The sequence below is a fragment of the Agrobacterium sp. 22-3639C2 genome, assembly GCF_053522105.1.
In genome coordinates this window covers 802,344-858,963 of record NZ_JBNWDB010000002.1, presented here as the reverse complement: position 1 = coordinate 858,963, position 56,620 = coordinate 802,344, and the positions used below count along the sequence as shown (strand labels likewise).

54 protein-coding genes (2 of these 54 only partly in view) are annotated in these 56,620 nt (G+C 59.2%); 25 read left to right on the top strand and 29 right to left on the bottom strand.

The genetic code is table 11. The annotated features are described in order from the left end of the window. From ACQZ6D_RS11595 to argH, 4 genes are all read right to left on the bottom strand, one after another. A protein-coding gene (locus tag ACQZ6D_RS11595) for a TIGR02302 family protein (protein ID WP_448729950.1) crosses the window boundary here: on the bottom strand, nt 1–682 show its start. The gene continues 2,012 nt to the left of window position 1, outside the view; the window shows 682 of its 2,694 coding nt (coding positions 1–682); it begins with the start codon at nt 680–682; the stop codon falls past the left edge of the window. Nucleotides 683–860: 178 nt separating this feature from the next. Next, nucleotides 861–2,129, bottom strand: coding sequence for a diaminopimelate decarboxylase (gene lysA, locus ACQZ6D_RS11590; RefSeq protein WP_019564865.1), 1,269 nt, complete (start codon nt 2,127–2,129; stop codon nt 861–863). A gap of 13 nt (nt 2,130–2,142) precedes the next feature. Beyond that, nucleotides 2,143–2,346 (bottom strand): LPS translocon maturation chaperone LptM, encoded by a 204-nt coding sequence (gene lptM, locus ACQZ6D_RS11585; RefSeq protein ID WP_019564864.1) that lies wholly within the window; start codon nt 2,344–2,346, stop codon nt 2,143–2,145. 195 nt (nt 2,347–2,541) lie between these two features. After that, nucleotides 2,542–3,942, bottom strand: coding sequence for an argininosuccinate lyase (gene argH, locus ACQZ6D_RS11580; protein ID WP_025595424.1), 1,401 nt, complete (start codon nt 3,940–3,942; stop codon nt 2,542–2,544). 24 nt (nt 3,943–3,966) lie between these two features. Between argH and tlpA the strand changes: the two genes are divergently transcribed. Then, entirely contained in the window at nt 3,967–4,635 is a 669-nt protein-coding gene (gene tlpA, locus ACQZ6D_RS11575; RefSeq protein WP_080849984.1) for a thiol:disulfide interchange protein TlpA, read from the top strand. Nucleotides 4,636–4,702: 67 nt separating this feature from the next. Here tlpA and ACQZ6D_RS11570 read toward each other — a convergent pair whose 3' ends face one another. The 7 genes from ACQZ6D_RS11570 to ACQZ6D_RS11540 form a co-directional block, all read right to left on the bottom strand. Further along, nucleotides 4,703–5,584 carry a 3-hydroxybutyryl-CoA dehydrogenase gene (locus ACQZ6D_RS11570; protein WP_013761782.1) on the bottom strand — a complete coding sequence of 294 codons (882 nt, stop codon included), beginning with the start codon at nt 5,582–5,584 and terminating at the stop codon, nt 4,703–4,705. A 117-nt stretch (nt 5,585–5,701) separates the two neighbouring features. Next, entirely contained in the window at nt 5,702–6,631 is a 930-nt protein-coding gene (locus ACQZ6D_RS11565; protein ID WP_003511321.1) for an electron transfer flavoprotein subunit alpha/FixB family protein, read from the bottom strand. Between the two features lie 25 nt (nt 6,632–6,656). Further along, nucleotides 6,657–7,403, bottom strand: coding sequence for an electron transfer flavoprotein subunit beta/FixA family protein (locus ACQZ6D_RS11560; protein ID WP_013761780.1), 747 nt, complete (start codon nt 7,401–7,403; stop codon nt 6,657–6,659). 183 nt (nt 7,404–7,586) lie between these two features. After that, on the bottom strand, nt 7,587–8,360 hold the full coding sequence (locus tag ACQZ6D_RS11555; RefSeq protein ID WP_003511318.1) for a rhomboid family intramembrane serine protease: 774 nt from the start codon (nt 8,358–8,360) through the stop codon (nt 7,587–7,589). A gap of 32 nt (nt 8,361–8,392) precedes the next feature. Beyond that, nucleotides 8,393–8,986: a cob(I)yrinic acid a,c-diamide adenosyltransferase gene (locus ACQZ6D_RS11550; protein ID WP_065704414.1), complete on the bottom strand. Its 594-nt coding sequence runs from the start codon at nt 8,984–8,986 to the stop codon at nt 8,393–8,395. Nucleotide 8,987: 1 nt separating this feature from the next. After that, on the bottom strand, nt 8,988–9,185 hold the full coding sequence (locus ACQZ6D_RS11545) for a twin transmembrane helix small protein (RefSeq protein ID WP_003497428.1): 198 nt from the start codon (nt 9,183–9,185) through the stop codon (nt 8,988–8,990). A gap of 17 nt (nt 9,186–9,202) precedes the next feature. Then, a complete protein-coding gene (locus ACQZ6D_RS11540; protein WP_448729949.1) occupies nt 9,203–10,036 on the bottom strand; it encodes an SDR family oxidoreductase in 834 nt (277 codons plus the stop codon). A gap of 182 nt (nt 10,037–10,218) precedes the next feature. On the opposite strand from ACQZ6D_RS11540, the gene ACQZ6D_RS11535 reads away from it, so the two are divergent. Then, a complete protein-coding gene (locus ACQZ6D_RS11535) occupies nt 10,219–11,136 on the top strand; it encodes a YihY/virulence factor BrkB family protein (protein WP_013761775.1) in 918 nt (305 codons plus the stop codon). Here ACQZ6D_RS11535 and gluQRS read toward each other — a convergent pair. After that, nucleotides 11,104–11,988 carry a tRNA glutamyl-Q(34) synthetase GluQRS gene (gene gluQRS, locus ACQZ6D_RS11530; RefSeq protein ID WP_162632826.1) on the bottom strand — a complete coding sequence of 295 codons (885 nt, stop codon included), beginning with the start codon at nt 11,986–11,988 and terminating at the stop codon, nt 11,104–11,106. The genes ACQZ6D_RS11535 and gluQRS overlap by 33 nt on opposite strands. A gap of 72 nt (nt 11,989–12,060) precedes the next feature. On the opposite strand from gluQRS, the gene ACQZ6D_RS11525 reads away from it, so the two are divergent. Next, nucleotides 12,061–12,708, top strand: coding sequence for a DNA-3-methyladenine glycosylase family protein (locus ACQZ6D_RS11525; protein WP_448729948.1), 648 nt, complete (start codon nt 12,061–12,063; stop codon nt 12,706–12,708). Nucleotides 12,709–12,723: 15 nt separating this feature from the next. Here the strand turns inward: ACQZ6D_RS11525 and ACQZ6D_RS11520 are convergent, their stop codons facing one another. Further along, complete coding sequence (locus ACQZ6D_RS11520; RefSeq protein ID WP_448729947.1) at nt 12,724–14,142, bottom strand: helix-turn-helix domain-containing protein; 1,419 nt, start codon at nt 14,140–14,142, stop codon at nt 12,724–12,726. Between the two features lie 117 nt (nt 14,143–14,259). Between ACQZ6D_RS11520 and ACQZ6D_RS11515 the strand changes: the two genes are divergently transcribed. The 8 genes from ACQZ6D_RS11515 to ACQZ6D_RS11480 all read left to right on the top strand — a co-directional run bounded on the left by ACQZ6D_RS11515 (nt 14,260) and on the right by ACQZ6D_RS11480 (nt 24,315). Then, a complete protein-coding gene (locus ACQZ6D_RS11515; RefSeq protein WP_035199610.1) occupies nt 14,260–15,792 on the top strand; it encodes an acyl-CoA carboxylase subunit beta in 1,533 nt (510 codons plus the stop codon). Nucleotides 15,793–15,892: 100 nt separating this feature from the next. Beyond that, nucleotides 15,893–16,789 (top strand): glutathione-dependent disulfide-bond oxidoreductase, encoded by an 897-nt coding sequence (yghU, locus tag ACQZ6D_RS11510; protein ID WP_003511310.1) that lies wholly within the window; start codon nt 15,893–15,895, stop codon nt 16,787–16,789. Nucleotides 16,790–16,914: 125 nt separating this feature from the next. After that, a complete protein-coding gene (locus ACQZ6D_RS11505; RefSeq protein ID WP_013761770.1) occupies nt 16,915–17,292 on the top strand; it encodes a hypothetical protein in 378 nt (125 codons plus the stop codon). Between the two features lie 35 nt (nt 17,293–17,327). Further along, nucleotides 17,328–17,891, top strand: coding sequence for an RNA 2'-phosphotransferase (locus ACQZ6D_RS11500; RefSeq protein ID WP_111789678.1), 564 nt, complete (start codon nt 17,328–17,330; stop codon nt 17,889–17,891). Further along, nucleotides 17,888–19,891, top strand: coding sequence for an acetyl-CoA carboxylase biotin carboxylase subunit (locus ACQZ6D_RS11495; protein ID WP_448729946.1), 2,004 nt, complete (start codon nt 17,888–17,890; stop codon nt 19,889–19,891). Before ACQZ6D_RS11500 ends, ACQZ6D_RS11495 begins: the two co-directional genes overlap by 4 nt. A gap of 118 nt (nt 19,892–20,009) precedes the next feature. Then, nucleotides 20,010–22,151 (top strand): methylmalonyl-CoA mutase, encoded by a 2,142-nt coding sequence (gene scpA / locus ACQZ6D_RS11490; protein WP_448729945.1) that lies wholly within the window; start codon nt 20,010–20,012, stop codon nt 22,149–22,151. 13 nt (nt 22,152–22,164) lie between these two features. Next, nucleotides 22,165–22,581: a methylmalonyl-CoA epimerase gene (gene mce, locus ACQZ6D_RS11485; RefSeq protein ID WP_003511303.1), complete on the top strand. Its 417-nt coding sequence runs from the start codon at nt 22,165–22,167 to the stop codon at nt 22,579–22,581. Between the two features lie 189 nt (nt 22,582–22,770). Then, nucleotides 22,771–24,315 carry a glycerol-3-phosphate dehydrogenase gene (locus tag ACQZ6D_RS11480; RefSeq protein ID WP_174068897.1) on the top strand — a complete coding sequence of 515 codons (1,545 nt, stop codon included), beginning with the start codon at nt 22,771–22,773 and terminating at the stop codon, nt 24,313–24,315. A 19-nt stretch (nt 24,316–24,334) separates the two neighbouring features. On the opposite strand, the gene ACQZ6D_RS11475 is transcribed toward ACQZ6D_RS11480, so the two are convergent. Next, entirely contained in the window at nt 24,335–25,567 is a 1,233-nt protein-coding gene (locus tag ACQZ6D_RS11475) for an ROK family protein (RefSeq protein WP_162633627.1), read from the bottom strand. Between the two features lie 242 nt (nt 25,568–25,809). On the opposite strand from ACQZ6D_RS11475, the gene xylF reads away from it, so the two are divergent. From xylF to ACQZ6D_RS11460, 3 genes are all read left to right on the top strand, one after another. Then, complete coding sequence (gene xylF, locus ACQZ6D_RS11470) at nt 25,810–26,850, top strand: D-xylose ABC transporter substrate-binding protein (protein WP_003511300.1); 1,041 nt, start codon at nt 25,810–25,812, stop codon at nt 26,848–26,850. 80 nt (nt 26,851–26,930) lie between these two features. Next, nucleotides 26,931–28,244, top strand: a complete 1,314-nt coding sequence (locus ACQZ6D_RS11465) for a sugar ABC transporter permease (RefSeq protein WP_003511299.1) — start codon at nt 26,931–26,933, stop codon at nt 28,242–28,244. A gap of 18 nt (nt 28,245–28,262) precedes the next feature. Further along, on the top strand, nt 28,263–29,045 hold the full coding sequence (locus tag ACQZ6D_RS11460) for an ATP-binding cassette domain-containing protein (protein WP_003511297.1): 783 nt from the start codon (nt 28,263–28,265) through the stop codon (nt 29,043–29,045). A gap of 200 nt (nt 29,046–29,245) precedes the next feature. Here ACQZ6D_RS11460 and ACQZ6D_RS11455 read toward each other — a convergent pair whose 3' ends face one another. From ACQZ6D_RS11455 to ACQZ6D_RS11425, 7 genes are all read right to left on the bottom strand, one after another. Further along, nucleotides 29,246–29,479, bottom strand: a complete 234-nt coding sequence (locus tag ACQZ6D_RS11455) for a hypothetical protein (RefSeq protein WP_013761765.1) — start codon at nt 29,477–29,479, stop codon at nt 29,246–29,248. 94 nt (nt 29,480–29,573) lie between these two features. Beyond that, nucleotides 29,574–30,011, bottom strand: a complete 438-nt coding sequence (locus ACQZ6D_RS11450; RefSeq protein WP_025595440.1) for a helix-turn-helix domain-containing protein — start codon at nt 30,009–30,011, stop codon at nt 29,574–29,576. A gap of 69 nt (nt 30,012–30,080) precedes the next feature. Further along, on the bottom strand, nt 30,081–31,286 hold the full coding sequence (locus ACQZ6D_RS11445; RefSeq protein ID WP_013761764.1) for a hypothetical protein: 1,206 nt from the start codon (nt 31,284–31,286) through the stop codon (nt 30,081–30,083). After that, the gene (locus ACQZ6D_RS11440; RefSeq protein ID WP_448729944.1) at nt 31,283–31,996 is read right to left on the bottom strand and encodes a TfuA-like protein; all 714 of its coding nucleotides are present in this window, start codon (nt 31,994–31,996) and stop codon (nt 31,283–31,285) included. Before ACQZ6D_RS11440 ends, ACQZ6D_RS11445 begins: the two co-directional genes overlap by 4 nt. Beyond that, nucleotides 31,996–33,192: a YcaO-like family protein gene (locus ACQZ6D_RS11435; protein ID WP_448729984.1), complete on the bottom strand. Its 1,197-nt coding sequence runs from the start codon at nt 33,190–33,192 to the stop codon at nt 31,996–31,998. The genes ACQZ6D_RS11440 and ACQZ6D_RS11435 overlap by 1 nt, the downstream gene beginning before the upstream one ends. Before the next feature lie 37 nt (nt 33,193–33,229). After that, nucleotides 33,230–33,658, bottom strand: coding sequence for a hypothetical protein (locus ACQZ6D_RS11430; protein WP_448729943.1), 429 nt, complete (start codon nt 33,656–33,658; stop codon nt 33,230–33,232). Nucleotides 33,659–33,666: 8 nt separating this feature from the next. Next, the gene (locus tag ACQZ6D_RS11425) at nt 33,667–35,619 is read right to left on the bottom strand and encodes a BTAD domain-containing putative transcriptional regulator (protein ID WP_448729942.1); all 1,953 of its coding nucleotides are present in this window, start codon (nt 35,617–35,619) and stop codon (nt 33,667–33,669) included. Nucleotides 35,620–35,792: 173 nt separating this feature from the next. On the opposite strand from ACQZ6D_RS11425, the gene ACQZ6D_RS11420 reads away from it, so the two are divergent. Next, entirely contained in the window at nt 35,793–36,278 is a 486-nt protein-coding gene (locus ACQZ6D_RS11420; protein ID WP_003511288.1) for a hypothetical protein, read from the top strand. Between the two features lie 248 nt (nt 36,279–36,526). Continuing rightward, nucleotides 36,527–36,790 (top strand): hypothetical protein, encoded by a 264-nt coding sequence (locus tag ACQZ6D_RS11415; RefSeq protein WP_448731719.1) that lies wholly within the window; start codon nt 36,527–36,529, stop codon nt 36,788–36,790. Nucleotides 36,791–36,818: 28 nt separating this feature from the next. On the opposite strand, the gene ACQZ6D_RS11410 is transcribed toward ACQZ6D_RS11415, so the two are convergent. Beyond that, the gene (locus tag ACQZ6D_RS11410; protein ID WP_065662492.1) at nt 36,819–37,958 is read right to left on the bottom strand and encodes an ROK family transcriptional regulator; all 1,140 of its coding nucleotides are present in this window, start codon (nt 37,956–37,958) and stop codon (nt 36,819–36,821) included. Nucleotides 37,959–38,052: 94 nt separating this feature from the next. On the opposite strand from ACQZ6D_RS11410, the gene ACQZ6D_RS11405 reads away from it, so the two are divergent. From ACQZ6D_RS11405 to ACQZ6D_RS11380, 6 genes are all read left to right on the top strand, one after another. Further along, on the top strand, nt 38,053–39,426 hold the full coding sequence (locus tag ACQZ6D_RS11405) for an ABC transporter substrate-binding protein (RefSeq protein WP_003511284.1): 1,374 nt from the start codon (nt 38,053–38,055) through the stop codon (nt 39,424–39,426). Nucleotides 39,427–39,493: 67 nt separating this feature from the next. Further along, nucleotides 39,494–40,405 carry a carbohydrate ABC transporter permease gene (locus ACQZ6D_RS11400; protein ID WP_019564841.1) on the top strand — a complete coding sequence of 304 codons (912 nt, stop codon included), beginning with the start codon at nt 39,494–39,496 and terminating at the stop codon, nt 40,403–40,405. Further along, the gene (locus ACQZ6D_RS11395) at nt 40,405–41,493 is read left to right on the top strand and encodes a carbohydrate ABC transporter permease (protein ID WP_065662493.1); all 1,089 of its coding nucleotides are present in this window, start codon (nt 40,405–40,407) and stop codon (nt 41,491–41,493) included. Before ACQZ6D_RS11400 ends, ACQZ6D_RS11395 begins: the two co-directional genes overlap by 1 nt. Nucleotides 41,494–41,498: 5 nt before the next feature. Next, a complete protein-coding gene (locus ACQZ6D_RS11390) occupies nt 41,499–42,611 on the top strand; it encodes an ABC transporter ATP-binding protein (protein WP_019564839.1) in 1,113 nt (370 codons plus the stop codon). Nucleotides 42,612–42,622: 11 nt separating this feature from the next. Beyond that, nucleotides 42,623–43,348, top strand: a complete 726-nt coding sequence (locus tag ACQZ6D_RS11385) for a glycerophosphodiester phosphodiesterase family protein (RefSeq protein ID WP_111795461.1) — start codon at nt 42,623–42,625, stop codon at nt 43,346–43,348. Between the two features lie 26 nt (nt 43,349–43,374). Then, nucleotides 43,375–44,289: a TIM barrel protein gene (locus ACQZ6D_RS11380; RefSeq protein ID WP_003511278.1), complete on the top strand. Its 915-nt coding sequence runs from the start codon at nt 43,375–43,377 to the stop codon at nt 44,287–44,289. Between the two features lie 78 nt (nt 44,290–44,367). On the opposite strand, the gene eglC is transcribed toward ACQZ6D_RS11380, so the two are convergent. Further along, complete coding sequence (gene eglC / locus ACQZ6D_RS11375; RefSeq protein ID WP_111795459.1) at nt 44,368–45,765, bottom strand: endo-1,3-1,4-beta-glycanase EglC; 1,398 nt, start codon at nt 45,763–45,765, stop codon at nt 44,368–44,370. A 209-nt stretch (nt 45,766–45,974) separates the two neighbouring features. Here eglC and greA point away from each other — a divergent pair, with 209 nt between their 5' ends. Next, nucleotides 45,975–46,457, top strand: coding sequence for a transcription elongation factor GreA (greA, locus tag ACQZ6D_RS11370; protein WP_448729940.1), 483 nt, complete (start codon nt 45,975–45,977; stop codon nt 46,455–46,457). A gap of 74 nt (nt 46,458–46,531) precedes the next feature. On the opposite strand, the gene ACQZ6D_RS11365 is transcribed toward greA, so the two are convergent. After that, a complete protein-coding gene (locus ACQZ6D_RS11365) occupies nt 46,532–47,914 on the bottom strand; it encodes an O-antigen ligase family protein (protein WP_149916071.1) in 1,383 nt (460 codons plus the stop codon). A gap of 136 nt (nt 47,915–48,050) precedes the next feature. Then, on the bottom strand, nt 48,051–49,388 hold the full coding sequence (locus ACQZ6D_RS11360; RefSeq protein ID WP_448729939.1) for an SGNH/GDSL hydrolase family protein: 1,338 nt from the start codon (nt 49,386–49,388) through the stop codon (nt 48,051–48,053). A 420-nt stretch (nt 49,389–49,808) separates the two neighbouring features. On the opposite strand from ACQZ6D_RS11360, the gene ACQZ6D_RS11355 reads away from it, so the two are divergent. Beyond that, entirely contained in the window at nt 49,809–50,957 is a 1,149-nt protein-coding gene (locus tag ACQZ6D_RS11355) for a glycosyltransferase family 4 protein (protein WP_065704384.1), read from the top strand. A 55-nt stretch (nt 50,958–51,012) separates the two neighbouring features. After that, on the top strand, nt 51,013–52,107 hold the full coding sequence (locus ACQZ6D_RS11350; RefSeq protein ID WP_065704382.1) for a glycosyltransferase family 4 protein: 1,095 nt from the start codon (nt 51,013–51,015) through the stop codon (nt 52,105–52,107). 38 nt (nt 52,108–52,145) lie between these two features. Here ACQZ6D_RS11350 and ACQZ6D_RS11345 read toward each other — a convergent pair whose 3' ends face one another. The 4 genes from ACQZ6D_RS11345 to ACQZ6D_RS11330 all read right to left on the bottom strand — a co-directional run. After that, nucleotides 52,146–53,351: a glycosyltransferase family 4 protein gene (locus ACQZ6D_RS11345; RefSeq protein ID WP_448729938.1), complete on the bottom strand. Its 1,206-nt coding sequence runs from the start codon at nt 53,349–53,351 to the stop codon at nt 52,146–52,148. 88 nt (nt 53,352–53,439) lie between these two features. Next, nucleotides 53,440–54,963 (bottom strand): O-antigen ligase family protein, encoded by a 1,524-nt coding sequence (locus ACQZ6D_RS11340; protein ID WP_080801513.1) that lies wholly within the window; start codon nt 54,961–54,963, stop codon nt 53,440–53,442. 69 nt (nt 54,964–55,032) lie between these two features. Next, complete coding sequence (locus ACQZ6D_RS11335) at nt 55,033–55,692, bottom strand: hypothetical protein (RefSeq protein WP_080801510.1); 660 nt, start codon at nt 55,690–55,692, stop codon at nt 55,033–55,035. Between the two features lie 10 nt (nt 55,693–55,702). Beyond that, nucleotides 55,703–56,620, bottom strand: partial view of a polysaccharide biosynthesis tyrosine autokinase gene (locus ACQZ6D_RS11330; RefSeq protein ID WP_065704374.1) — the final stretch only. Its footprint extends 1,338 nt past the window's final position; 918 of the gene's 2,256 nt are visible here — the last part of the coding sequence; the start codon falls outside the window, past its right edge; it ends in the stop codon at nt 55,703–55,705.

Here is a 56,620-nt window from a genome sequence, read left to right as displayed (position 1 = left end):
TCAGAAAAATCGGGGCGCGGCCGGTATAGGCGGGCGGCGTGACCCAGGCGTCGAGACGGATATCGGGATTGAGCGGACCGGCTGCCGGCCGGCTACGGAAGGCATCCGCAATCGTGCCTGCACCATTGGAATAGGAAAAACCGAAGGCGACAACCAGAAAAAGGGCGGGAATGGCGCGTAGTGCCGAGCGGTCGTAACGGGCGATATCGGGTTTCGGCAGGCCGGCGTTCAGCGCGGCGATGCGTTCCGCCATACGGATCTGGTGTTCTTTCCACAAGGCGCGGGAAATGGGGGTGTCCAACGCCGGTTCGTCTTCCTGCACACCGACTGGCTGGTGGGCGAGACCATTGCGTTCTTCCAGAAGGCGGGACGCGTCGTTGTCTGTCGGCCATTTCAGCCGGACGATTGGCAGGATGGTGCTGATGAAACCAAAAACCAGCAGGAAAACGATGCCCAGCCGCACGAAATCAGGCATTTGCCGGTAGAGGCCGAACCACGCGAGCGCCAGAAATGCGGCGGTGATGGAAAGCGGCCACAGCGTCTTCGGTGCTACTCTTTCCGAAAACAACACGATTTTTGCGAAGAAGCGTTTAGCCGCAACCCGGCGGGCAAGATCCGGCCGCTGCGCGAATGCGCCGGTTGGGCGCTTCCTGCCTGTCCTGTCCTCTCCGGCTGTGGTCATCAATCCGTTCTCCCGGTTCTGGCCACGTCAAACGCCATTCCCGGAACGGCGAGCTGCTTGTATTATGAGAAGCAAGGATAACATTCTTTGTGGCGAAGACGAGGGCAAGCGGATGCTCACCCCCATTTTTTAGGCAGCTTCGCTCAATTGTGATCGACCAAGCCGGATATATGGCGGATCAATCGAGCCAGGCGGGTACTGAATCGAGAGCGATCAGCTCCTCATAGGTTCCGCGCGGGCGGATGACGTGGAACTTGTCACCCTTTACCAGCACTTCCGGCACCAGCAGGCGCGAATTATAGGTGCCTGCCTGCACGGCGCCGTAAGCACCTGCGGAGCTGACGGCAATCAGATCACCCGGCTGCGGTGCGGCCATCTCGCGGTCCAGCGCCAGATAGTCACCCGTTTCGCAGACGGGGCCAACGATATCGGCCTTGATGCGAGGGGCGTCCACCGCGGGCTGCACGACAGGGCGGATGCCGTGATAGGCCTCGTAAAGCGTCGGGCGGATGAGGTCGTTCATCGCGCCATCGACAATCACGAAGTTCTTTTCGCCGCCATCCTTCACATAGATCACTTCAGTCACCAGAATGCCGGCATTGCCGACGATCAGGCGTCCCGGTTCGGTGATGATCTTGCAGTTGAGGCTCTTCAGCTCGTTCTTGACGATATGCGCATAGGCATCCGGCAGCGGCGGCGGATTATTGTCCTCGCGGTAGGGAATGCCGAGGCCGCCGCCGATATCTACGTGGCTGATCGTGTGCCCGTCCGTGCGCAGGGATTCCACCAGTTCGCGCAGCAAACGGAACGCATCCTCGAAGGGCTGCAATTCGGTGATCTGGCTGCCGATATGCATGTCGATGCCGGTGACTTCGATGCCGGGCAGCGTGGCGGCATGGGCATAGACCGCACGCGCCCGCTCATAGGAAATGCCGAACTTGTTCTCTTTTTTGCCCGTGGAAATCTTGGCATGAGTGCGCGCATCCACATCCGGATTGATGCGGAAGGACACATGCGCCCTTTTTCCGGCCTTGACGGCGCGCAGGTTGAGGACCTCAAGCTCCGGCTCGGATTCGATGTTGAAGCAGTAGATGCCGGCTTCCAGCGCGTAATCCATTTCCGCCACCGTCTTGCCGACGCCGGAGAACATGATGCGGTTTGCCGGTACACCGGCGCCAAGCGCGCGGCGCAATTCGCCGCCGGATACCACGTCGATACCCGCGCCAAGCTTTGCCAGCGTCTTCAGAACGGCCTGGTTGGAATTGGCCTTCATGGCGTAACAGACCATGGCGTCCACATCGGCGAAAGCGCCTGAGAACACCTTGTAGTGGCGCTCCAGCGTCGCGGTCGAATAGACATAGAACGGCGTGCCGACCGCCTTGGCGATCTCAGGCACGGGCACGTTTTCGGCGTGAAGCACGCCGTCGATATAGCCAAAATGGTTCACAGGCTTTTTCCCGTCAGAGAAGCTTGTCGAGGATGAACGGCCGCTCCGCCGTTGCCGGCTTCGTCTCGGTTCCGTCGGCATTGCGCTTGTTGCGCATTTCGACCGGCGTGCTCGGCGGATCGATATCGCCTTTTCGCCCGCAGGCACTGAGAGCAAGACTGACGGCGAGCGTCATGCTGATGGGAACGATGAGATTGCGCGCGGTTTTTGAAAGCATGAGCCTGTCCAAAGGAAATATGTGCTTCTCTGATAACGAAAAACAGGGCGCTTGTGCACCCTGTTTCTTGTGATCGCAGCGTAACGCAGATTTATGAGGGCGGCGGAGAAAAATGGAATCGTTTCCGCCGCCCATTTTAATTTGTCTGCGCATCGGATTTTCCGAAAACCGCTTCACACTTTTCGGTCCGATGCGTTAGTTGCGTCCACGCCACCAGGCGATCTGCTTCTTGACCTCGGAAGGAGCCGTGCCGCCGAAGCTGGTGCGGCTGGCAACCGATGCCTCGACTGAAAGGACGTCGAAAACGCCGCTTGTAATGGCCGGATGGATCGCCTGCAGGTCTTCCAGCGAAAGATCGGCCAGATCGCAGCCTTTCTTTTCCGCCAGTGCCACCGCATTTCCGGTCACATGGTGGGCGTCGCGGAAGGGCAGGCCTGCCTCGCGCACCAGCCAGTCAGCAAGATCGGTGGCGGTGGAATAGCCCGAACCGGCGGCAGCACGCATGCGGTCCTTGCGCACCTCAAGGTCGCGGATCATGCCGGTCATGGCGGCGATGGCCAGTTCCAGGCTTTCGGCGGCATCGAAAACCTGTTCCTTGTCTTCCTGCATGTCCTTGGAATAGGCGAGTGGCAGGCCCTTCATCACAGTCAGAAGCGCCACCAGCGAGCCGTTGATGCGGCCGGTCTTGGCGCGCACCAGTTCGGCGGCGTCGGGGTTCTTCTTCTGCGGCATGATCGACGAGCCGGTGGAAAAGGCATCGGACAGGCGGATGAAGCCGAATTGCGGCGTCGACCAGATGACGATTTCTTCGGCGAGGCGCGACAGATGCGTGGCGCAGATCGAGGCGATCGACAGGAACTCCAGCGCGAAATCGCGGTCGGAAACGGTGTCGATGGAGTTGCGGGTCGGCTCGCGGAAGCCGAGCGCCTTTGCCGTCATGTGGCGGTCGATAGGATAACCGGTGCCGGCCAGCGCTGCTGCACCGATCGGGCTTTCATCCAGATGTTCGATCGCGTGACGCACGCGGGCGCGGTCACGGCCGAACATTTCCACATAGGCCATGCAATGATGGCCGAAGGTGACGGGCTGGGCCGTCTGCAGATGGGTGAAGCCGGGCATGACCGTATCGGCATTTTCCTCGGCGCGGTCGAGGAAGGCGGCGATGAGCGCGGTCAGCATGCCTTCCGTCTTCTGCAGCTCTTCCTTGACCCAGAGGCGGAAATCGAGCGCCACCTGGTCGTTGCGCGAGCGGGCGGTGTGCAGGCGCCCTGCCGCCGTGCCGATGAGTGTGGCAAGCCGCGCCTCGATGTTCATGTGAATGTCTTCGAGCTTGCGCGAGAATTCGAAGCTGCCGGCCTCGATTTCTGACAGGATCGTGTTCAGGCCGTGAACGATCTTGTCTTTATCTTCCTGCGAAATAATGCCTTTTTCCGCCAGCATGGTGGCATGCGCTATAGAGCCGCGGATGTCCTGGGCATAAAGCTTCTTGTCGAAGCCGATGGAGGCATTTATCTCTTCCATGATGGCTGATGGCCCGGAAGCGAAACGTCCGCCCCACATCTGGTTGGAGGATTTCTGATCTGTGCCGTCAGCCATGTTCTGCGTGCCCTGGAGTATTCGATGACAGAAAAAAGGCCGTTCAGGCTTCCTTCCGCCAGATTGGTTGCAATTGCTGCCGTTGCCGGTGTCGTGTTCGGCGCGGGTGCGGTCTGGTTCAGGCATATTGGGTCTGAGAGCCCGGTTCAAGGGGCAGCGGTTGCCGAGGCCGGTTTATGTGAAGGTGCGGCAAACCGCATCGCCTCGCTGAAACCCCTCCTGAAGGGCCAGGTGGCGGCCATGTCGGCCACGGATACGCCGCGCGTCATCCCGCTGTCCTTCAAGGGTCCGCAAGGGTCGGACATGTCGCTTGCCGATCTCAAGGGCAAGGCGGTTCTCCTCAATCTCTGGGCCACCTGGTGCGTGCCATGCCGGGAGGAAATGCCTGCGCTGAACGCACTCGAGAAGGAAAAGGGCAGCGATGGCTTTGAGGTTGTTGCGGTCAATATCGACACCGGCGCGGACGAAAAACCGAAAGCCTTCATTGAAGAATACAAGATCGACGCGCTGAAACTTTATCGCGACAGCTCCATGGGCGTCTTCAATGTTCTGAAAAAGGAAGGGCTGGCTTTCGGCCTTCCCGCAACTCTTCTGCTGGACGAAAAAGGCTGCCTGATTGCCGCCATGAACGGTCCGGCAGCCTGGGACAGCGAAGATGCCAAGGCGTTGGTATCGGCAGTGAAGGCTAAATAATTGTCCAGTGCGGGAGGGACTTACCTCCCGTCATCTCGAATGATTTCAGAGGAATATCTCTTGCGCCTTAGCGCGTCGGAACCGGTGTCTCGCCACGGTAATCGTAAAAACCGCGACCAGATTTGCGGCCGAGCCAGCCGGCCTCGACATATTTCACCAGCAGCGGGCAGGGGCGGTATTTGCTGTCGGCCAGCCCGTCATGCAGCACCTGCATGATCGACAAACAGGTGTCGAGACCGATGAAGTCGGCAAGCTGCAACGGTCCCATCGGATGGTTGGCGCCGAGCCGCATGGCGGTGTCGATGGCTTCCACCGAACCGACGCCCTCATAGAGCGTGTAGATAGCCTCGTTGATCATCGGCAGCAGGATGCGGTTGACGATGAAGGCGGGGAAATCCTCGGCGACGGTGATCGCCTTTTCCAGCGTCCGCACATAGTCCTTCGCCGCATCGAAGGTCTTTTCGTTGGTGGCGATACCGCGCACCAGCTCCACCAGCTTCATCACAGGCACCGGGTTCATGAAGTGGATGCCCATGAACTGTTCGGGACGATCGGTGGCGGACGCAAGGCGGGTGATGGAGAGGGAAGACGTGTTGGTGGCCAAAAGCGCTTCGGGCTTCAGTACCGGGCAGATCTGCGCATAGATCTTGCGTTTGATTTCCTCGTTTTCGGTAGCAGCCTCAATAACCAGATCCATGGGCGCCAGATCGTTGACGTCAGTCGAACCGCTGATGAGCGCGAGCGCATCTTTGCGGGCGTCGTCGGAGAGCTTGCCGTTGGTGACCTGACGGGCAAGATTGCCGTTGATCGTTGCAAGGCCGGCTTCGATGCCGTCTTTGGAAAGATCGTAAATGTGAACCTTGTAACCGGCCAAGGCGGAAACATGCGCGATGCCGCAACCCATTTGACCGGCTCCGATGATACCGATGTTTTTAAAGGGGGCGGTCATATGCTGGTCTCCTCATGGGATTTCATCTGCGTCATTTGCGGCGATGTTACGCATATCGCCGAAAAAGAGAAGGCGGCGCGTTCAAAAAACGCGCCGCCTTTGGCTAAAGGCTTAAAATCACAGAGCCTTCTGGAGTTCCGGCAGAGCTTCGAACAGGTCTGCGACGAGGCCGTAATCGGCAACCTGGAAGATCGGCGCTTCCTCGTCCTTGTTGATGGCAACGATGACCTTCGAGTCCTTCATGCCGGCCAGATGCTGGATGGCGCCCGAAATGCCGGCAGCGATGTAAAGCTGCGGTGCCACGACCTTGCCGGTCTGACCGACCTGCCAGTCGTTCGGTGCATAACCCGCATCGACGGCTGCACGCGATGCGCCGACGGCTGCACCGAGCTTGTCGGCAACCGGCAGGATCACTTCGCGGAACTTTTCCGAGGAGCCGAGTGCGCGACCGCCCGAGATGATGATCTTCGCAGAGGTCAGTTCCGGACGATCGGAAGAGGCGAGCGCGTCGGACACAAAGACAGAAACGCCGGGGTTCTCGGCAGCGCCGATGGTTTCCACCGGTGCCGAACCGCCTTCAGCGGCTGCCGCAAACGCGGTGGGGCGCACGGTGATGACCTTCTTGGCGTCGCTTGCCTGCACCGTCTGGATGGCGTTGCCGGCATAGATCGGACGTTTGAAAGTATCCGGGCTGACGACCTCGATGATTTCCGAGACCTGGGCCACATCGAGAAGGGCTGCGACGCGCGGGGCGACATTCTTGGCCGAAGCGGTCGCCGGTGCGATGATGACGTCATAGGAAGGGCTGAGCGAGACGATCAGCGCCGCCAGCGGCTCGGCAAGCGCGTTGGCATAGGATGCGTCGTCGGCAAGCAGTACCTTGGCAACGCCGGACAGTTTCGCCGCCGCGTCGGCGGCACCCTTCGCACCGGAGCCGGCAACGAGCACGTGGACGTCGCCGCCAATCTGCGTTGCCGCCGTCAGCGTCTTCGCCGTCAGGTCGGAAAGGGTTGCGTTGTCGTGTTCTGCCAGAAGAAGAATGGCCATAATGTAATCTCCCTTTTCCGAAACCTTAGAGGACGCCGTCGGCTTTGAGCTTTTCAACCAGCTCAGCCACCGAGCCGACCCTGATGCCGGCCTTGCGGCCAGCCGGCTCTTCTGTCTTCAGAACCTTCAGACGCGGCGTGACATCGACGCCGAAATCGGCCGGGGTCTTCTTGTCGAGTGGCTTCTTCTTTGCCTTCATGATGTTCGGCAGCGAGGCGTAACGCGGCTCGTTCAGACGAAGATCGGTGGTGACGACAGCGGGAAGTTTCAGTTCGACCGTCTGCAGGCCGCCATCGACTTCACGCGTCACAGCGACCTTGCCATCAGACGGTACGACCTTGGAGGCGAAGGTGCCCTGGCCCCAGCCGAGAAGGGCGGCCAGCATCTGACCGGTCTGGTTACTGTCGTCGTCAATCGCCTGCTTGCCGACGATGACGAGGCCGGGCTGCTCGGCTTCCGCCACGCCCTTCAAAAGCTTGGCGACGGCTAGCGGTTCGACCGTCTCGTCGGTCTCGATAAGGATGGCGCGGTCGGCACCCATGGCGAGCGCCGTGCGCAGCGTCTCTTCCGCCTTGGCAGGGCCGATCGACACGACCACGACTTCTTCGGCCTTGCCGGCTTCTTTCAGCCGCAGAGCCTCTTCCACCGAGATTTCGTCGAACGGGTTCATCGACATCTTCACATTCGCGAGTTCAACGCCCGAACCATCCGACTTCACGCGGATCTTGACGTTGTAATCAACAACTCGTTTGACAGGGACAAGGATCTTCATCGGCGGTTTTCCTCAAACTCCTGTCCGCGAGGCGACAAGACCGCGCGGACCTCCAAAAACAGGTTGGCGACATGGATAAGCATTTTTCCCGCAAATACAACGGAGCAATGTTCATTATCACATGCACGCAAGGCATACCTTACGTTGACGTTAACGTAAATAATTTATCTCTTCGTCAACGGCTCATCTGCTCCCGTCATAGCCCCGTTCGATTTGCGACAACCCCGCCGTTTGCGACGGATTCTTGAACTGCGCCGCCCTTGGCGGAACAATCGTGCGGTCGAACAGGGGAACGTCCGGCCGGCGCATGAAAATTACCATCACAGCCCCGGCCAATATGCCGCCCACATGTGCCCCCCAGGAAACATTTTCCTCAAGGCCAAGTGCCAGCATCAGAAATTGCTGTCCGATCCATAGCGCCAGCGGAATGAAGGCAGGCAAGGGCAACGGAATGCGCATGAACACCAGAACCCAGACGCGCACCTTGGGATGCAGGAGAAAATAGGCCGCGACGACGCCGGAAACAGCGCCTGATGCACCGATAAGCGGCCCTTCTGACATGGGTGCGACAAAGCCGTGCAACAGCGCGCCGGCTATGGCGCAGGCGATGTAAAAGATAAGGAAACGGAAGTGGCCGAGTGCGTCCTCGACGTTGTCGCCGAAGACCCACAGAAACAGCATATTGCCTGCCATGTGCCAGAAATCCAGATGCAGGAACGCATAGGTGACGACGGTCAGGTCATCCGGCACCACCTGCAAGGCGGGCTCCAGGTAGGCGTAGTCGAACACCACAGCCGGGATGAAACCGAGGCCGAGCGCTGCGGCATTGGCCTGGACGTCACTGGCAAGCACGCCGGTAAATAGCCATACCAGCACGTTGACCACGATCAGGCCGATCGTGACATATTGCAGCCGGATATGTTTGAGGGAATTCGCATCGTGCAGCGGTATGAACATCGAATGCCCTTCGTTTGTGCGAGAGATAGGCTTTAGCGGTTCTTGCCGGGAACCCACAATATGTCAGCCTTGCCCATGTCATTGGCAAACCGGGCGGCAACGAACAGGAAGTCGGACAGGCGGTTGACATATTTCAGCGCTTCCGGGCTGACGATCTCGTTTTCAGCAACCGAGAGTTCCACCATGAGCCGTTCCGCGCGTCGGCAGATCGTGCGCGCCAGATGCAGATTGGCCGCCGCCGCATTGCCGCCCGGCAGCACGAAGGAGGTCAGCGGCTCAATTGCGGAGTTGAGGTCGTCGATTTCGTTTTCCAGCCGCGTGACCTGGCTCTCGATAATGCGCAGCGGTTCGTAGGCTGGCGGCTCGTCGGTTTCCGGGGTCGCGAGATCCGCGCCGAGGTCGAACATGTCGTTCTGGATGCGGAACAGCATGGAATCCAGCTTTTCCATGCTGGCAATATCAGTGTTGGCGGTATGCAGCCGCGCCACGCCGATCGCCGAATTCGTTTCGTCCACCGTGCCATAGGCCTCGACGCGAAGATCGTGCTTCAGGCGGCGGGGACCGGACACCAGCGCCGTCGTGCCCTTGTCGCCGGTGCGGGTGTAGATCTTGTTCAGCTTCACCATGTCAGCGTCCACCGCCGGTGAGCCAAAGGGTCAGCATGATGAGCACGATGGCGATGGCCTGCAACAGAAGGCGAAGCTGCATCAACTTGTTGGAGCGGTTGGCGTCTTGGCCCTTCAGCATGTTGAAAAGGCCTCGTATCAGCACGATGACAACGAGGCCCATAACGATAAGGGCCAGAACAGTGGTGAAGCCGGACATTTAGGGGGTACTCCTCCTCAATCGAATCTGCGCAGCAGACGATAGAACAGTCCGGCAGGCAAGAGCCGTTTCAGCAACAGCCCCTGTTTGGCGGGAACGGTGACGGGATAATGCGGTTTTGGCTTTGCGGCGGTCAGGGCGTGTTTCAGCACGGCATAAACGGCATCGGGGCCAAGCTTGTGGCGGTTGACCGGGCCGGACCCATCCATCCGCGCCAGCTGACGCTTGTATTCCACAGCATGGGCCGAGTTTTCCAGATCGATCTTGTCCCTGACGTGGGCAAGCGCCGTCGTGGTGAATTTCGACGTGATCGGCCCCGGTTCGATCAGGCTCACATGGATGCCGCTGCCCTGAAGTTCCATGCGCAGCGTGACGCCAAGGCCCTCGATCGCGAATTTCGATGCGGTATAGGCACCACGATAACGATAGGGAACGAGGCCGAGAATGGAGGAGCAATGCACGATGCGCCCTGAACCGTGCTGGCGCATGAAGGGAATGACCCGCCGCGTCAGATCGTGCCAGCCGAAGACGTTGGTTTCGAATTGCTGCCGCAGTGCTTCCACCGGCAGATCCTCCACAGCACCCGGCTGGCCATAGGCGCCGTTGTTGAACAGCGCATCGATGCGGCCTCCGGTTCTGGCCGCAACCGTATCCACGAGAGCCGCGATGGTTTCGGGCTTGGTATAGTCCATGATCAGGGTTTCTATGCCCTGATTTTCGAGCGCGGCCATATCGACGATGCGGCGCACGGTGGCAAACACTCTCCAGCCGTCGCGGTGAAGCGCGCCGGCACAATGGGCTCCGATGCCCGAGGAACATCCGGTAATTATGATGACGGGTTTTTCAGGCATCTATGCCGCTCCGGAAAGCCGAATGTTGCGCTGGCCCGATGGTCCGGCCTGTGAAAATTGTATTGCGCAAAATCTGTATGCCTGCGGGAACCGAAAGGCGGGCTTGTGCGCTGTACAAAGTAGAGCTGACTTCCCATATTCGGGGCGAAGTTACAAATGAAATGCCGATGAATGGAGGCGACATGGTTGCCGCAGTGCGCCTGGCAGGCAAGGTTGCCTTCGATGCCTATTCTCATTTTGCCGAGGATGACGGCTGGGCGATGGCGAGCCACATGGCGCTTTCCATCCTGCTGGCGCTGTTCCCGTTCCTGATTTTCGGCACGGCTTTGGCCGGTTTTCTGGGGGCTGACCAGTTTTCCGAGACGGCGGTGCATCTGATTTTTGACACCTGGCCGGAAGCGATCGCAGGTCCGCTTGCTGCGCAGGTGCAGCAGGTCCTGACCATTCCGCGCGGCGGACTGCTGACGATTTCGGTGCTGGCGGCCGCATATTTTGCCTCCAACGGCGTCGAGGCGCTCAGAATCTCGCTCAACCGCGCCTATCGCGTCACGGAAACGCGCTGGTGGTACATCACCCGTCTTCTCAGTCTGCTTTATGTATTGATCGCAGTGGTAGTCTTTACCGGCATCAGTATCGTACTTGTTGCGGTGCCGGTCGCAACGTCCTTTGCCGAACAGCGGTTTCCCTGGCTGACGGATGCGCTGAACACGGTTTCCAGCCTCGGACTTTACGGCACCATCGTCGTTCTGACGGTCGGGCTGGTGGCGGCGCATCTGTGGCTTCCGGCCGGCAAACGCCGCATCTGGGATGTCTGGCCCGGCATTCTGCTGACAATGATCTTCTGGGTCATCGGCGCGGCGATCTTTGCCTATTACCTCTCCACCTTCGCCAATTATGCCGCCACCTACGCCGGTCTGGCCTCGGTGATGGTGGTTCTGGTGTTTCTTTACATGGTGGGTGTCATCTTCATGCTGGGTGCGGAAGTGAATGCCGCTCTGATGAAATACAAGGTCCGGCAGATCATCCGCCGCAATATCTCCGGCAACAGTGCGCGCCGCGAGCAGGTGCTAGAGGAGCCCGACAAGCCGGCGGATATCTGACGGCGTTTTTCCTTCCGCCCGAAGCGCTGAAAGGCCGGTGCTGCCTTCGCTTTTCGAGAGCTTGCGCCCATCAGCACCCAAAATCAGTCGGTGGTGGTGATAGGCGGGTGGCGGCAGGTCCAGCAATTGTTGCAGCAGCCGGTGAATGGCGGTTGCGTTAAACAGATCCATGCCGCGCACCACATGGGTGATGCCTTGCAGCGCGTCATCCAACACCACGGAAAGATGATAGCTCGAGGGGGCGTCGGAGCGCGACAGCACCACATCGCCCCACAGCGCCGGCAAAGCTTCGATTTCCCCGGTCTGCCCGTCGCCGCTCTCGCGCCAGAACAGCTTGCTGTGCAAGGTGCGGACCGCCTTTTCCATGTCGAGCCGCCAGGCGTGTTGCCTGCCTGATGCCAGAAGTTCGGCCCGTTCCGCCTGCGGCCTTTGCCGATCTATTGCGGGGTAAAGCGGCGCGCCGTCGGGATCGCGCGGCCAGAGCCTTCCCTCTGCCTCAAAGGCCCTGACAACGGCTTTCGTCTCACCCCGGCTTAAGAAGGCGGGATAGGCGAGGTCGGCCTCGACCAGCCTGTCGAGTGCTGTGCGATACTCATCGAAGTGCTCCGATTGCCGCCGCACCGGCTTTTCCCATTCCAGTCCCAGCCAGCCAAGATCATCATAGATCGCCTGCTCCAGCTCCGGAGTGCAGCGCGTCTGGTCGATATCTTCGATGCGCAGCAGAAAATGGCCACTGTTTTCCCGCATCATGTCGTGGTTCAGAAAAGCGGAAAGCGCATGGCCCAGATGCAGGGCGCCATTGGGGCTGGGCGCAAAACGATAAACCGGTTTTTGACGGACGGGCGAAGGCATGGTTTCTTCTGCCATGTTTTGAAGCGCCTCGCCACCCGGTGCCGGGCCAACGTGAATATGGGCTGTGCAGACATGAAAATCATCAGGGGCCTCGACGATATCAGCGAAGGTCTGGCGCATCTTGCCCGCCTCGATCCGGCTCTTAGCCTTATTATCGAAAAAGCCGGTCCGTTGGAGTTGCGTATTCACGAGCCCGGCTTTGCGGGCCTTGCCCATATCGTCGTGTCGCAGATGGTGTCGCGCGCCAGCGCCAAAGCCATATGGGTCCGTATCCTTGCCGGCACGGGCGGGGCGGTGACGGCGGAAAACTATCTGGCGGTGCCGGAAGAATTGCGCGCCACATTCGGCCTTTCCCGGGCCAAGGCAACAACGCTGGAAGGGTTGGCGCACGCGGTTGCGGATGGCCGCATCGATCTTGATGCCGTCAGTCGCAAGGAAGCGGATGTGGCCCTTTCTGAGCTGGTGGCGCTTCGCGGCATTGGTCCGTGGACGGCGGAAGTATATCTGATGTTCTGCGGCGGCCACCCCGACATTTTTCCGGTTGGCGATGTGGCGCTGCGGGCTGCGGTGGGCCACGCGCTTTCGCTCGAGGCACGGCCGGATGCGAAATGGTTGGCGGCGCGGGCGGAACTCTGGACGCCCTGGCGCTCCGTCGCCGCCCGGCTGTTCTGGGGCTACTATGCAAATATCATGCGGCGCGCGATGGTGCCGCTACCCTGATATGGCCGCGCGGCGCTAGAAGTCTGCGATCCGGTAGGGCAAGGCCCCACGTGAGAGATGATCGACATGTAGTTTGCGTTTTAGCGGCGGTACGGCGCGCTGCACGCAGTCGACCCTTTCGCAAACCCGGCAGGAAACGCCGATGGGCTTGAAGGAGGCGGCATTGGCGAGATCGAGTGTATCGGCATAGACGAAATTCTGCGCATGGGAAATTTCGCAGCCGAGCGCGATGGCATAGCGTGGCCTGTCCGTGTTGAAACCGGCGCCGGCTTTTTCGATCTGTGTGGCGATGGAAAGATAGCGCACGCCGTCAGGTGTTTCCGCCAGCTGGCGTACTATCCTGTCGGAGCTTTCGAAGGCCTGATGAATGTTCCAGAGCGGACAGGCCGCGCCGAAACGGGCAAATTGCAGCCTTGTGGCGCTGTGGCGTTTGGTGATGTTGCCAGCCCGGTCGATCTTGGCGAAAAAGATCGGTACGCCTTTCTGACCAGGGCGTTGCAAAGTGCTGAGCCTGTGGGCCACCTGTTCAAGGCTCGCGCCGAAGCGCACGGCCAGAAGTTCCAGATCGTGGCGCAATTCCTGCGCGGCCCGGTGAAATTGCCCATATGGCAGGATCAGCGCGGCGGCGAAATAGTTGTGAAGGCCGATGCGACAGATTTCCGCGGCTTCGGCGCTACGGAAACCGGCGCCGGCCAGCACTCTGTCCACGGTTGCTCCCGCATGAAGCTGGGCGATCTGAAGCGCAAGCTGAAAACAGCGGGTCGGTACTGCCATGTAGGAACTGAGCGCCAGCGTTTTGCCGGCCGGATCGAAATGCCGGATCAATCCGCCCGCCGCCTCCGTTCTGGTGATATGGACACCGAAGCGGCTGCGTAGATGGGCCGCGAGAATGCCGTAGGTCTCGCCGCCCTCTATCTCCAGTTCGTATGCAAGTTCTTCCGCCAGAAGATCGATCTCGGCAACGTAATTGTCGACGAAGTGGAAGAAATCGCGGACCTCTTCGTAAGGTGTTCTTTCCACCTGCGCGGTTCCCCGCCCCAGCCTGTCATCCAGCTGCACCAGCTGCTCGCTATTTTGCCGGTAGGCCTGGTGGGCGCGCAAAAGCGCATGGGCAAAACCCGGTGCGTTCTGCGCAATCAGCTTCAGCTCCTGCAGCCCGGGCTCGTAATTCAGGAACAGCGGGTCTTTCAGGGCCTCGCGCACAGCGGAAATTAGCCGGTCGTTTTCGCCGGTTGCCAGCTCCGTCACGTCGAGCTGGAATTTTTCCACCAGCGTCACCAGAACGCTGGCGGAAACGGGTCGCTGATTGTTTTCGATCTGGTTCAGATAACTGGCCGAAATGCCGAGCCGTTCGGCAAACTGTGCCTGCGTGGCGCGGGCGTTTTCGCGAAGGCCGCGGACCTTGCGGCCGATGAAGAGCTTTTCCATAGCCATGTTGCAACTTTGCAAAAGTAAATATTGCAAATATTTATGCCACGCATACGCGCACGATCAAGGCTTCTAGGCGAATGTTTTCTAAGCTATTGATTTGAGGAAACGCATGGAGGAAACATGCCCAGCATTCTGGAGCAATTGCAGACGCGCCGCGACGAAGCGCGGCTCGGCGGCGGCGTCAAGCGCATTGAGGCGCAGCATGCCAAGGGCAAGCTGACGGCGCGCGAGCGCATCGATGTGTTGCTGGATGAAGGTTCCTTCGAAGAGTACGACATGTACGTTACCCACCGGGCGGTGGATTTCGGCATGGCCGAACAAAAGGTGGCGGGCGACGGCGTCGTTACCGGCTGGGGCACCATCAACGGCCGGCAGGTCTATGTTTTCAGCCAGGATTTTACGGTGCTCGGCGGTTCGCTGTCGGAAACCCATGCCCAGAAAATCTGCAAGATCATGGATATGGCCGTGCGCAACGGCGCGCCCGTGATTGGCCTCAACGACAGTGGCGGCGCGCGCATTCAGGAAGGTGTTGCTTCGCTCGGCGGTTATGCCGACGTTTTCAAGCGCAACGTCATCGCCTCCGGTGTCGTGCCTCAAATCTCTGTCATCATGGGGCCGTGTGCCGGTGGTGCCGTTTATTCGCCTGCCATGACCGACTTCATCTTCATGGTGCGCGATACCTCCTACATGTTCGTAACCGGGCCGGATGTGGTGAAGACCGTAACCAACGAGATCGTCACGGCGGAAGAGCTGGGCGGCGCCTCCACACACACCAAAAAATCCTCCGTTGCCGATGGCGCCTATGAAAACGACATCGAGACACTTGAGCATGTGCGCCTGCTTTTCGATTTCCTGCCGCTGAATAATCGGGAAAAACCGCCGGTCCGGCCTTTTCATGACGATCCCGCACGGCTGGAAGCGCGCCTCGATACGCTGATCCCCGACAGTTCCAACAAGCCATACGATATGAAGGAACTGATCCATGCGCTCGCCGACGAGGGCGATTTCTTCGAGTTGCAGGAGGCGTTTGCCAGAAACATCATCACCGGTTTCATGCGTCTGGAAGGCCAGACGGTAGGCGTCGTCGCAAACCAGCCGATGGTGCTGGCCGGGTGTCTGGATATTGACAGCTCACGCAAGGCCGCCCGCTTCGTGCGCTTCTGCGATGCCTTCAACATTCCCCTGCTGACACTGGTGGATGTGCCCGGTTTCCTGCCGGGAACGGCGCAGGAATATGGCGGCGTCATCAAGCACGGCGCGAAACTGCTGTTTGCCTATTCCGAGGCGACGGTTCCGATGGTGACGCTGATTACCCGCAAGGCCTATGGTGGCGCTTATGACGTGATGGCCTCGAAACATATCGGCGCTGATGTGAACTATGCCTGGCCAACTGCGGAAATCGCTGTCATGGGCGCAAAAGGGGCAGCGGAAATCCTCTATCGCTCGGAGCTTTCCGATCCGGACAAGATCGCCGCGCGCACAAGGGAATATGAGGAGCGTTTCGCCAATCCCTTCGTGGCGGCAGAGCGTGGTTTCATCGATGAGGTCATCATGCCGCATTCCTCGCGCCGCCGCATCGCTCGTGCCTTTGCCTCGCTGCGGGGCAAGAACGTCGAAACCCGCTGGAAAAAGCACGATACCATTCCGCTCTGACCTGCCCTGGGGCTGGAAAAATACTTTGGCCACCTTACTATAATGATGTTCAGGCGCCCGACCTTCGGTGCCCTCCCGAAACGCACAAGGACTGATTTTTATGGCCGAGAACTCCTCCGCAGATAATTTTCCCGCCGGATATGAAGTGCCCAAGGTCTGGACCTGGGACAAGGGTAATGGCGGCCAGTTCGCCAATATCAATCGCCCGATCGCCGGTCCCACCCATGACAAGGAATTGCCGGTCGGCAAACATCCGTTGCAGCTTTATTCGCTGGCAACGCCGAATGGTCAGAAGGTCTCGATCATGCTGGAAGAATTGCTGGCCGCTGGCCACAAGGGCGCCGAATATGATGCCTGGCTGATCAAGATCGGCGAAGGCGACCAGTTCGGCTCCGGTTTTGTCGGCGTCAATCCGAACTCCAAGATCCCGGCGCTGATGGATCATTCGACGCCCGAGCCGACCCGGGTTTTCGAGAGCGGCTCGATCCTCGTCTATCTCGCGGAAAAATTCGGCGCTTTCCTGCCGAAAGAGGGCAATGCTCGCACGCAGGCGCTGAACTGGCTGTTCTGGCAGATGGGTTCCGCCCCCTTCCTCGGCGGCGGTTTCGGCCATTTCTACGCCTACGCCCCGATCAAGATCAAATATGCTATCGACCGTTACGCCATGGAGGTTAAACGCCAGCTTGACGTGCTTGACCGTCATCTGGCCGACAACCGTTATCTGGCGGGCTCGGAATATACGATTGCCGACATGGCCGTCTGGCCCTGGTATGGCAAGATCGCGCTCGGCCAGGCTTATGGCGATGCCGGTGCTTTCCTTGAAGCCGCCGGTTATAAGAACCTTATGCGCTGGACGCTTGAAATCGGCGAACGCCCTGCGGTCAAACGCGGCGTGATCGTCAACAAAACCTCGGGCGATCCGTCCGAACAATTGCATGAACGCCACGATGCCTCCGACTTCGAGCAGAAGACGCAGGACAAAATCGGCAAGGCATAACGAAAAGACTAGAGCGCTTCTGGTTTTGATAGGACCATGAAAGCGCTCTAATTATTTGAATTTACGCATATCCGGACGTAAAAGCGGACCTGCTTTTAATGGAAATGCTTCTGGAAGGACAAAAGATGGCGAACCTGCCCGAAATGACCAAACACAAGGGATTTCCCTCCGGCATGCCAAGTACGGGCATCCAGTTCACCATCCGCCGCGCCAATCCAAAAGGGGTAACGCCCATCAAGATGATACCTCGAAGGGCGCGGGACGATTCCAAGGAACACCGCATCGATGCGGCCTTCCTGCACTCGCTCTGGCACCATTTTGGTCCCGAGCCGTTCGAGCGCGGTAATCTCGACGCGGCCCGCCTCAGCCTGCTGTTCGGCCGCGAGGTCTTGCCGGCGGAAAAGAATTTCGATCCGCTTTCCTACCAGGCGATGCTTGTCATCGACGAGCGCGTCGCCCGGCAGAATTTCCCGGAATCCTTCGAGAACTTTTTCGAGATTTGAGTGTGCTGTCATCCGCCAATAGGGAATGAAATTCAATGTCGACGGCCACCAGCAAATTCCTGAGCTATGTTCTGCGACATGCGCCCGAAAGCATCGGGCTTACCTTGGATGCTCAGGGTTGGGCGGATGTCGGAGATCTATTGGCAAAAGCAAATGCGAGTGGCACGCTGCTCGACGAGGCCGGTCTGCGTGCGGTCGTTACCGAAAGCGACAAGAAGCGTTTCACCCTTTCGGAAGATGGGCACCGCATCCGGGCCGCGCAGGGGCATTCAGTAAAGGTCGATCTTGGTGGCGCTCCTTTAGAACCGCCGCCGCAGCTTTTCCATGGTACTGCGACACGTTTCCTAGATGCTATCCTGCAGGAAGGATTGCGACCGGGCAGCCGGCAGCAGGTTCACCTTTCGGCAGACAGCGTGACGGCACATGCGGTCGGCCAGCGGCACGGAAAACCCGCCATCCTAATGGTTGATGCCAGTCGGATGTTTGCCGCTGGCCACAGCTTTTTTCAAGCCGACAATGGTGTCTGGCTGACCGATGCTGTTCCCGCTGCGTATCTGACGCTGATTGAGAATCATACTTTTGAAGGCGATGGCAAATGATCAAGAAAATTCTCATCGCCAATCGTGGCGAGATCGCCTGCCGGGTCATCAAGACGGCGAAGAAGATGGGCATTGCGACGGTTGCCGTCTATTCGGATGCTGATGCCAATGCTTTGCATGTGAAGATGGCGGATGAGGCCGTTCATATCGGTCCGGCGCCCTCGTCGCAGTCCTATATCGTCATCGATAAAATCCTTGCTGCGATCGAGAAGACCGGGGCTGATGCGGTGCATCCCGGCTATGGCTTCCTGTCGGAGAACGCTGCCTTTGCCGAGGCGCTGGAGAAGGCGGGTGTGATCTTCATCGGCCCGCCGGTCGGCGCTATCCAGGCCATGGGCGACAAGATCACTTCCAAGAAGCTAGCGGCGGAAGCCGGTGTTTCCACCGTGCCCGGCCATATGGGGCTGATTGGGGATGCAGATGAGGCGGTGAGGATCGCCTCCGAGATCGGTTATCCCGTGATGATCAAGGCCTCGGCCGGCGGCGGCGGAAAGGGCATGCGCATCGCCTTTAACGATGCGGAGGCGCGCGAGGGTTTCCAGTCGTCAAAAAACGAGGCGAAATCTTCCTTTGGGGACGACCGCATCTTCATCGAGAAATTCGTCACCCAGCCGCGCCATATCGAAATTCAGGTGCTGGGCGATCAACACGGCAATATTCTTTACCTTGGCGAGCGAGAGTGCTCTATCCAGCGCCGCAACCAGAAGGTCATCGAGGAAGCGCCATCGCCCTTTCTTGATGAGGCAACGCGCAAGGCCATGGGCGAGCAGGCCGTGGCTCTGTCGAGAGCAGTCGGTTACCATTCGGCCGGAACGGTGGAATTCATCGTCGATGGCGAGCGCAATTTCTACTTTCTGGAAATGAATACGCGCCTGCAGGTGGAACATCCGGTAACGGAACTCGTCACAGGCATTGATCTGGTCGAGCAGATGATCCGCGTGGCATCAGGCGAAAAGCTGTCCTTCGGGCAGACCGATATAAGGTTGAACGGCTGGGCAATCGAAAGCCGGCTTTATGCCGAAGACCCCTATCGTAATTTCTTGCCCTCCATCGGCCGGTTGACGCGGTATCGCCCGCCCCAAGAGGGCGAGCAGGAAAACGGCACCGTGATCCGCAACGATACCGGCGTCTTCGAAGGTAGTGAAATCTCGATGTATTACGATCCGATGATCGCCAAGCTTTGTAGCTGGGCAAAGGATCGTGAAACCGCCATCGATGCCATGGGGCAGGCGCTGGATCGTTTCGAAGTAGAGGGCATCGGCCACAATCTACCGTTCCTCTCGGCTGTCATGCAGCACGAGCGTTTTCGGGCCGGCCGTCTGACGACGGGTTTTATCGCCGAGGAATTTCCGGACGGCTTTTCCGGGGTGGAGCCCGATGAGGCTTCCGCGCGCAAGCTCGCAGCCATCGCCACCGTTATCCACCAGCGGCTTCAAAACCGTGCGGTCGAAATTTCCGGTACCATTGGCAATCATCGTCGCATTGTCGGTCAGGACTGGGTGGTTTCGCTTGGTCAATCCCGTCGAAGCGTGAGCGTGGAAACCGGTGCTGAAGGCATGGCAATCCGTTTTGAGGATGGTGCCGCGCTGACGGTCGCTACCGGCTGGCTTCCCGGCCGCAGCCTTGGCCTGTTCACGGTGGCGGGCGAGGTGATCGCCGCCAAGGTCGATCTTGCCGGTGCGGCGGTGCGTCTGCGCTGGCGAGGCATGGATGTTCTCGCCCATGTGCGCAGCCCGTGCGTGGCGGAACTGGCGCTGCTGATGCCGGAAAAGCTGCCGCCCGATACGTCGAAACTGTTGCTCTGCCCGATGCCGGGCGTCATCACCGGGATCTCGGTTGGCGAGGGGGACGAGGTGGAAGCCGGTCAGGCGCTGGCGACGGTGGAGGCAATGAAGATGGAAAACATCCTGCGTGCGGAAAAACGCGGCCGGGTTGCCAAAGTGTCGGCAAAGCCGGGCGATAGCCTCGCCGTGGATGAGGTCATCCTCGAATTTGAATAGGGCTAGATACCGTTTTTGAGGAACGGATGAGGGGCGGAGCGGGTTACGGGGTAGGCTGGATTTCGGTCACGATCACCAGTCACAGTACTGAAAATGAAATGCAGAAGGGGAGATATGCATGTCGGGTGAAAAAACGGTGCGGGATTGGCTGCAGCTTGCCGAAAAGGAGCTGAAGCGTTCACCGGATGCACTCGTCTGGCATACGCCCGAAGGCATTGACGTCAAACCGCTTTACACGGCCGATGACCTGAAAAAGGCTTCACATCTCGATGGCCTGCCGGGCTTTGCACCCTTCACGCGCGGTCCGCGCGCCACCATGTATGCCGGGCGGCCATGGACGATCCGCCAATATGCCGGGTTTTCGACTGCCGAAGCTTCCAACGCCTTTTACCGCAAGGCGCTTGCCGCCGGCCAACAGGGTGTTTCGGTCGCCTTCGATCTTGCCACTCATCGCGGATATGACAGCGACCACTCGCGCGTTGAAGGCGATGTCGGTAAGGCGGGCGTGGCGATCGACAGCGTCGAGGACATGAAAATCCTGTTCGATGGCATACCGCTCGAAAAGGTCTCCGTCTCCATGACCATGAACGGGGCCGTCATTCCGGTGCTCGCCAATTTCATCGTTGCGGGGGAAGAGCAGGGTGTCTCGCGTGCCGCACTTTCCGGCACCATCCAGAACGACATTCTCAAGGAGTTCATGGTCCGCAACACCTATATCTACCCGCCCGAGCCTTCGATGCGTATCATTGCTGATATCATTGAATATACGGCGAAGGAGATGCCGAAATTCAACTCCATTTCGATATCCGGCTATCACATGCAGGAGGCAGGTGCCACGCTGGTGCAGGAGCTTGCCTTCACGCTGGCGGATGGGCGGGAATATGTGCGGGCCGCCCTTGCCAAGGGACTGAATATCGATGATTTCGCCGGCCGCCTGTCGTTCTTTTTTGCCATAGGTATGAATTTCTTCATGGAGGCCGCAAAGCTGCGCGCCGCCCGCTTCCTCTGGTCGCGCATCATGGAAGAGTTCAAGCCGCAAAAGGCGTCGTCGCTCATGCTGCGCACCCATTGCCAGACATCCGGTGTGTCTCTTCAGGAACAGGACCCTTACAATAACATTGTCCGCACCGCTTTCGAGGCCATGTCCGCCGTGCTGGGCGGCACACAATCGCTGCACACCAATTCCTTTGATGAAGCCATTGCCCTGCCGACAGAATTTTCCGCCCGTATCGCCCGCAACACCCAGCTTATTCTCCAGCATGAAACCGGCGTCACCAAGGTCGTCGATCCGCTGGCCGGTTCCTACTACGTCGAAAGCCTGACGGATGAACTGGCGCAAAAAGCCTGGGCGCTGATTGAGGAGGTGGAGGCGCTTGGTGGCATGACCAAAGCGGTGGCGGAAGGCCTGCCCAAAAGATTGATCGAGGAGGCGGCCACGCGTCGGCAGGCGGCCGTGGACAAGGGCGAGGAAGTCATCGTCGGCGTCAACCGCTACCGTCTGGAAACCGAGGAAGATATCGACGTTCTCGATATCGACAACGCCGCCGTACGCGCCGCGCAAATCCGCCGCCTTGAGGACACCAAACGTCGCCGCGACGGCGGGGACGTCTCGAAGGCGCTGGCGGCATTGTCTGAAATTGCCCGTAGCGGCAAGGGTAATATTCTCGAGGCGGCAGTCGTCGCCGCCCGCGCCCGCGCCACCGTCGGCGAGATTTCCGATGCGCTGCGTGCCGTCTTCGGCGATTACGTTGCCGTGCCGGAAGTGGTGGAGGATATTTACGGCGAGGCCTACAAGGACGAGCCGGAGCTTGCCACGCTCGCTACGCGGCTTTCCGGCGTGGCAGAACGGCTCGGCGTCAAACCGCGCATCATGGTCGCAAAGCTCGGGCAGGACGGGCATGATCGCGGCGCGAAGGTGATCGCATCGGCCTTTGGCGATATCGGTTTCGATGTGCTGGCCGGGCCGCTGTTCCAGACGCCTGCCGAGGCAGCCGATCTTGCGGTTCAGAACAAGGTGCATGTGGTCGGCATGTCGTCGCTTGCCGCAGGCCACAAGACGCTCGCGCCGCAGCTTGTGGAGGCGCTAAAGCAGAAGGGTGCCCAGGACATCATCGTCGTCGTCGGCGGCGTCATTCCGCGCCAGGATTATCAGTTCCTGCTCGACCACGGCGTTTCGGCGATTTTCGGACCCGGCACCAATGTCATGGATGCGGCCAACAAGGTTCTCGATCTGCTCGAAGGCGTCCGGCGCAACGCGTGAGAGGAATACGGCCATGTTCGGAAGATTGAACCACGTCGCCCTTGCCGTGCCCGATCTTAATGCCGCGGTTTCGCGATACAGGGCGCTTGGCGCTCAAGTTTCCGAGCCGCAATCCCTGCCCGAACACGGCGTGACAGTGGTTTTCGTTCAGGCTGACAATACCAAGATCGAACTTCTTCATCCGCTTGGAGAGAACTCCCCGATTACCGCCTTCCTTGAAAGAAATCCGGGTGGCGGCACGCATCATCTGTGCTTTGAGGTGCCGGATATTCTGGCCGTGCGAGACGATCTCGTCCAAAAAGGCATCCGCATTTTAGGTGATGGCGAGCCGAAGATCGGCGCGCATGGCAATCCCGTTCTCTTCCTGCATCCAAAGGATATGGGCGGCGTGCTTTACGAGCTTGAGCAGGTCACTCCGACACACGTCTGAAACACAGACCCCGTACCGACATCCCGAAACACGCTGGCGAAGTGATTCACCGGCGGCAGCTGCCGTTCGCTTGTGCTGGAAACATGGGTTTCGTTTGTTTTCTTTTGACATTCGTTTTGTTTTCGTTTTTATGACGATAATCTTTCAACGTAGGGGGAAATGGTCCCCGGCGCTGTCTTGGGAGGCTCTATGTCCGGCGAAAACATATTCGATCTTTTTGTCATCGGCGGTGGCGTTAATGGTTGCGGCATTGCCCGCGATGCCGTGGGTAGGGGCTATTCCGTGGCGCTTGCGGAAAAGGGCGATTTTGCCTCCGGTACGTCTTCGGCAGCCACCAAGCTCATCCATGGCGGCCTGCGTTATCTCGAACATTATGAGTTTCGTCTGGTGCGCGAAGCCTTGATGGAGCGTGAAATTCTGTGGGCCATGGCCCCGCACGTCATCTGGCCCATGCGCTTCGTCCTGCCGCTCCAGAAAGGCGGCGTGCGTCCGGCATGGATGGTCCGGCTTGGCCTCTTTCTTTATGACAACCTCGGCGGCCGCAAGCTTTTGCCGCCGACGCGCACGGTCGATCTTCGGCAAGACCCGGCAGGCAAACCTCTGAAGCCGGTCTTTGCCAAGGCTTTCGAATATTCCGACGGCTGGGTGGACGATGCCCGTTTCGTGGTTCTGAATGCGCGTGACGCGGCGGATCGCGGTGCGACGATCATGAACCGCACGCGGGTCGTTTCCGCACGGCGCGAAGGCGGCTTGTGGCTTATCGTGACGCTGGACGAAAAGACCGGTCGTTCAGCCACGCACAGAGCGCGCATGCTGGTGAATGCCGCTGGCCCATGGGTGGATAACGTGCTGTCCGGCGTGTTCGGCCGCAACGATGTGCGCAATGTTCGTCTCGTGCAGGGCAGCCACATCATCGTGCGCAGGAAGTTTTCCGATCCGCGCGCCTATTTCTTCCAGAACCCGGACAACCGCATCATCTTCGCCATTCCCTATGAGCAAGATTTTACGCTGATCGGCACCACGGACCGCGACTACAAGGGCGATCCGGCCAAGGTACGCATCTCCGAGGAAGAGATTTCCTATCTTTGCAATGCCGCCAGCGAATATTTCAGCGAGCCGGTGAAGCCGGATGATATCGTCTGGACCTATTCCGGCGTGCGCCCGCTTTTCGATGATGGCGCTTCAAAGGCGCAGGAAGCCACACGCGACTATGTGCTGAAGGTTGAAGAGGCAGAGGGCGAAGCGCCGCTACTCAATATCTTCGGCGGCAAGCTGACTACCTACCGGCGGCTGGCGGAACATGCTCTGGAAAAGATCGGCGCAGCCATCGGAGAAAAGGGCAAGCCCTGGACGGCGGGATCGTATCTGCCGGGCGGTGACTTCGGGGCGGAGAGATATGACGCCCAGGTGAGGGCGCTTGTCTCCCGTTACCCATTCCTTGATGGACGCCATGCCGAGCGGCTCATCAGAAACTACGGCACGAAGGCTGCGGAACTGCTCGGTGTCGCCACCGATGTTTCCGGCCTCGGCCGGCATTTCGGCGGCACACTTTACGAATGCGAAGTGCGCTGGCTGGTGGAACACGAATGGGCCTTTGCAGCCGAGGATATTCTCTGGCGGCGCACTAAACAGGGCCTGCGGTTGAGCAGGGACGAGGCTGCCGCTCTGGATGAATTCGTTTCCACGCTGACTGGTGTCAAGGAAAAGGGCGAAGCCGTGACGGAGCAGGCCTGAGCTTTTACGAGTTGTCCCGTCAGTTCCCCGAGTTCCTTGCCGCTCTTTCAGGGCCATCGGCGCTCAATATATAGTCGTCGGCGGCGGACAGAGCGTGTTCCATATGCCCTTCGAACACCAGTTCCGGTTCGTTGGGCGCGATGCCGATTTTTGGCATTCCGCCGAAGCGTACCGACTGCGATTGCGCAAGGCCATCGTGAAGGCCGATTTCCAGAAGATCGAAGTAGCGTGTGCCGGGGCCAGTGATGAAGACCGGCATATGGCCGTGCAGGCTGAACAGACGTGAAAGGCCGTTGCCGAGTGCAAGCCCGGCTGTGCGGAAGGCAAGCCGCGCCATGCGCCCGCCGGCGCGGGCGGAAGCGGCGATCTTGTCCACTTCGGCAATCGGCACGAATTTTGCCGGTTCCGCCTGCGGCGGGGCCTCGAATGCCGAACGCAGGATTGCATAAAACCCTGAATAGGCCTCGATACAGCCTCTGGTGCCGCAGCGGCAGAGGGCGCCATCGGCCAGATGCAGCATATGTCCGAAATTGGGGGCGCTAACCTCTATCCCGCCACCCGCGGCGCGGGCAATGCCGAGGCCAATGCTGTGGCCGAGCGACAGGGTGACAAGTGCCTCCGGTTTCGGGCCGTCCTTTGCCTGCTCCTGCATCCAGATGGCTTTTGCGGCCAGCAGCGTTTCGTTGTTCAGCGTCACGCGGATGCGGCCGTCCTGAGAAATGAGCTGCTGGAAATCTATCTTTTCGGTGCCGAGCACCGGCGACCAGACGAGCACCGCCGCTGCCGCGTCCACAAGCCCCTTGCTGCTGATCGACACCTGAAGAATGTCGTGCCGGTCGATGCGCGAACGGTCCGCAAGCCGTGCAAGGCCGGAGAGGATCGAGCCGCCGAATGACCCTTTTTCAGCCGTGATCCTCTGCTCGGTGAAGCGGTCCACCAGCTTGCCGGCATAGTCGACCAACGAATATTGCACGCTGTCGGACGAAATGATGACGATGGCGACGTGGCAGAAAGCACCATCAGGCCCAAAGAGGATGCGCGGCCGCCCGCGCCCGGCGGCGGCCAGCTGCTCTTTGCGCAGGATGAGGCCGGCCCGCTCGAGTTCCATGGTGATTGCGGAAACGGTGGCGGAGGCAAGCCCGGTGAAGGAGGACATGTCCGTATGGGAGAGGCTGCCATGAAGGCGCAGCGCTGCCATCACCGACAGGCTGTTTTTCTGGCGCACCAGTTCCGTGCTTGCAATGGCGGACATGGGCTGGGGTATGCTCCCTGAACGGCTTTTTTCCTGTCGTGCTTATCCCCTCTGATGGCGCACGCCACGAGCAAGATCAAGGCACCCGGATGCTGCCCGCAGCCGTTGTTGACAGCATGGGGAATCTCTGACATTAATTTTCTCGACTGTCGAGAAAATTGTGAAATCACAGAGCCCGACAGCTTTTTCCGGGCGTTTTCCCTGCATGGAGGTGCAGGCTTCGCCCTTACCGGGAGGACATCATGAATTCGTTTGCCAAGCTTTTGGCGGGTACAGCTGTACTCGTTTCCCTGCACACCGCAGCCATTGCTGCTGATCTCGTCGTTGGCGTTTCCTGGTCCAATTTCCAGGAAGAGCGCTGGAAGACGGATGAGGCGGCAATCAAGGCAGCTCTCGACAAGGCCGGTGCGAAGTATATTTCCGCCGATGCGCAGTCGTCCGCCGCAAAACAGCTGACTGACGTGGAATCGCTGATTTCCCAGGGCGCCAATGCGTTGATCATTCTTGCGCAGGACAGCGACGCGATTGGCCCGGCTGTTGAAAAGGCCGTCGCTGAAGGTATTCCGGTGGTGGGTTACGACCGCCTGATCGAAAACAAGAACGCCTTCTACATCACCTTCGACAACAAGGAAGTCGGTCGCCTTCAGGCCGCCGAAGTCTTCAAGGTCAAGCCGGAAGGCAACTACGTCTTCATCAAGGGTTCGTCTTCCGATCCGAATGCGGACTTTCTTTTTGCCGGACAGCAGGAAGTCCTGAAGGCCGCTGTCGACGCGGGCAAGATCAAGAATGTCGGAGAAGCCTATACCGATGGCTGGAAGCCGGAAAATGCCCAGAAGAACATGGAGCAGTTCCTGACCAAGAATAACAACAAGGTCGATGCGGTCGTCGCCTCGAACGACGGAACGGCCGGTGGCGCAATTGCCGCTCTTGCCGCGCAGGGCCTCGCAGGTTCTGTTCCCGTATCCGGTCAGGATGCGGACTTCGCCGCGCTCAACCGCGTAGCCCTCGGCACGCAGACGGTATCTGTCTGGAAGGATAGCCGCGAACTCGGCAAGGAAGCTGCCGGCATCGCGCTGGAACTTGCGGGCGGCAAGAAGATGACGGAAATCAAGGGCGTTGCCGCTTTTGATGGCGGTCCGAAAAAAGTGACGATGCAGTCAGTCTTCCTCAAGCCCATCGCCATTACCAAGGACAATCTGAACGTCGTCATCGACGCCGGCTGGATCAAGAAGGAAACGGCCTGCCAGGGTGTAAAGGCCGGATCCGTCAAGGCCTGCAACTGAGACCGCTAGGTTGATGTTTGGGCGCCGCGCCACTGATACGTGGCGCGGCGCCTTTCAGATGTAAGGAGGACCGGCAGTCCATGGCCGACATGACACAATCCAATTCCACAGCGTCCCCCAAGACGGAAAAGACGGGCTCGATTTCGCGTTTCATCAGTGCCACGGAGCTTGATACCCGGCTGCTCGGCATGGTCGGCGCGCTTCTTCTGATCTGGATCGGTTTCCATATTCTTTCGGGCGGGCTGTTCCTGACGCCGAGAAACCTCTGGAACCTCTCCGTCCAGACCGCTTCGGTCGCGGTGATGGCGACAGGCATGGTGCTTGTCATCGTTACCCGCAACATCGATCTGTCGGTCGGGTCGATCCTCGGTTTTTCCGGCATGATCATGGGTGTCATGCAGGCGGAAATCCTGCCGCAGCTCCTCGGCTTTGAACATTGGGCGACATGGATCGTCACGCTTCTGGTCGGCATTCTCGTCGGCGGAGCGATCGGCATGCTGCAGGGCTCGATCATCGCCTTCCTGAACGTGCCGTCCTTCATCGTCACACTTGGTGGTCTGCTGGTCTGGCGCGGTGGCACATGGTTCGTCACCAGCGGCCGCACCGTGGCGCCGATGGATTCCACCTTCCGCCTGATGGGTGGCGGCACCAGCGGCTCGATCGGCGCGACATGGAGCTGGATCGCAGCCATTGTCGCCTGCGTCGCCATTGTCGCGGCAATCCTGAATTCCCGCCACCAGCGTCGCCGTTTCGGTTTTCCGCTGCGGCCCGTCTGGGCGGAATATTTCCTGGTGGCACTTGGCTGCGTCGTCGTCGTCGGTTTCGTAGCTGTCGTCAACAGCTATCCCTGGCCGGTCAACATTGCCCGCAACTATGCCGATGCCAATGGCATTACCTGGCCGGATGGTGGTCTGTTCATTCCGCACGGCATTGCCATTCCGGTGCTGATGGCGCTTGCCGTCGGTGCTGTCATGACCTTCATCGCGACGAGGCTTCGCTTCGGGCGTTATGTTTTCGCCATCGGCGGCAACCCGGAAGCGGCGGAGCTCGCCGGCATCAAGACCCGCTGGGTTACGGTCAAGATATTCACGCTGATGGGCGTTCTATGCGCCATCGCTGCGGCAATCTCGACTGCCCGCCTCAACGCGGCCACCAATGCCCAGGGTGAACTGGATGAACTTTATACGATCGCGGCGGCGGTCATCGGCGGCACGTCGCTCGCCGGCGGCGTCGGCACCATAGCGGGCGCGATGCTCGGCGCGCTCGTCATGCAATCGCTGCAATCCGGCATGGTGCTTGTGGGCATCGATACGCCCTTTCAGCGCATCGTCGTCGGTGTGGTTCTGGTCGTCGCCGTCTGGCTCGACACCATCTACCGCGCCCGCGCCAAGTAAGAACCGAGGAGAACCCCAATGACGGAACAAGTCACGCCCCTCGTGGAAATGCGCAATATTTCCATTTCCTTCGGTGGTATCCATGCGGTGGAAAACGCCTCTGTCGATCTTTTCCCAGGTGAGGTGGTGGCCCTTCTTGGCCACAACGGCGCCGGCAAATCGACGCTCATCAAGATATTGTCCGGTGCATACCGGCGGGATGGGGGCGACATCCTCATCAACGGCGAGGATGCGGATATCCGCAATCCCCGCGACGCCAAGAAATACGGCATCGAAACCATCTACCAGACGCTGGCGGTGGCGGATAATGTCGATGCGGCGGCCAATCTTTATCTCGGCCGCGAGCTGAAGACGAAATGGGGAACATTGGATGATGTCGCCATGGAAGCTTCGGCCCGCGAGGTCATGGGGCGTCTCAACCCCAATTTCCGGCGGTTCAAGGAGCCGGTGAAGGCGCTTTCCGGTGGCCAGCGGCAGTCCGTGGCAATCGCCCGCGCCATTCTGTTCGATGCCCGCATCCTCATCATGGACGAACCGACGGCAGCACTCGGGCCGCAGGAAACGGCACAGGTCGGCGATCTCGTCAAGGAACTGAAACGGCAGGGCATCGGCATCTTCCTCATCAGCCACGATATCCATGACGTCTTCGATCTCGCCGACCGGGTGTTCGTCATGAAAAACGGCAAGGTGGTCGGCCATGCCCGCACGGAAGATGTGACGAAGGACGAGGTCCTCGGCATGATTATTCTGGGCAAGGTGCCGCCGGGTGCTGTGGCGGGTCCGGGCGCGGTCGTTGCCTGACGACAGAATTCTGTCGTCTTTACTTCCACTACAAATCGAGGCCCGGTAAAAACCGGGCCTCGACAAATGCTGGGAACAAAAGTTCTTGGAGTTGACTAAAAAATATATGCGTCCGGTGTGTTTCAGCCCAGCCGGAACCGCAGACGAAAAATGTCTGCGGCTCTGCGCAATTGCAGACGCGGTCGTTAAAAAGCGGTGTTTTAATGGAGTTCGGCGTGTGCGAAACCGCTGCCGTTCATTTCTGCGCCGGCCGGTAGCGAGCCATGCTGATTGATGTCCTGGGCCAGCGACAGCAATGCCATTTCCAGGAAATAGGTCGACATCCCCAGTTCCAGAGATTTGGAGCGCTGGCAAAGATAGGAAACCATCCGCCCGAGCGCCAGAATCTCGTCTGCATTGTCCTGTTCAAGTATTGCTGCGGTAGACGCCACCATGATTCCCTCTCGACAGTCGACAGTATGAAAACGCGTTGATCCCGCGTTGTTCATTTTCGACCACATCGAGCGTCACGCGAGCGTCACACCTGCGTCAATCGTCGCTCTTGTTTTCCGGCGCGCCGTTATTTTCCGCCGCTTCGGTAGCCGCAAGCGATGTCACGAGGGCAACGATGCTCTTGCGCACGGTTGCGCTCTTGATTCGGGCAAAGGCCTGATTGAGCGAAAATCCTTCATTCGACGCAACGAAAGACTGCATGGCATTGATCGTGCCAAGGGCGGGATTGGCGTTTCCGACATCCGGCGTCGCATTGGCGAACAAAGAGCTGACATCGACGCCGAGAACCGATGCAATGGCTTGCAAACGGGACGCGCCGACGCGATTGGCACCCTTTTCGTATTTCTGGACCTGCTGGAAGGTAATGCCCAACCGGCCCGCCAGCGCGCTTTGACTCATGCCGAGCGACTTGCGGCGCATTCGGATTTGTGTACCCACATGCACATCGATCGGGCTGGGTAGTTTGGCCTGCATCATGAACTCCTCCAGTTGTGAGGTTCTTAAATTGGATATTTATCAATTAATATTGTTGAAGGTAGACATTCAACACAATTTCCACGGGTATTGTGAGGTGTTACTGATAAAGTAAGGCTGTTTTCCGTCGGTATGCTGTGCTGGTTGACGGTTTATCACCTTTGTTGCACATCGCAATGCCCCGTTTCGGCTGGCAAAATGGCTCCAGCCGGCCACGCCGATGGCGTGAAAGCCCAGTCTTTCCCAAATTTTCCTGTTCTCTCGGTCGAAACCGTCGAGCGTTTCCGCATCACCGAAATGGGGAACCCAGACGAATGGCTTCTCTTGGTCGGAGCGCACGATATTTTCAACAAGCACGTTGTTATAAAGCCGAGGCAGGCATTTGTTGGTGTCGATGGCGGGTAAAACCGGAATGGGATTTCGCAGGATTGCGAAGCCCTGCTGTGCCAGCAATAGAACGGAGGCATCCAGTTTACGTTTCAAATCCATCGCATTACGGGCGTTGCATTCATGGGCCACCGGATCGGCAACCAGCAATAGCGGGTGGCCATCGCGTCTTAGACCTGTGACCGAAACGAACTGGTCGACGTGGAAACCGCATTGGTGGATTTTTCCTAAAGTGATCGCCGGAGGCGACGTTTTTGCCGAGGTAAGAGCGATTGAGGCCGAGGCATTGCCGAGGTCTTCCGGCCGATATCCGAAACTGCCCACGGTTCTGTAGTCGAGTGCCTGAACCCGCTGCCATTGTTGCGGCCGTTCGGTTGCCGCATTGTTTGCCATACCCCTGTCGTCCTGCAGGCTGGAATGGCCCACCAATCGAAAGTCCGGCCCGACCAGCTGGTTACCGCCCGGCAAAGTGACATGCGAAGCGTTGGCGGCAAGCCCGAGACGATTGGCGAGCTCGCCAGTGACGGCGCTTTCCGATGCACAAAGCAGTTCGGTTGCGATCCCATCAGCAGTCCGAACGTGGAACACGTCCTGTATCCACGGGTGCGAAACGCTGCTGGTTGCATCGAGCGGTAACAGTTCTGCGGTGCAGGTGGCTGCCAGCCTGCTGAGCCAGCTTTCAGCGGAGGCGAGACAGGGGCCATCGATAAGAACAAGGGCCGTGACGTCGGAAGGCAGAGCCGAAAGCAGGTTTCCGATCGGGATGAGCGGAGAGACGCCCCCTTCAGCCCTGTCACCCGCAAAAAACGCGGCGGGCAAGGCAAGCGCGATTGTCCGGATCAGTCCTCCGCAGTCGGGCAGCAGAGACGGGTGCGGGGCAGCGGTCAAGACGCTTTTTCTCCCGCCGTCTGCCGCGTGGCCAATTGCTGGAAAAATACCGTGTTCTGTAATTTCCACGATTGCGGCGGCGGGGATGGCAATTCTGCGCTGCCAAGCAGGCCTAAAAGCCGGGCCGCATCGTTGCGTTTGGCGGAAACCGCGTTTCCGGCCAGAAAATTTGCGGTCTCGAGGTTGAGGTTTGCCTCAGTTGCCATTGCACGCCATGTCCTGCGGTTAAAATGCAGCTTGCGGGCGGCGTTCAGCAAGGCGTCGTGTTCCTCTGGGGCGACAGCGGCGCGACACGCTTCGAGCGTCGCTTCGGCATCGACAAGCGCGATTGTAAGCGGGCGGTAGTCGAGTTCGCCGGGCGCGTGGCTGACTGCCACATCGGCGTCGGAAAAACGCAGCCCGTCCCGATAGGCTTCAAAGATTTCGCCGATGCCGATCATGCCGAAGGCCGCGCATTCCGCCGCTCTTAGCGCGCCCATGCTGGCGGCACCAAGAACAGTGACGCCGCCTGACAGCGCAAGCAGGATTTCCTTGTGCCACACGGCGGCGCAGTCACCGTAGAGGCCGTCGATCAGCCCGATTGTCCGGGCACCCTGCGTTACCGCGTCGAAAATATCGCCGCAGGCAGCCGGGCCACGAAGATCGAGGCCGGAAATCTGCGCGGGTGTGATGCCGTGGATGGACGGGCCTGCAAAAACCACCGGCTTCATCAGAGGCCTCCGAGGTTCAGGAACCGGTCGAGCGTCCGCTGGGATATACGTTGAAGGCCACCACCGGCAGGGGTGAGGCCGCTTGCCAGAACCCGGACGACGTGCAGACCGGATACGCCCGTTTCCAGCGCAAAGACATGGATGTCTTCGATCCCGGCGGCAAAAAGATGCTCTGCAAGCTGACGCCACGGCGGTAGAGCCGGATCGCTATTCGCAAAATCGAGACTGGCCGGGACCCGGTCCATCGGCCGCACCTCGGATGCCGCCGGTCCCGCCGCAAACATATCCCGCTGGTAGCGCAAAGGAGAGAGATCGTCCCTTGCGCCGCTGATGTCAGTCAGTCGCGACTGGATCGCTTCCAGCAGCGCGGCAATTGCCGCGTCATAGGTGCCAAACCGGCACGCTGCGCCGGCAGCGCTGCGGGTGGCAAGTCCGTCCTGCGCGTGGATTGACCGTGGCAGGCTCGCCATGACTACAGGCACGCCGAGCGTATTGGTGAGATCAAAGAAGCGGGGCGGCAGTCCGATATGTGAAAGGTGTTGAACAAGAGCATCGAAGGATGCGTCGACACCCATCGGCAACACGACCGGTTCCGGCGCGATATTGCGGGTTTCGAAGGTATCGACGAGAAAGCAGGCGTCGTTTTCGATGAGTTCGAGCAAGGCGTGCAGAACCGCGTGGTCATGGTCGAAACCCGCCGCAAGACCTTGCGAACTCATGAGAAAGGCCTGCCGGTCCCAGGGGAAATCCGCGCGAAAATCCATGCCCACCAGTTCATAGGGGGCAAAAACCTCCAGCTGCTGGCGTATGGATGTTCCCTTCACCCAGGCGCGTTCGTTTCGCAGATCAAGAGTGTCCGGGTCGACCCGGCCGATTGTTTCGAAAGGAACGAGAGGGGCGCCCTTGTCCCGCATCTCACGAATGGAGCCGAAAGTGGTGATATGTTTGCGGGTGTCTTCGGCGACGGCACCTTCGATCGCTTCCATGATCGCGGAAAGCCGTGCCTGCTCGGCGACAAGCCCCTTGCCCTGGGAGACCGACAGTCCGCGTGAATTGGGCCGCGTCGCGAACCAGACGGGTATGCCGATAATATCGAGACCGGTCACGTCTCCGACGCGGGTAATCCCGAACCGCCGAAGCAGTTCGGGATCGAAGAACGAAGCGTCCGGATGCCCTAAAGCCGCTGTCGCTGGAATATGTGCGCCGTCAGCGGTCAAGGCTGCGGGGCCGTAATCAAGGCGCCGCGTTGGTGTCGTCGGCAAGGATGGCGTCGAACAGCTCGCCGGTGACGGAACCCGCCGGACCAACAGCCTTCAGGGCCGATTCGATCGGTGCCTGCACCATGCGGTTGAAATCCCAGCCGGCGTCGATCACTTCGCCGACAAAGGCGAAATCGGCCTCGGAAACGACAGCGCCGCCGGCGACGAGGGCTTCGATGCCCTGGATCTGGACCTGATCCAGCTCGTTTTCGGGCTGGCCGTCCTGACGAACGAGCATGGATTTTGCTGCCGCAGCAACGCGCGCGTAACCGTCCACACCGGGATGGCTGGCTTCATAGACGGCAATCGTCTCATGCGAGACGGACGCAACCCTGAGCGGCGCCGTGCGAATGAAGAGAACGCCGAAACCCTTTTTTCCGACAATAAAGAAGTGCGAGGACATAATAACTCCTATTTGATCCCAGCTAATCGAAGTGCGTTATAGAATTTTTCATTCGCTACCGGGTCTCGGTCTGGGGACAGGCTGCTGATTTCCCTCGCCGTCATACCCGGATAGTTTTCCTGAAGCCTGCTGCCGGTTTCCCGGGCAGCGTCCAAATCACCGTGGAGCGCGTGGCTCGCGGTCAAGACGCGCAATGCCGGCTCGTCATTTTCCATGCGCGCACACAGTTCTACTGCCGCGCCGTAATCCTCACGCTTGAACGCGATGCTGGCGCCCGCCCACCAGTAGATGTCGGGTGCGAGCGGATTTAGGTCGATGGCTTGCTGAAACTTTTCCCACGCGGTTTCGGCATCGCCGAAATGGGCGAGCGCATCGGCATGCTGGAGCAAAAGGTCGGCGGAGTTGGGCGCAAGCGCCTCGGCTTCGAAGAACCTTTCGGCGGATATGTCGAAATCCCGCTGGTAGAGCGCCACGACGGCGCGCATCCAGTGGCCGACGCCAAGAGCGGGATCGATTTCGACGGAGGCGTCTGCCTCCGCCTTGGCGCGGTGCAGCAGGTGGGGGTCGTTGCCGCCCAGCATCAGCCATTCCAGTTGCAGGCTCTGCGCCACGCGGGCGCGGGCAACCGCCATGCTGTTATCCAGATCGACCGCCTTGCGGAACATCGAGCGGGCTCTTCGAAGAAGCGGCAGGTCGCACTTGCCGCGCAGAAGCTGCTGGCCCTCCAGCAATTGCCGGTAGGCCTCGCCGCTGTGGTTGCGGTCTGGTTCCACCTGAAGCCGCTCGATCTCGCGGGCAAGCCCCGCGGCCACCTGTTTGGACAGCAGTCGAAAAGCGGCATGAATATGCCGCGCGGTCAGCACAACCTCCAGCGACCAGACGATTTCTCCGGTCGCTTCCTCGATCAGCGCTACCGACATGCGGGCATCGTCGAAAACCGTGGAGACGATGCGGTAATCCGCCCGCAACATTGCATAACTGTCGTCGGTCCGGTCGTGTGTCGCTACAAAGGTGCTGTGCGTCGAAAGAACGGTGAAGGTCCGGTATCGAACGAGACTATTGGCGACATCCTCGACAAAGGCACTCATCACCGGCGATACCGCAAGCCCGTCCACCCGCACCGGACGGCTGAAGGCGACGCGTGGTTTTGCCATCGGTTTTCGGCGGCTACCCTCATCCGGTTCGGCGGGGGATACTATCGTCGAGGCCAGACTTTGTATCCGCCGTCGAAGCGCCACTGTCTCGGCCTCCGGAGGTCGGTCCTCCTGGCGGAGCTGTTCCATCAGAAGCTGGAAAATTCCCTCGCAGGCGCTGGTGTTTCCCACCCGCGCATAGGCCGCCATGGCGGCGCGGTAGGTTTCCTCGCGCTCCGGCTCGATCTTCAGCGCGCATTCGGCAAGCGATGCGATGTTGTTCGAACTGGCGCGGCCGAACCGCGTCAACTCCTCCAGAAGCGGTGTATAGCTTGAAAAGAACAGGTCCTTGAGACGGCGTCGCTCAGACAGCAGCCAGAGATAAAGGTGGTCCTGCCCAGCCTCCAGCCCCTCCAGCAGATCGCCGCCGAATTCGAGCAGGGCTTGCAGCCTCTGCATCGGGTCTTCTGCTCTCGCGCCGGCAAGAAAGATCGCAAGGTCGGTCCGCTGCGCCAGCTTTCCGGCCTTCAGGTCGTTTCCTTCTGTCAGAAGGATGGCATCGTCATCGCTCGACAGCTTCTGGAGGCGCAGGATCAGCTGCCGCAAATTGCCGAGTGCCCTTTTTTGCTCGACGTTTTCCCACAACAGCGATGCGGCCTGCTGGCGGGAAAGGGACTGGTTGGGAGCAAGGATCAGGGCGGCAGTGAGGGCAAAGCCCTTGGACGGGAAAAACGCTTGCCGCACCGCATCGCAGCGCGGGGTGCCAAAAAGCCGGATCGGTATCAGTTCAGCGTTCCCAGCCAATTTCGTTCCCTCATGAATCACCATCTAACAATGTGTCCGGGAAATTGAAAGTCATCATTGGCGTTCCATTTGACGCTGGTGTGACGCCGCTTGCCTATTGTCGTGAATAGAGGCGCGGGCGACGGGCGGAAAACATCAATCATGCATCAGGCAGGCATCGGGAATTTTCGAAATTGATAGCGTTTAACGGAAGCTACATGGCGTTCGAGCCGCGTACTGAACCTTACCAGCGTGCCGACGACGTCGGTTATGCGGTGTGTGAGTTCATGTGGTTCAAAGGGCGCCCGTTCTATCCGGTCTCGGCGCTGGCTCATGCGAAGGTTGCTCATGCCAGACTGTCGGCATGCGACGACGAAGATGAGGACAATCTCGATATTATTTTCCGCATGCCATTTGCGGCCGGTGGGCATTTTTTCGAGATCGTGCTGCGCTCCAACGAAGGCACTGCTTACGGTGGCTGGCTGTGGGGAGAAGAGCTGGAAATACTGAACGAGGTCGTCAACGGCTATCGCGTTCTGGCGGGGAAGTTCGAAGACAGGCTGATCCGGTTTGAATATTCCAAGCGGTCTCATCGCTACCGGACAGCCGAACCGCTGCCGGTGGAGAAATCCGTCTTCCTGATCCAGCGGGAGGTAAGGCCTTACGCGGGAAGGCACGATTTGCCGGGAAGCCCGGCACGTTAATGGCAGGGCTGATGCCGATGCGTTTCCGGGGGAGCGCAAAAGCGTGGGGCGAGAAGGGGTTCAACTGGCGCGGCGCGTATTGCGCGCATCGCAAATATGCCCGGTAAAGCCAAGGCTTTGTCGGGAGCAGCAGGTGAATTTTTTTATTTTTATTGTGTGGAAGATTTGTGATGCCCAATGGAGGTAACATGCGTAACAGGCGGGTGTCATCACAGCTATTAGCGGTGAGTTGCGCCTCGGGTGACGACGTGCTTTCCCTTGACGGGAGCGCCAACAACGACCCGCGTCCATCAGTTGCGAACGACAGGCTTTATGTCGTGGGCGAGCCGGTCTCCAGGAAGGTGCTGAAATCTCGCCCGCCGGAGAACCGGGTTGAGGAAGAGGCTTTTCGCGTGGCGGAAATCAGCAATACCGTCATCGATGTCGATATCAGGCTTGCTAAATGGGCCTGGGCCGTGCTGGTGATCGGGCATTGCTGGCTGATCTATTTCATGGTGACCAATCTCGGCTGAGGCCCCCCCCGGACATGCGCTCCGGCCTTTAACGCACTTCTCCGACGCCGTGCAGGATCATCGCCGCCGCACCGAAGGCCACGGGGTCTGTCGCAACCACATCCGGCAGCTGGATTTTCGGCTGTATCACCTTTGCGCCGTCGAACGGGTCCGAGCGTTCGTAATCCAGCCATTCCGCCAGCCGCTGTCGTACGATCCTTGGTAAGGTGCCGCCGACAAAGATTGCCGTGGGCGCCAGAACGGCGCTGACAGCGAAGGCGAGGCGCGCAACCTCGGGTCCCGCCCGTTCCAGCCACGCCTCAAACACGGCGGAATTGCGCAAGAGGTAATCCGTCCAGACCTCGGGTGCGCGACCCGAGGGTTTTTCTCCCACATGCTCCACGCACCATGCCGCCAGGTCTTCGAAGGAGGGCCGCGAAGTGCTGCGGCCGCGCAAGGCGCCGATCTCGCCGGCATTGCCGAGATAACCGCGATAAAGCTCATTTTTGATAATGATGCCGCCGCCGATCCCCTCGGAGAGATAGAGATAAGCGAAATTTTCGTGTCCATCCGCATTGCCAAGCGTCAGTTCACCCATGGCTGCGGCATTCGCATCATTTTCTATGATCACCGGACAACGCAGCGCCTCGCGCAGCATGGCGGAAAGGTCAGACCCGGCCCAGGAAATAACCTCTTCGGCAAGATCGAGCGACATGGCTTCCTTGCGAAAGCGGGTCGGCATGGCAATGGCCGCGCCGATCAGTTGGCTCCTGTTGATCGCATTTTTCGTCAGTAGTTCTTCGGATCCGTCCTGAAGCGCCCGTTGGACATCGGAAAACGCGTCATAGGAGCCGCGCATCTGCAATTCTCCAACGATCTCTCCGCCGAAATTCAACAGCGTCAACATCACCGAATAACGGTTGGCGTGCGCACCAAGGGCGTAACCGACGGTTTTTTTGAGCGTGAGGTCGATATGGGGTGCGCCACGGCCTTCCTGCCGGCGTGCACCTTCCTCGATGATACCGCGCTCAAGCAGATTTCGCGTCATCATGCTCACGGCAGCGGGCGTTATGCTGCAATAGTCGGCAAGTTCGACCCGCGAGGCCGAACCCTTGCGCCTGATATATCCCAGAAGCGCGCCCTGTGTTGCGCCAATGCCTGCCAGCCCGCCCTGCCGTCTCTCAGTCAAAGTTTCACTCTCCCGCGCTTTACCTAGGGAAATGTCATGAAGCTGTTAATTAAGCAACTTAATTAAATAATCAGTTTCAACGGGAATGGATCACATGTTCAAGTCTCTCACCCTGATGGCCACGGTTGCCCTCGGCGCGCTTTTGCCGGCTGTCGCCTTTGCCGAAGACATCAACATCAAGCTCTGGACGCTCGCCGACAAGAATGCGCCCGGTCGCGTCACCAACATCGAAGCTGCCGCCGGCATCATGAACGCGCAGTTCAAGGCAGCAGGCGTCGACAAACGCGTCGTCATCGACATCAACAACAGCGCCGTGCAGGGCTGGGACTCCTTCGCGCTCGACACGCTGAAGGCGTTTTCGGTGGGGCAGGGGCCGGATATCTACATCCTGCCGCATGAATGGATCGGCCAGTTCGCGCAGGACGGCTATGCCATGCCGATGGAAGACAAGATCGCCGCTGCTCCCTGGGTCTATGGCGATATCCTGCCGGTTCTGTGGAATTCGGCCAAGGCGACGGACGGAAAGATTTACGGCATTCCGCAGGACGCGGAAATCCGCATGTTCTTCTACAACAAGGACATGCTGCGCAAGATCGGCAAGGACGAAGCCTTCATCGAAGGTCTGCCGGCCAAGGTCGACGCTGGCGAATTCACGCTCGACGATCTGACGGCCCTGTCGAAGGAAGTGGTAGACGGCAAGGCCGCACAATACGGCATGCTGCACCGCCCGAATGTCGGTATCGACTATCTGATGGTGTTCCAGTCCTATGGCGTGAAGTTCATGGACGAAAAGACCGGCAAGCTGATGTTTCCCAAGGCCGAAATGGCCAAGGCGCTCGGCTGGTATGAGCGCAATGCCAAGGAAGGCGTGACGCCCGTCGACAATACCGCCATGAGCTGGGAGGCGATCCAGACGGCCTTCAAGCAAGAAAAGGCCTTCATCTTCCATCAGGGTGTCTGGGCGGTTGCCTGGCAGGTGGGGGACAAGAACGGCGCGACCTGGCCGACCGACGGCAAGGGATATTTCAACAAGATCGGCTGGATTTCCGCTCCGGCAGCCGAAAAAGGCGGCAAGCCGGCCAACCTGTCGCACCCGCTGCTCTACACCCTCAATCCGAAGAGTGCCAATGCCGATATCGCCGCCGATCTCGTGGCGCTTGCGACATTGCCCTATTTCAACAACGAACACGCGGTGACATCCTATCATACGGCCATCAGCAACGCCCAGACGGCCATGCCGAAATACCGCGATAACTGGGTACTCTCCGCTGCTTCGCCGATGATGAAATACGCGCAGTTTGTGCCCAACCACACCAAATTCGGCAGCTACAACAAGGTGCTGTTCAGCGGTCTGCAAGCGGTTGAGACAGGCAAGATGACGGCCGCGCAGGCGGTCGATTTCATCGCCGACGAGCTTGAGCTGCAATTTGGCGCGGAGATCGAAATCCGCGACGCCGCAAGCAACTGAGTTTGCCCGAAACCATGCCGCCCGGTTCTGCCGGGCGGCTTTTCCGCGTTCCCACCGGTATATCGTAATGTCTCAATTTCAGCTTCGGGCGCGTCGCCCGGCCCGGCCGATCTTTTATCTGGCTCCGGCTCTCGCCTTGCTTGGCCTGTTCTTTCTTGCCCCGATCGTCGTCAATCTGGTGATCGCCTTTACCGATATGGGCGCAAACCTGAGGGTCGGCAAATTCACGGTCGAGAATTTCCAGCGCATGTTTCAGCGCGACGTGCGCCTGCCGATGGTGTTGCTGACGACGCTGATCTATGTCGGCGCAACGCTGTTCATCTTCAATATCGGGCTTGGCGCGCTTCTGGCCGTTACGACCACGGCGATACCGGACCGGCTAGGCAACTTCTTTCGCGGCCTCTGGCTGCTGCCGCGCATGAGCCCCGCCGTGCTTTACGGCGTGCTGTGGATATGGATCGCCGATCCGACGTCTTCCGGCCTGCTCAACCAGTTTCTTGGCGCGCTCGGCGCACCCGCTCTCAACCTGCGCAACGACTTTCCGCTGTTTCTGGTGGTGGTGGCGAACGGTGTCGTCGGCGCGTCTTTCGCCATGGTCATCCTCACATCGGCCATCCGCTCCATACCGTCGCATCTGGCCAATGCCGCGCGCGTCGATGGCGCCAGCGAATGGGGTGTGCTTCGCCATGTCGTTGCACCCGCGCTCTCGGCACCGATCCGTTTCATCACGCTCTATCAGGCGCTCTCACTGATGACGACCTATGAATATATCCTGCTCATCACCGGCGGTGGGCCTGTCTACGATTCCACGACCTATCCGCTTTATATCTACCGGCGCGCCTTCGAAAACGGCGCCTATGCCTATGGTGCTGCACTTGCGCTTGGCCTGATGGCGATAGGCGTTGCCATCACCCTCATTCAATGGCGCATCAGCAATATGCGCTCGACTTTTGCTCCCGCCAAAATCGAGGTGCTGTGATGACGCTCGCTCACACCCACTCGCCTGCCCAAAGCAGGCGTGCCCTTGATCTGAAGCCGGACTGGACGCGTCTTGAAAGGCGCAGCCTTGCCCATCGCGCCGGTTTCGTTCCCGTCATTCTTGTGTTCCTGACGGTGGTTTCGGTTCCGGTTCTCCTGCCCTACCTGTGGCTGCTGGTGAAATCGCTCACGACTTCCGACGACAATCTCAGCCGACTTGTGCTGTGGCGCAGCGGCGCAATCGCCGCTTTTGCCTATGGCGGGGCGATAGCAGTTGCGCTTCTTTCCGCGCGCCTGCGCAATCCCGCGCCGCTATGGCTGGCATTTGGTGCCGTGGTTGCGGCGCTCGTCTTCGTGCTGGTGCTGCCGCATCTGACCATCGACAACTACAGTTTCCTCTGGAGCCGCGATATCGAGAAAACCGGCACCACGCGCATGGCGCTGATGCCATCCGTCTGGACCGCCATGCGCAGTTCACTGCTGTTTGCCGCTTCCCAGACGCTGATCGTCGCGCTGGTCGCCACGCCGGCCGCCTATGCGCTGTCGCGCTTCACCTTTGCGGGGCGTGAAAATGTGCTGCGCGGGCTTTTGCTGCTGCATGCCTTTCCGGCGCTCGCGCTCACCGTCGCGATCTTCGTGCAACTGCATTACATGGGCCTGCTCAACAATCTCTTCGGCGTCGTGCTGGTCATGAGTGCGCTTGAGCTGCCGTTTGCAATTTTTGTTCTCAAGGGCTTTTTCGACAACGTTCCCTGGGACATCGAAATGAGTGCCGTCACCGATGGCGCGACCCGCTTCCAAGCCTTTCGCATGGTGGTTCTGCCGCAGGTAAGAAGCGGGCTGATCGCGGTTGCCACCTTCACCTTTCTGCGTGGCTGGGAAGAATATGTTTTCGTCCAGACCCTGCTCATCGAAAAAAGCCAGATGACGATGAGCCTCTATCTCTTCTTCGTGGCACAGGACAGCGCCGGCGTGAACTACGGCATGATCGCTGCCGTAGGCATCATCTATCTGTTGCCTGTGCTGATCATTTACATCTTCACGCAGAAATACATCACCCAGATGAGTTTCGGCGGGATCAAAGGATAATCGCCATGGCCAGGATCACCCTCGACAATGTCACCAAAAGCTGGGGCGACACCCGCGTTCTGCAACCGATGACCCTCTCCATCGAAGACGGCGAATTCGTCGCCGTTCTCGGCCCGTCCGGATGCGGAAAGTCGACCACGCTTTTCCTGCTCGCCGGGCTCTACGCGCCGACCGCGGGTCAGATTTCTTTCGACGGCCACAACGTCAATCGCATCGATGCGCGCGACCGCAATGTCGGTATCGTCTTCCAGTCTTATGCACTTTATCCCAACCTGACGGTGCGGCAGAACATCGCGTTTCCGCTGCGCTTCAAGAATGTTCCGCGTGAAGAAGCAGCGCGGCGGGTGGAGGAGGCGGCAAGCCTCGTGCAGATCAGCGCGTTGCTCGACCGACGGCCCTCGCAGCTTTCCGGCGGCCAGCAGCAGCGTGTGGCGCTTGCCCGCGCGCTGGTCAAGGAACCGAACATCCTGCTACTGGACGAGCCGCTTTCCAATCTCGATGCGACCCTGCGCATCACCATGCGCGCCGAGCTGAAAAGCCTGCAGAAGCGCCTGAAGATCACCACGCTGATCGTCACCCATGACCAGATCGAGGCGATCACCATGGCGGACAGGATCATTTGCATGAACAACGGCGCCATTGCCCAGATCGGCACGCCCGATGATCTTTATCGCAGGCCCGACAATCTGTTCGTGGCCGGTTTCATCGGCACGCCGCCAATGAACCTCTTGAAAGGATGGGCGCAGGGCGGGCAGTTGCAGATTGGCGATGCCCTGCTCGACCTCAATGCCCGCTGTGACGGCGAAGTCACCTTTGGCCTGCGCCCGGAAGATATCGCCCTCGTCACATCGTCCGAGGCGCGGCTTGAGGGGCAGGTTACCACGGTCGAGCCCATGGGGCGCGAGGTGTTCTACACGATCGATACGCCTGCAGGGATGATCCACGCGCTCGAATATGGCGAGACGATACGCCACGCGCCGGGAGATCGTGTCGGGATCAGCTGCAAATCGGCGCTGACGCTCGTGTTCGATGCCGCCGGTAACCGCATCGCCGGGCTGCATGCCGATCTTTCCCACCATTCGACTATTCCGGCGCGTGAACCGGAAGCCGTAAACTGACAGGAATTTCCATGCCTAAAATCGTCTCCCATCGCGGTGCCAACCATTTTGCGCCCGAAAACACCTTCGCCGCCGCCGACCTCGCCTTACAGCAGGGAGCGGATTACATCGAGCTCGACGTGCGCGAGAGCGCGGACGGTGTGCTTTATGTCTTTCACGACGAAACGCTGGATCGTACCACCAATGGCACGGGTCCCATCGGCCACATGCTGTCGAGGGAGATCGATGCATTGGACGCCGGCAGCTGGTTCGGCGAAAACTTCAAGGGTGCGGCTGTACCGCGGCTCGATGCCTATCTCAGCCATTTGCGCGGCCGCTGCGGCGTCTATGTCGAGCTGAAATATTGCGATCCCGTCAAGGTGGCGGCACTGGTACGAAGCCTCGGCATGGTGCGCGATACCTTCTTTTTCTCTTTCTCCGAAGAAATGCGCCGGGGCCTGGCCGCCGCCGCGCCGGAATTCCGCAAGATGATGACGCTCGATATCGCCAAGTCGCCTTCGCTGGCTGCGGCTGTTCACCATGCCTCGATCATCGAGATCACACCTGCGCACATGCGCAAGCCCGGCCTTGTCGCGGCATGCCGCAAGGCGGGTCTGGAAATAATGGTTTATTATGGCGGCAATGATGCCAACCTTCATAATGAGATCGCATTGGCCGGGGTAGACTACGTCAATATCGACCGCCCGGACCTGTTCGATACGGCGCGCCGCGCCGTACGGCAGCCTGAACTCGCATGACCTTCCTTACCCTTGGAGATGATGACATGAGCAATCTTATTGGAACCGGCTTCAACGCCAGCTCGGACGACGGTGAACTGGCCACGCTGGAAAGCGATCTGCGTGCGCTTGCCGAAATTGGCTGCGACACCGTTGAAATCGCCGCAACGAGCCTTGATCTGATCGCAGGCGGTCGCATCATCGAGGAGCGCGCTCAACGGTTCGTGGCGCTGGCCAAAGAATTCGACTTCCGCTACACGGTGCACGGTCTTGTTTCGTCCAATTTCATGGACCCGGTAACGTGCCGCTACCAGATAGATGCAGCCAAGGCGCTGGCCGTCCTGTGCGATCGCATCGGCGCGGGCATCCTCGTTCAGCATGGTGGTGCCCTGCGTGCCGACCAGATCGCCGAGCGGGCCGATGCCGATGCCCGTGAGCGGGAGGCGCTTTTCGAGCTGGCGGAATTCTGCAAGCCCTATGGCGTGCGGGTCGCGCTTGAGAATATCTTCTCCACCGAACCCGGCCAATATCGCCAGACGCCTGCCGAGGTGGCCCAGACCGTTAAGGCCATCGGCCATGATAACGTCGTGGCGCTGATCGACTTCAGCCACGCCTATCTCGAATCCACCTATCGCGGGCTCGATTTTCGCGAACAGCTTCGTGCCATGGCGCCGGTTGCCGGCCATTTGCATGTCCACGATTCCTTCGGCCGGCCGCAGGGCTTTTATCAACCGTATTTCGACCAGGAAAATACCGCTCTCGGCATCGGCGATCTGCATATGCCGCTCGGCTGGGGAGATATCGACTGGCAGGGCATCTTCTCGGAGCTGACCTTCCTGCCGGATACCGTGCTGATGATGGAAATCGGCCGCCGCTACCGTGCCGAACAGCCCGCGAGCCTTGAAACGGCGCGTCATCTCATGTCGCTCTACACTGAGCGGATGCAGATCGCGGCTGAATGACTGAACTGAACAAGGCCCAGCCGACAGGCTGAGGTCTGAAGCGCCGGCAGTTCTGAACGCAACTGCCGGCGTTTTTCGTTACGCGGCCCAGTCGGAAAGCGAATAGGCTTTGATGTAATCGATCATCATCTGCGAACCGTCGCTGAAATCAACTGCCGACGGCGTTCCTGCCATGCCGCCGACAGCAAGATTGACGACCATATACATGGGGTCGTGCATGTCATCAGGCGTATCCGTCTGCGCCACGGCGACGTCGTCGAAATACCAGGTAATATGTTCCGCATCCCACAACACGCCGTAGGTGTGAAACCCCTCCGTGCTCGGCACGCTGACATTGTTGATGACCGAACTCTGTTCACCCGTCGCGTTGGAGTGGGTGGACATGATCAGCGTATTGGGGTTTTGCCCACGCATCTCCACGACATCGAGTTCCGGCGGCCAGGATCCATCTTGCGGCAAAAGCCAGAAGGCCGGCCAAGCGCCCCGGTCGGTCGGCATGTCGGCGCGCATTTCGAAATAACCATAGGTCTGGCTGAACGACGAATAGGTGTTCAGCATACCCGAGGTATAATCATAGCCCTCAACCTCGTTGGCGATCGATTGCGGGGTTTCCGCGGCGGTGATAGTCAGGACACCGTTGTTTATGCTGAAGGGATTTACCTCTGATGTGCCGGCATAAGCGGGGTTGATGTACCATTGCGCCTCGCCATTCGTCGTCAGCGAGCTTCCCTTTTCCGGTGCCCACCAATATTTGGCATCCCAAGTCCCCTGATCGCCGCTGCGAAGTGAAAGTGCATCGAATTCGTCGGCAAAGGTCTGGGTGAGGGATGATCGGTCGAGGCTGAGCTCGAACTGGTCGGCCTGAAGATCGTCGATGGTCGTTCCGGCAAGAACGACGGCCTCGCCGTTGGCGAAGTTCAGCCAGAGATTATCGCCCTGTTGGGTGGCATTGCTGACGAGCTGCTCGAAGGACGTGATGCCGTAACCGTTAAGCCGGATCGTGTCGTTGGCGCTGAAATCCATGATGAGATCGGTGCCGTTGCCGCTCGTAAAAACGAATGTATCCGCACCGCCGCCGCCGATCAGCACGTCGTTACCGCCCCCGCCATCAATGGTCTGGCTGCCCGATCCGCCGGTTATGATGTTGTCCAGCTCATTTCCGAAGGCATAACGACCATCTCCGGTTACCCGCAGGTTTTCGAAATTGTCGGGCAAGGTATAACTCATCCAGGTGTCGATGGTGTCGATACCCTCCCCGGCATTTTCGACGGCGCGGTTAATGCTGGAATAGAGGTAATAAATATCGTCGCCCGTGCCGCCCGCCATTGTCACATTGACGGAACTGTCGCCCCACATGGAATCATTGCCGGCAGTGCCTGTCAGCAGCGGTCCGGAACCCGTGGCGGAAAAAAATCCGGTGGAATTGTCGCTGTAGTAGAGTGTGTCTCCAAGCGCATTCAATACTGTCCGGGCCATTGACCGTCTCCTGTCCGTTAGCGTTGGCTTTCTCACTCCTCTTGGGCAATACCCTAACAGGGCGAAAAGCCTCCTGTTAGAGCCAGAAATGAGGGGTACATGGGCGGTTTCTGTGGTGCACGCTATTGCAGCATTGCAATGGGCGGTGGCAGGATTGGACGGAAAGGGAGATGCTCAAAGCGGCATCTCATGGGAATGGAGTGCCAGAATTGAGTGTAGCCTTTACCAAGGAAGATAGTGCCGAAACCGCAGCCGAAACGGTTCTGCCGGACCGGGTGATTTCGCCTCATCCCAATCTGGTGACGGAGGCTGGGCTGAAAGCGCTGGAGCAGCAGCTGCAATTGGCGCGCGAAGCCTGCGAAACGGCCAATGCCGTCGAAGACGTCAATGAAAGACGTCGGCTTTCAGCCAATCCTCTGCGGGACATTCGGTATTTCGCGGAGCGCGTTCGCACCGCCCAGCTGATGCCGAGCCCGCCTCTTGATGGCACCGTTGCCTTCGGCAGCGTGGTAACATTCAGCCGTGATGACGGGAGGACGCAACGGTTCCGGATCGTAGGCGAGGATGAAGCCGATCCGGCCACTGGATCGATGTCTTATGTCTCCCCGGTCGCAGGAGTGTTGATGGGAAAATCTGCCGGTGATGTTGTCAGCCTGGGCGGCAAAGAGATTGAAATCATCGAAGTGACCTAAAGCGCCCACTTGAAAACGGAACAAATTTTGGCAGCAAGGATGTGCGGTTTGGAGCGAGAGAACCTCGCCGTAATTTATGCCGGCCGTGCCGTCGCCAAAGCGTCCTCTTCTGCCATTCCTGCCATCCTCATCATCGTATTTTTCAGAAAGAACCTGAAATCCAGATCAATGAAAGTATAGGCGAGTACGAGCCCCATATAGGCCATGAAAACGGGATTGAAATTCAGCTCTTCAAATTGATAGACGATAACGATTCCGATCGCCGAATAGGCGAAGAAACCGACTTTTCGTTTCCGGAGGATCGCGTAAACAAGCGCAAAGGCGCTGAGAAGGCCAAATCCTATGCCGGATGCATAGGCCGTGGCGAGAAAGCCATTATGCGGCGTTCCGATCCTCGATATTCTCGACAGTTCTTCGTATCGAGCGGTAAAACCAATGCCTAAAGGGTGATGGAGCATCACCTGAAAGCCGCCAGTGAGCGTATCCCAGCGCTCCTGCGCATTGTTGCTGCTGTTGCTGTCCTCGAGAAACCGTTTTGAAAAGATCTGTTCCGCAAAATCGAAAGCGCCCAATGGCAAAACCGCTGCGATGACAAGGGCGGACAAGGCAAAACCAAAATAGGTGCTGAGCAGCATTTTGATGGAAAAATTTCTGATGTAGAAATAGACCCCGATGGCAAGAACCGCAAATACTCCGGACCGGTTGAGAGTAAGTGTGAAGCTCGCCAGATAGACCAGCAGAAATACGGCAAACAGCGCGGGACGTTTTTGCCTTTCGGCAAGATAGGCGACTGCCGCTCCCGCCAATGCAAAGGCAGGTCCGGCTGTGTTGCCCACCGGCCAGATTCCACCCGCTTTTTCGACACGCAAAAGCAACGGGCTCAATTCGCCTTTTGCCGCAGCTGCCAGCACGGCGGTTTCATCGAACATGAAAGAGAGGCCAAGGGAGGCGAGTTGGTCGTGAATGACGATGTCCAGAAAAAGCAGGATCGTCACCGCGATGAAGCCTGCGAAGATGCCCCAGCAGAACAGCTCGAGAAGGTTCTCCTTAAACAGCATATAGGCAAAAAACAGAAAATAGACCGCGTAAAAATATGCCATCGCGGTGGTGTAAAATTCACCTTCGCCACGTTCGTCGGCAAAGACAGCCGAAAGTGCAAAAAAAATGGTTAGCGGAACGAGATAAAGCAGGATGATCGAGGGCGTCAGACAGCGAATGTAAAGCAGGGCAATAACGGGTAGCGTCATCAGGACAAGCATGTCGGTGATGTTGAGGAAGCGTAGGCCCAGATTGCTGGTCAGCACATTGCATTGAATGAAAAAGCCAATGGAAAAAACGAAGATCGCCAGAAAGAGACCGGGCACCTGTATGGTTTTTGAAGGATAAAGAGGCATCGCCAAAACGAAACCCGGCAACGGGGATTGATGCGATGCCGCCATATTTGTGCTTCTGGTCATTCCCGGCCTGTATCCTTCACTGGCGGACCTTGGTGCGGCCCTGTGGGAGAGGACGTCATCACCATGAGGCGACAGGGTGATGACGATGAATAGTGGTCTTGATGACGTTGCCGCGCAAGACAATTTTCTATGGTTTTCAGTCGATCAGATTGCCTTTTGGCAGAGCGCCCTCAACGGCGATCACCCGCTGTATGTAAAGCGGTTCGTTGGAAACCGGCGCGCTCATGCCGAATGCCGGCATGATCCTCACATAGAAACCGTATCCGCTGGGGCTGATATCAGGATCGATCGCGATGTCGTTGGCTATGGCCCACATCCAGCCGCTATTGTCGAGGGCATTCGCACCACCGAATTGCAGGGCGGAGCAGCTTATCGTCCGGACCGCGCCGCCGCTTTTCGTAACCAGTGTGACATAGGGCGCTCGCTGCCCCTCGCTATTTTTGTAAAGCACCGCGAAGGAGACGGTTCTGCCAATCATCGCGGCGGCCTCTGCATTCCGGAAATAACGAAACAGCGCGGCTGACTGGCTGCCGTTTGCACGCAGATCCAGGCTGTAAGCGAAGGCCGGAGAAAAGGTCACTGCGGCGGTTTTGCCGGCAGAGGCCGGCGCGGTGAGATTCCAACCCGATGGAGCGGACCCCGTCCAATCGGTGAAATCGCCGTTGACGATAAGATTGGCGACGGGAAGTTTCGGCCAACAAGGTGTCTGAAAGGCGTTATCGGGCGCCGATGCCAGATAACAACTGAACAAGGTTCGGGCGATGAGCTGAGATCCGGTATCGTTCGGATGGACGTTGTCGCGGTAGAGCGCATGGTCCTTGCCTCTCGCTACAAATGACGCGTGTGTATCCACCAGTGTGAGGCCCGGGTGCGCTCGGGCAAGGTCAAGGATCGCATTATAGACCTTGTCGTAACCGGTGCTATCGCGCCAGGGGTTCTGGGTGGTGATGAGTTGGGGGGCACCCGGCCATTGCCACTCCATCATGCCAAGCGGTCCGAGCAGGGCGGCTCGTCCGGAGCTTAGGATACCACCCGGTGTCTCGAAACTCTGCATATTATGCCCATGATGCGTGATGCACAGGTCGGGACGCGGAATCTTCAACGCCGCCGCGCGCTGGTCCGCGAGCATGTAACCGGCCATGCCGCCGGGCAGTGCCGCAAGATAGACCGTGAGCGTTGGCCCCATGCCTGCGCGCAGCGTAACCGAATCCGCATAGGCCTTTGGCCCGGTGGGGGCGTTTGTCTGCCATTCTGCCCAGCGGTGCAGCACAACCCTTGTGTCGTGCAGATCGCCAAGCATCATGGCGAACTGCTGGAATGGTCCGGCATCGGCATAGGCGGTGCTGTCACCATTCACGAAGATCGTGGCATTCTGACCCGCAGTCAAACGCGCGCGCAAGGGTGAGAGCGCGTTCAGGGAAGGGACCATGGTGGGGATGTTTCGGGGGGTGATGCCGAGCGATACGCCGATCATGCCGGCACCTCTTCCGTTCCGGTCGTATATATGCATATGTTGCGTTTGAGCGGTGTCATCGTTCGTTCTCCTCGTCTGGCCCTAGGATAACTCCGCCGAAAGGCCGGGGGACAAAACGCAGGAAACGGGACGGCGAAAAGCAGTAAAATTATACGTCACGAATTTTTCTTCGATCTCTTTTAAAATATATAGATAGAATATTTTTCTTTTAATTTACGTATATCGGATTCTTATCCGCATAAAGGTTTGAATGTTATTTTTTCTAACCACAATCAAGCATTGTTGTTCTTATACTGAAATTGCCGGTGAAAATATCCCTGCCGTTGGCAAGTGCACTCGTCATTTTCACGGGCTGTCCATTCATGCCCGCAATTTAGGGCAATGGCAACTTGGGTGCTCTGATACTTCACAGGTGATGTCATGACATCCGCTCTATTTGTCAGTCACACAGGAGAGAAGGGTGGCGCCGAGCTTTTTCTGACGGACCTCGTCAAGGCCGGACCGCATTCCTGGCGAGCTTGTTTTCTCAGTGGCGGTGGTGCTGCTGATGATCTGGCAGCGGCCGGGAGGCCTCCGGTCATGTTATCCGCTGGCGAAAAAATGCTGTCGATCCGCCGTGACTCACCGTTTGGCGCAATGCTGCGTGGCGCGGCCGATGTTGTCGCCGTCGCTTGGCAATTGAGCCAGCAGGCGAGACATTACGACGTAATCTGCGCCAATTCGCAGAAGGCGCTGTTCGTTTGCGCGCTTGCCGCGAAACTCAGCCGCCGCCCACTTGTCTGGGTTTTGCACGATATAGTCACCGATCCCGCATTCAGCTCCGCCAATCGCCATGCCTCGCTGGCATTCGCGCGCCTTTTCGCAAGGCTGGTGGCCGTCAATTCGCAGGAAACCGGCCGGGCTTTCGTTGAAGCCGGCGGGCAGGCAGAAAAGGTCCGCATCGTTTATAACGGCTTCGACCCCGCAAAGGCTGTGGCCCACGATCCCGGCAGAGCTACGCGGTTGCGTATGGAATTGGGCCTTGGTCCTGAACCGCTTGTCGGATTGTTCGGCCGGCTGAGCGAATGGAAGGGGCAACACGTCTTTCTGGACGCGATCGCGGCGATGGATGGCGTTCAGGCCGTCATCGTTGGCGGAGCGCTATTCGGGCAGGACGCCTATGAGACGCGCATCCGCGAGCAGGCATCCCGTCTCGGTCTGGATGGTCGTGTCCGCTTCCTCGGTTTCCGGTCGGATGTACCAGAGCTGATGGCATCGATGGATGCCGTTGCCCACACCTCTGTTGTCGCCGAACCGTTCGGGCGGGTGGTGGTGGAGGCCATGATGTGCGGGCGGCCAGTTGTCGCTACACGCGGTGGTGGGGTTACCGAAATCATTAGGGACGGCGAAACGGGTCTTCTGGTGCCGCCGGGCGACGCATCGGCGCTTGCGGCAGCACTAGGCTGCATCCTGTCGCAGCCGGCTCTGGCGGAAAGGCTGGCGCAGCAGGGCCGCGAGGATGTGAGCCGGCGTTTTTCGCTGGAGGAGACCTGCCGGTCCGTTTCCGCTTTGCTGTCGGAAGCAGTGTGAGGGGCCTCTTGGCGATCAATTCGGGCAGAAAGTGCAGGCAAGCGGAAGGGTCAGGATGCGTATTCTCGTAAACATGCCGAGCCAGTATGGCGGCAAACCTTCCGGCGTCGCCCGCGTGACCTTCAGCCTGCTGGAGCGGCTGCTGGATCAGACGCGGGACGACTACATCCTGCGCTCTCCCTGGACGCGGGCACAGCTGCCCGAAAACCTGCGCGAAAGCCGCCTTCAGCTGATTGAGACGCCGCGGCCGCGTATCATGGTGTTTGATGTGCTGCGTCAGGCTATGACGTTGCCGGCACTTTGCCGCAAGCTCGGCATCGATGTGCTGTTCAACGCCGATCCCTTCGGAAGTCCCAGCGGCGGCAAACGGCGCGTCACCCTGGTTCACGATCTTTATTTCAAGACCATCCCCGAACAGATCGGCTGGCGGGCGACGTTGACGACGGATTTGATCTTTCGACTGATGATGGCTGGTTCGAACCGGATCACCTGCGTATCGGAAGCGACGCGAAAGGATCTGGCGCAGTTTTATCCATCGGCTGCTGGAAAAAGCCTGACTATCCATTCTGACAGCACCCTGAATGTCGATCTAGCGAGTTTAAACGGCCCGCCGCCAGTTGCCGCGCCCTACATACTGGCGGTCGGAAACGCGACGTCGAATAAAAACTTTTCGCTTCTGGGCAAGGCTTTTGCCGTGATTGGCAAGGTTAGGCCTGATTTGCACGTCGTGCATGTTGGCCGCGACGATGCCGAGGAAATCGGCAGCGTGCTCGATGATCCGGAGCTGAAGGCGCGACTGATCCGGCTTTCCGGCATAGACGACCATCAACTGGCAGACCTTTACCGCCACGCCGCCTGCCTTTGCGTGCCTTCCACATATGAAGGGTTCTGCCTGCCGGTGCTGGAGGCGCAGCAACTGGGGTGTCCGGTCGTCTGCTCCAACCGTTCCGCAACGCCGGAGATCGCCGGAAAGGGCGCACTCACCTTCGATCCCGCGGACTCTGACAGCCTTGTCGCGGCACTTGAGCGGCTTTTTCGGGAGCCGGATCTGGCAAGCGATCTTCGCCAGGCTGGTTATGAAAACCGCAAGCTGTATTCATGGCAGAAGGCGGCGGAAAGCTATGCGCAGATTTTCCATGAACAGACCTGACGTCTAGAAGTCATGTCCCCGGGGTGAAATCTTACGGCTCATGCCCTGATGCCGCTGCGCAGCTCCGAATACAGAGCTTCGTATGCCCCGATTACCCGTTCGGGCGCGACACCCTGCGAAATGCGCGCTTTGGTTTCCGGTGTTTCCGCGAGAATGGCGGGGTTGCGCATCGCGTCAGTCATGCGGGCGGCAAGCTCGGCGGCGCTGCCCGGCGTGAAAAGGCGTTCCGGCCGGTCCCGACCGATCTGTTCGGCGACACCGGCGAGATTGGCGCCGAGAACCGGCACACCGCGTAGAATAGATTCAGCGACCGTGCGCCCGAAAGCCTCTGGCCAGAGTGGTGGAACGATCAGACAATCTATACCGGCGAAGAAACTATCGGCGTCCACGTAGCCGGGAAATTCGACCGGAAGGTTGGCGGTTTTTTGCTCGTAGGCTTCGATGCCGCCCGGCGCGCGACCCGCCATGACCAGTCGCCAGCCCTTCGGCGGCAGGAGCGGCAGCGACTCGATCAGGAGATCTGCACCCTTGGGCGCCTCGATGCGGCCCAGATAACCGAAAACAAGCGGGTCCCCAGGCGCGCGTGGAATGCGCTGTGTCTGTGAAGCTGGCAGCGCGATGGCATTCCAGATGACCGTGCGGCGGCTTTCCGGTACATGGGTGAAAAAGCCGGCCTGCACATGGCGCTCGACAATATCGTGGCCGACACCGGCGACAGCGTCGACGGCGCATTGGCAACGCCGGTGCAGGTAAGAGAAGGCGCGGCATTTTTTGCTGGTGCCGTCGCAGATGTGCCCGTCGTGAAACAGGGAGCCGTTGGTGCACATGCTGGTGAAATCGTGCAGGGAATGGACGAGCGGAATGCCGCGCTTGCGGATCATCGGCCAGACCAGCGGTGTCAGCTCTGACAGCGAATGGGTGTTGACGACATCAGGCCGGAAATCATCAATGACGCGGGCAAGCCGGCGCAGGAGACCCGGATCCAGCTGCACGGCGATCTTGTAGTATTTTCGCTTCCATCCGGGTTGCTGTTCCCAGTCCCCGATAAAAAACGGCGTGGTATGTCCGAGGCGGTAAACGGCGAAATCATCCCGCAGCTCCACGGCCTGTTGTTTGCGGGAGATCGCCGCCACCGCTACCGTGTGGCCCTTTTCCGCCAGCCCGCGCGCGAGGTCTTCCACGAATATCTCCGCGCCGCCGACCCGGTCCGGAGAAAACAGCGACGTTATTTGCAATATCCGCATGCCCAAATTCTCGCGTCTTTGTGTGGTTTGTAATCGTTACAACTATTGCGCATCAGCGAAATGAAGGCTGCTGCCCATCCGGACTGATCTAGGCCGGCATTGCGGGATCGCTTGGAGATGGTTCGCGCCGCCGCGAACGGTCCCGTCCAACCCCTGGTGGGTTCAGGCAAAGCGTGGCGACGGGCGCAAGGAATACCGCGTAAGCCATTGCGAAGCCGGGGATCTGCAGCGAAAAATCGAGTGTCGAATGCAATGCGACGAGCAGCAGCCCGGCAAGGCCGAGATGGGAGGCGTAACGGTAGTTTTTGCGTTTGCGCGCCCCGCGAATAAAAATGGCGATTTGGACGAGCACGAAAAAAGCCGCATAAAATGGAAATGCGAGGCCGAGCGTCAGCAGTCCCTCGGCATAGACATTGTGGGCGTGGGTGACGATGGCGTCCACCCCGCATTGCGCCGCGTGATAGGGCGCGTAGGTTTCCGTAAAGCTTGCAAGGCCGGTTCCCCAAGGCCAGCTGTCAGAAATGGCACGCGCGATGCCCGGCATGTAGCAGAAGCGCATGTCGTCTTCCAATCGCGTTTCCATGCGAAGCGCCACGCGATTGGCGAAGAGCAGGAACAGGCCAAGCGTAATGGCGAGCACGATCGCCGCGCGGCGCTTCGTGCCGCGCCGCTTGCGACGCAGGGCAGCCGCGTTGCGGCCTGTTTTGATGGGTGAGTTGAAGACGGTCAGAAGAATGAGGAAACTCAGTGCCGCAAAGCTTGATGCGATGCCGGCGCGCGATCCGGTCAGCATCAGGGCGATGAAGCAAAAGGCAGTGAGCACGCCGATGAAGGCGGCCTTGCGGATGAGGCGTTTCTGGCCGACTGGAACGGTCAGGCGATTTGCCACCAGCGCCCTGACCATTCCCCAGTCTGGAGCCGTCAGCCGTTTGTGCAGCATCACGACGAGGGTCAGGAGAATGAGACCGAAGAAGGTGGCGGCGGTATTACGGTTGACGAAAAGGCCGGTCAGGCTGCCGAGATAGAAGCGCTTCTGAATGAAGCCGAGTGTTTCTGGAAAAAGCAGAAATTGCACGATTGACAACAGTGCCAGCCATCCGCCGGCAATTGCGAACCATCGCAGCGCTTTTGCCGCGCGCTCGTCGGTATCGAAAATGACGAGGCCGGCCATGAAGGCGCCGAAGGGCAGGGCGGCGCTTAACAGGCCGAGCCGATCATCCGCCGGGGTGAGCGAAACCGTGGCGTCGGGCGCGAACTGCATAAACATGGCGGCGGTCGACCAGGCGGGATTGGGTGGAGCAATACCCGGCACAGATGATTGCAGCCACATCTGGATGATGAGTCCCCCCAGCAAAAGGCAGGTCGCCACAAGTGCCAAGCTTGAACCAGCCCGGGGCGGCCCGAACAACAGGATGGCGGGCACGAGCAACAAATAAATTGCAACGGTGACGACGATACGGCTCTCGATTTCGGTTGCGCCGCGATTGAGAAGCGCAAGCAGGAAGATAGCCCAGAAGATGACTATGGCGGCCGTCCGAAAATAGTCTGGAAACGCAACCGGTCGCGGTGGCGATGAGGATAGCGGTTCTGATTGGGCTTCGATGGACGACATTGGCTTTCGGCTTTGCAATAACTGTTGCTGCGACGATGTCTAAGGTAGAGGACGAGGCAGGCCGCTATGTCACGGAAGCGGCACGGTGCGTTTCATGCCGGCCTGCGGCTGCTGCGGACAGATCTTCCGCAGGGTCCAGCGCAGGATTTCCCCCTCCTTCCCGCAGACGACTGCCGTGTCCGCATTGCGGGCCGCATCGGCCTGAGGCAGTGTGTCTTTTGGAAATTGCTGCCACATCACGAAGCGCCCGCGTATCAGGTTGGCGTCTGCAGGCCCGTAAAGTTGGGAAAAATTCATCAGAACGGCGATTTCCATTGGCGAGGCGTTACGCAGCGAACGAACCATGGCAAGACGCAGCCACACATCGCCATTTGCAGGCAAACAGGAGAGCGCGTGACGAATATAGCTTTCGGCAAAGCCGAGACGCGCCGTACCGGCCTCCGACGTCGCATCTTGGCCATTTGCATCGAGATCTGCGAGAACGAGCCGTAACCCGGCCTTGACGATATCCGAACGGCAGATTTTCTCCGCAACGACGGGGTGCAGCCCATCGACCGTCTTCGCCAGAAGATCGTGCGCCAGGCCGCTTTTGTCGTCGGCAATTCTTGCCAAGGCGACGACATCGGAAAACCGCCGAGTTTCGGAAAACGCCTGTGCGGCGACGGATAAAACAAACACGGAAAGGATGAGAACCGGCACGACCGCGAAGAATTTACGCAGGCCCGCCATTCCGTCCCGCCTAATCATGGTAATATCGCGTGTAGCGCGCGTGATAATATTCGCTTGAACCGTAAGCCCGGTAAAGCTTCAGCTTTTCCGTGTCCACCTTGTTGAGGATGACACCGAGACACTTCTTGCGGATCTGGACTTCGTTTTCAATTGTATTGCGTACCGCCCTGCGGGCGGTTTTGCCCCACTCTGTGACGAAGACGAAACCGTCGATCCGGCCGGCCATCGCGCGGGCGTCCACCACCGGCCCGAGAGGCGGCAGATCGACGATGATGTAGTCGAAGAGACTGCTCGCTTCGGCCAGCAATTTGTACATTTGCGCCGATGTCAGCAGCTCGGAGGAGTGCGGTACGCGCTGCTTGACGACCGTTGGCAGGAAAGCGAGCCGCGTCTTTTCGTCGTGCAGCAGCACATCGCGCATATTGCGGCCTTCTAACAGCACTTCGAGCAGGCCTTCTGCAGCATGGCGCCCCAAAGCGCGCGTGGCGCCCGGGTTGCGAATATCCGCATCCAGCAGAAGAACCCTTGCTCCTTGTCCGGCCAGAAGCTGAGCCAGATTGATGGAGATCGTCGATTTGCCCTCGCTCGGCAACGCCGATACGACGCCCACCACCCGCGCGCCGGTTTTCGGGGGAATGCCAAGATCTATCGCAAGCCGTGTGCTGCGCAGCGTTTCGGCGAAGGACGATAGCGGGTGATCGACAGTGTAGCGGGCAACGCTGGACGGGCGTGTGGCGGTAGGCGGCCCCTCCTGTCCCTTTGGCAACACATCCGTGCCCGGCTTGTTCTGGACGAGCGGGGTGTTGCCCAGAAATTCCAGCCCGAGAACGTCGCGAACCTGTTCTCCGGTGCGGAAGAAACGGTCGCGGAACTCGCGAAACATGGCGATGCCACCGCCGGCCGCGGCGCCCATGATCATGAACAGCGC

Excerpts from the sequence above, each read along its gene's own strand:
- lptM (WP_019564864.1), bottom strand. The coding sequence starts at position 2,346 with ATGCTTTCAAAAACCGCGCGCAATCTCATCGTTCCCATCAGCATGACG.
- argH (WP_025595424.1), bottom strand. The coding sequence starts at position 3,942 with ATGGCTGACGGCACAGATCAGAAATCCTCCAACCAGATGTGGGGCGGA.
- tlpA (WP_080849984.1), top strand. The coding sequence starts at position 3,967 with ATGACAGAAAAAAGGCCGTTCAGGCTTCCTTCCGCCAGATTGGTTGCA.
- ACQZ6D_RS11570 (WP_013761782.1), bottom strand. The coding sequence starts at position 5,584 with ATGACCGCCCCCTTTAAAAACATCGGTATCATCGGAGCCGGTCAAATG.
- ACQZ6D_RS11565 (WP_003511321.1), bottom strand. The coding sequence starts at position 6,631 with ATGGCCATTCTTCTTCTGGCAGAACACGACAACGCAACCCTTTCCGAC.
- ACQZ6D_RS11560 (WP_013761780.1), bottom strand. The coding sequence starts at position 7,403 with ATGAAGATCCTTGTCCCTGTCAAACGAGTTGTTGATTACAACGTCAAG.
- ACQZ6D_RS11555 (WP_003511318.1), bottom strand. The coding sequence starts at position 8,360 with ATGTTCATACCGCTGCACGATGCGAATTCCCTCAAACATATCCGGCTG.
- ACQZ6D_RS11550 (WP_065704414.1), bottom strand. The coding sequence starts at position 8,986 with ATGGTGAAGCTGAACAAGATCTACACCCGCACCGGCGACAAGGGCACG.
- ACQZ6D_RS11545 (WP_003497428.1), bottom strand. The coding sequence starts at position 9,185 with ATGTCCGGCTTCACCACTGTTCTGGCCCTTATCGTTATGGGCCTCGTT.
- ACQZ6D_RS11540 (WP_448729949.1), bottom strand. The coding sequence starts at position 10,036 with ATGCCTGAAAAACCCGTCATCATAATTACCGGATGTTCCTCGGGCATC.
- ACQZ6D_RS11535 (WP_013761775.1), top strand. The coding sequence starts at position 10,219 with ATGGTTGCCGCAGTGCGCCTGGCAGGCAAGGTTGCCTTCGATGCCTAT.
- gluQRS (WP_162632826.1), bottom strand. The coding sequence starts at position 11,988 with ATGCCTTCGCCCGTCCGTCAAAAACCGGTTTATCGTTTTGCGCCCAGC.
- ACQZ6D_RS11525 (WP_448729948.1), top strand. The coding sequence starts at position 12,061 with ATGAAAATCATCAGGGGCCTCGACGATATCAGCGAAGGTCTGGCGCAT.
- ACQZ6D_RS11520 (WP_448729947.1), bottom strand. The coding sequence starts at position 14,142 with ATGGCTATGGAAAAGCTCTTCATCGGCCGCAAGGTCCGCGGCCTTCGC.
- ACQZ6D_RS11515 (WP_035199610.1), top strand. The coding sequence starts at position 14,260 with ATGCCCAGCATTCTGGAGCAATTGCAGACGCGCCGCGACGAAGCGCGG.
- yghU (WP_003511310.1), top strand. The coding sequence starts at position 15,893 with ATGGCCGAGAACTCCTCCGCAGATAATTTTCCCGCCGGATATGAAGTG.
- ACQZ6D_RS11505 (WP_013761770.1), top strand. The coding sequence starts at position 16,915 with ATGGCGAACCTGCCCGAAATGACCAAACACAAGGGATTTCCCTCCGGC.
- ACQZ6D_RS11500 (WP_111789678.1), top strand. The coding sequence starts at position 17,328 with ATGTCGACGGCCACCAGCAAATTCCTGAGCTATGTTCTGCGACATGCG.
- ACQZ6D_RS11495 (WP_448729946.1), top strand. The coding sequence starts at position 17,888 with ATGATCAAGAAAATTCTCATCGCCAATCGTGGCGAGATCGCCTGCCGG.
- scpA (WP_448729945.1), top strand. The coding sequence starts at position 20,010 with ATGTCGGGTGAAAAAACGGTGCGGGATTGGCTGCAGCTTGCCGAAAAG.
- mce (WP_003511303.1), top strand. The coding sequence starts at position 22,165 with ATGTTCGGAAGATTGAACCACGTCGCCCTTGCCGTGCCCGATCTTAAT.
- ACQZ6D_RS11480 (WP_174068897.1), top strand. The coding sequence starts at position 22,771 with ATGTCCGGCGAAAACATATTCGATCTTTTTGTCATCGGCGGTGGCGTT.
- ACQZ6D_RS11475 (WP_162633627.1), bottom strand. The coding sequence starts at position 25,567 with ATGTCCGCCATTGCAAGCACGGAACTGGTGCGCCAGAAAAACAGCCTG.
- xylF (WP_003511300.1), top strand. The coding sequence starts at position 25,810 with ATGAATTCGTTTGCCAAGCTTTTGGCGGGTACAGCTGTACTCGTTTCC.
- ACQZ6D_RS11465 (WP_003511299.1), top strand. The coding sequence starts at position 26,931 with ATGGCCGACATGACACAATCCAATTCCACAGCGTCCCCCAAGACGGAA.
- ACQZ6D_RS11460 (WP_003511297.1), top strand. The coding sequence starts at position 28,263 with ATGACGGAACAAGTCACGCCCCTCGTGGAAATGCGCAATATTTCCATT.
- ACQZ6D_RS11455 (WP_013761765.1), bottom strand. The coding sequence starts at position 29,479 with ATGGTGGCGTCTACCGCAGCAATACTTGAACAGGACAATGCAGACGAG.
- ACQZ6D_RS11450 (WP_025595440.1), bottom strand. The coding sequence starts at position 30,011 with ATGCAGGCCAAACTACCCAGCCCGATCGATGTGCATGTGGGTACACAA.
- ACQZ6D_RS11440 (WP_448729944.1), bottom strand. The coding sequence starts at position 31,996 with ATGAAGCCGGTGGTTTTTGCAGGCCCGTCCATCCACGGCATCACACCC.
- ACQZ6D_RS11430 (WP_448729943.1), bottom strand. The coding sequence starts at position 33,658 with ATGTCCTCGCACTTCTTTATTGTCGGAAAAAAGGGTTTCGGCGTTCTC.
- ACQZ6D_RS11425 (WP_448729942.1), bottom strand. The coding sequence starts at position 35,619 with ATGGTGATTCATGAGGGAACGAAATTGGCTGGGAACGCTGAACTGATA.
- ACQZ6D_RS11420 (WP_003511288.1), top strand. The coding sequence starts at position 35,793 with ATGGCGTTCGAGCCGCGTACTGAACCTTACCAGCGTGCCGACGACGTC.
- ACQZ6D_RS11405 (WP_003511284.1), top strand. The coding sequence starts at position 38,053 with ATGTTCAAGTCTCTCACCCTGATGGCCACGGTTGCCCTCGGCGCGCTT.
- ACQZ6D_RS11400 (WP_019564841.1), top strand. The coding sequence starts at position 39,494 with ATGTCTCAATTTCAGCTTCGGGCGCGTCGCCCGGCCCGGCCGATCTTT.
- ACQZ6D_RS11395 (WP_065662493.1), top strand. The coding sequence starts at position 40,405 with ATGACGCTCGCTCACACCCACTCGCCTGCCCAAAGCAGGCGTGCCCTT.
- ACQZ6D_RS11390 (WP_019564839.1), top strand. The coding sequence starts at position 41,499 with ATGGCCAGGATCACCCTCGACAATGTCACCAAAAGCTGGGGCGACACC.
- ACQZ6D_RS11385 (WP_111795461.1), top strand. The coding sequence starts at position 42,623 with ATGCCTAAAATCGTCTCCCATCGCGGTGCCAACCATTTTGCGCCCGAA.
- ACQZ6D_RS11380 (WP_003511278.1), top strand. The coding sequence starts at position 43,375 with ATGAGCAATCTTATTGGAACCGGCTTCAACGCCAGCTCGGACGACGGT.
- eglC (WP_111795459.1), bottom strand. The coding sequence starts at position 45,765 with ATGGCCCGGACAGTATTGAATGCGCTTGGAGACACACTCTACTACAGC.
- ACQZ6D_RS11365 (WP_149916071.1), bottom strand. The coding sequence starts at position 47,914 with ATGACCAGAAGCACAAATATGGCGGCATCGCATCAATCCCCGTTGCCG.
- ACQZ6D_RS11360 (WP_448729939.1), bottom strand. The coding sequence starts at position 49,388 with ATGATCGGCGTATCGCTCGGCATCACCCCCCGAAACATCCCCACCATG.
- ACQZ6D_RS11355 (WP_065704384.1), top strand. The coding sequence starts at position 49,809 with ATGACATCCGCTCTATTTGTCAGTCACACAGGAGAGAAGGGTGGCGCC.
- ACQZ6D_RS11350 (WP_065704382.1), top strand. The coding sequence starts at position 51,013 with ATGCGTATTCTCGTAAACATGCCGAGCCAGTATGGCGGCAAACCTTCC.
- ACQZ6D_RS11345 (WP_448729938.1), bottom strand. The coding sequence starts at position 53,351 with ATGCGGATATTGCAAATAACGTCGCTGTTTTCTCCGGACCGGGTCGGC.
- ACQZ6D_RS11340 (WP_080801513.1), bottom strand. The coding sequence starts at position 54,963 with ATGTCGTCCATCGAAGCCCAATCAGAACCGCTATCCTCATCGCCACCG.
- ACQZ6D_RS11335 (WP_080801510.1), bottom strand. The coding sequence starts at position 55,692 with ATGGCGGGCCTGCGTAAATTCTTCGCGGTCGTGCCGGTTCTCATCCTT.